The sequence below is a fragment of the Rhizobium sp. UFLA01-1127 genome (assembly GCF_059803845.1).
The window spans coordinates 1-55,367 of record NZ_JAUQTZ010000008.1; the positions used below are offsets into that span (position 1 = coordinate 1).

The window sequence follows — 55,367 nt, forward strand, 5'->3', positions numbered from 1 at the left end:
ATCACCTATCCGCCGCCACCGCCGAAGATCCAGGCGATCGCAGCCCAGAAACGACAAGAAAAAGCAAAAGAGCTGACACCGGAAGAACGGCGTGCCGCCGAAGCTTCCGCCTTCAAGTCGGCAACGCGCCGACAGGTTGGCCTGCTCATCGTCGGCGGCCTGCTCATGGCGCTTATCGGCGCCTATGCGCCGTCGGCCTTCATGGGCCATTTCATCGTCTTCGCGCTTGCCTGCTTCGTCGGCTTCCAAGTCATTTGGGGTGTCAGCCATTCGTTGCATACACCGCTAATGGCGGTGACCAACGCGATTTCCGGGATCATCATCATCGGTGCACTGCTGCAGGTCACAGCGGGCGGCTGGCTGGTGACAGCCCTTGCCGCCGTTTCGGTGGCGATCGCTACCATCAACATCGTCGGCGGCTTCATGGTCACCCGGCGCATGTTGAACATGTTCCAAAAGTCTTGACGCCGGCCCCGGGGATCAGAATCATGTCTATCGGTATCCAGACCGCGGCCTACATCGCCGCATCCGTTCTCTTCATCCTTTCGCTCGGCGGCCTTTCCGGTCAGGAAAGCGCCAAGCGCGCCGTATGGTACGGCATCGTCGGCATGGCAATAGCCATACTCGCGACCATCCTCGGGCCGGGCGTCGGGCTTTCCGTCGTCCTGCTGATCATGCTCGTCGTCGGCGCTGTCGTCGGCACGTTGCTGGCGCAACGCGTCGAAATGACCGGAATGCCGCAGCTCGTGGCAGCGCTACACTCCTTCGTGGGGCTTGCTGCCGTGCTAATCGGCCTCAACTCCGACATGACGGCGCATGAGTTCGCCACCAATGCGGAAAAGATCATCCATGAAGCGGAAATCTTCCTCGGCGTGTTCATCGGTGCGGTGACCTTCACCGGCTCGATCATCGCCTATGGCAAGCTTTCCGGCCTCATCGGCGGCAAGGCACTCATCCTGTCCGGCCGGCACATGTTCAACATCCTGATGGTGCTCGTGTCGCTTGCGCTGATGATCATGTACATGAATGGCGCGGGTTCATGGTCGCTCTACTTGATGACGCTGATCGCCTTTGTCATCGGCGCTCATCTCGTTATGGCCATCGGCGGCGCCGATATGCCGGTCGTCGTTTCGATGCTCAACTCCTATTCCGGCTGGGCGGCGGCGGCGACGGGATTCCTCCTCGGTAACGACCTCTTGATCGTAACCGGAGCGCTCGTCGGCTCGTCAGGCGCGATTCTCTCCTACATCATGTGCAAGGCAATGAACCGCCAGTTCCTGTCGGTCATTCTCGGCGGCTTCGGCAATGCCTCCGGCCCGGCGATGGAAGTCGTTGGCGAGCAGGTTGCCATCGATGCCGAAGGCGTTGCCGCAGCGCTCAACGACGCCGACTCGGTCATCATCGTTCCAGGCTACGGCATGGCGGTCGCGCAGGCTCAAAGTGCGGTTTCGGAACTCACCCGCAAGCTGCGCGCAGCCGGCAAGAACGTGCGCTTTGCGATCCATCCGGTTGCCGGCCGCCTGCCTGGCCACATGAACGTCCTGCTCGCGGAAGCTAAGGTGCCCTACGACATCGTGTTGGAGATGGACGAGATCAACGACGATTTCCACGAGACCGATGTCGTCATCGTCATCGGCTCGAACGACATCGTCAATCCGGCCGCACAGGAAGATCCGAATTCACCGATCGCGGGCATGCCTGTCCTCGAGGTCTGGAAGGCCAAGCAGGTTTTCGTCTCCAAGCGTGGCCAGGGAACCGGCTATTCCGGGATCGAGAACCCGCTGTTCTACAAGGAAAACACCCGCATGTATTACGGCGACGCCAAAGAGTCGGTCAACGGCCTGCTTCCGAAGCTGGCGTGAAAGCTTGAGCGCCGCTTTCAACTGAAGAAATACTCTCAAAGAGACGCATTCCTCGGCAGCCATAAGACCTTCACCGGCAGGCTGCCGTTGCGCGTTCTGGATAGTTCATTCAGAGGTCGCCCGACCACATCAGCGCGCGATAGCTTGTGGAGACCGGCACGTCCACATGCAGCCAAAGCCGCTCCAGTGGTTTGCGCCAAGTCGCGAGATCGCCTGCAAATAAATGAGCGGAAATGGTAACGCCCATGGCAATGAGTGCCATGGGCGCGGACGGGCCTTAATTGATTGCTTTCTTCAGCTCGACATTCAGCGGTGAAAGATCTGACTGGCTGGAAGGCGCTAACCGTGATTTTGGATCGCCGCTCACCGTATGATCCTCGAGATCCGCCCCTGATGCGAGACGATCTGCTGCTATTCTTCGGGGGCAATGCGAACGACGATTCCACTGAGGGTCTCGTCAAAGGGGATCTGACAGGAAAGTCGCGAGTTCTCTTGGCGGTAGTCGGAGCCCTCCAGCAACTCACTCTCATCGATCGAGGGCGCTGCCAGGCTTGCGGTCTCTGGCAATTCCTCAACGTAGAGGTGGCAGGTAGCACAGGAAAGACACCCGCCACACATTGCAAGCAGCTCATCAAAGCCCGCGTTTCGGATATTCTCCATCAGCGAAGCGCCCACTCTCCCCTCGAAACTGTGCAGCTCTCCGTCCCGCGTACGCACTGAAATCATAGACATTTTTTCCTCCACTTTCATTCCGGGCCTCGAATGCCTCACAGCACTTCGAGGCTAAGTTCCTTGAGTTGTTTCGATGTGTCTGCGAGCGCGTCGCGGTCGATCCTCGCTGAGCTATCGACAAGCTTTCGTCCTTGCACGTAGTCGCGGGATGCATTGACGCAATCGAGGGCCAGCACTGCCCCGTCCTTCAGGTAGATAACGCTGAAGGTCCGGCTGGCGGGATTACCCCGTGTCACCACGCTGTCAAAGCCGTAGTTGAGACCAACTGTCTGCATCCTCAAATCATATTGATTGGACCAGAACCAGGGCGTCGCATCGTAAGGCTTGAGTTCGCCGCAGATCGCCTTGGCGGCGGTCGTCGCCTGATCCGTCGCGTTCTGCACGGATTCAATGCGAATGCCAGGGCCGTGTCGCAGCCGAGCACAGTCTCCGATACAGTAAATGTCCGGCAGGGAGGTCTGGCAAAACTCGTTGACATCCACACCGTTTGCGCCTTCCGCGCCCGCCTCGATCAGCGGGCCGGCCGAAGGGACAATGCCGATCCCGACCACGACGATATCGGCTGGGATCTTCTCGCCGGTCGCGAGCACCACATTCTTGACGCGGCCATTGGAGCCCTCCAGAGAGCTGACACCGCAGTTGAGGCGGACGTCTACGCCATGTGCGCGATGCTCGGCCTCGTAGAACCTCGATACCGGCTCCCCGGCTACGCGAGCGAGTACGCGATCGAGCGCCTCGACCAAAGTGACCTCTTTGCCGATCTCTCGGAACACCGCTGCCGCTTCGAGACCGACATAGCCGCCGCCGACGATCACGATCCTTTCGGCGCCGGGAAGGACTTCGACGAGCGCGTCGCAATCCGCCTTGTTGCGGATATAGCAGATTCCGGCCAGCTCGCTGCCGGGGCAGGAAAGCTTCCTCGGCTCGCCACCGGCGGCCCAAACGAGCTTGCCATAGGATATGCGTTCGCCAAGGTCCGTGGCGACGACATGGGCTGCGGCATCGACGGTGGTTACACGCCTGCCCAGCATCAGTTCCACCTGTCGCGAGGCCCAGAAATCGTGCGGCCTAAGATGCATCCTTTCGAAGGATTTCTTGCCTGCGAGATATTCCTTCGATAGCGAAGGGCGGTCGTAGGGGACTTCCGGCTCGGCGCCGATCAGCGCAATGGTCCCACCGAACCCGGACTGCCTGAGCGCCGCCGCTGTCTGTGAGCCGCCGTGCCCGCCGCCGACGATGACGCAGTCGAAGAAGCGATTGTTGTCCTCCCGCGTCATTGTCATGACTTTCTTTCAGCGCCGATGAGGACGAAGCACATGATCGCGGGCTTGTCGCCCTTGTTGCGCCAGGCATGGCGCGTGCCGCATTGGACGACGACGTCGCCCTGCTTCAGCAGCGTTTCGGCGCCGTCATCGAGTTCGAGCCAGACCTCGCCATCGAGGACAATGTCGTAATCCACTGTGTTGGTGGTGTGCATACCGGGTGTGTCGGGCTCGAACGCCTGGATCAGGCCGGGGATATGCACCGCCTGTTCTTCAAAGGCGGCCGCCGGATCGACGGTCGCGAACACAGAGTCCGGCGGGAAGACGACGATCATCAGCTTCGTCTCACCCGGTTCGGGGGTGATCAGGATTTGCGGCGGCGCCTGCTCCGCATGACCCTGCGGAAGGCTGGGTTTCGCCGAAGTTGCATAAAGGACCGAGGTAAGGTGGCCCGGCACAGAAGCGTACGCGTGGGCATTGGGTGCGGGGCCGTCGCTGATGAACACCGACTTGCCGTTGCTAATCCCTGTGACGACACGCCGGGGTATGCGCAGTTCCGTTGCCCTATTCATAGATCAGGCCCTTCGCCTCAAGCTGCGGACGCATGTTGTTAATGTCGAGGCTTAGTTGGCCCGACTCGTAGAGACCGCGCTTCTCGTCTTCCATTTTCTGGCGTTTGCGCGCTTTTTCGAGGACCATCGCGGCCTCGTCGCGCTTGACCACACAGACGCCGTCGTCATCGGCGACGATGACATCGCCTGGCTCGATATAGGCTCCGGCACAGACCACGGGGACCTGAACGTTTGCCAACGTCTCCTTGACGGTGCCCTGGGCCGATATCGCCTTGGACCAGACGGGGAAGTTCATGGACCTTAGGTCGGCGACATCGCGTACGCCGGCATCGATCACGAGTCCCAGAATTCCGCGAGCCTTGCACGATGTCGCGAGAAGATCGCCGAAATATCCGTCCGTGCATGGCGAGGTCGGTGTGACGACCAGGATATCGCCGGGCTGCGCGACCTCGAGGGCGACATGGATCATCCAGTTGTCACCCGGAGGTACCTCGCATGTGAGCGCCGTGCCGCCGATGCGCGCGCCCTCGATCACGGGGCGCAGATGCGGAGCCAGCAATCCCTTGCGGCCCTGCGCTTCATGGACTGTGGCGACACCGAGCTTGCCCAGGGCTTCGCATATCTCGCGGTCTGTCCGCGATGTGTTGGTCATTACCTTCATTGGGAGCCTCCCGAGATGCAATCAAACGTATTTCAACCAGCCGACCGCGCCCTGGAGGAAGCTGCGCTCGAACACGCCTGCGGCGCTCGATCTGGCTGCTTCGTCAAGCAGGTTGGCGCGGATCATCAAGTCGACCGTGGCATTCATCGCAGCTTGCGGAATGGAAAGATCGCCGGGCCACATGCCCATGTCACGCATGTAGTGAAGGCCGCGTGAGGCGAGTTCGGTGTCGTCTTTCGTGGTAATTCGCTGGAAAATCGGAAGCGTGATGTCGTCGCGGCTCGGGTCGTTTGTTATCGCATAAGCCTCGAACAGCGCCTTGAGGAAACGGCCGACCACATCGCGGTTGCTGTCCAACCAGCTTTTGCGGCCGATGACAGCGGCAAAGACGATCTCGGGGATGACATCGTTGATCTCGCCGATCAGGTTGTAGCCTTCGCGTTCGGCCAGGAAATTCCATGGCGCGGGTTGCGGGGCGCAGGCAATTTCCCCCGCCTGCAGCGCTTCCCAGCGCTTGGTGTGGATGCCGGCAAGTTCGAACTCGTAGTCGTCCGGATACCGCAGGCCTTCCTTGGACAGCAGCATTTGAGTGTAGATCGCCGTGCCCTCTGTCAGTGACGAGGTGCCGACCTTTTTGCCCTTGACGTCCTTGATCGTCTTGACCGAAGGCTGAGCGACGAGCGACATCGGCAGGCGATTGGAATTCGAGGCGATGACCCTGAGCTCGCCGCCTTTGACGAAGTTCGAGACGGCACCTTCAGGTGGCGTTATAGCGAGATCGGCCTCGCCTTCGACAACAGCGGTGGTCGCCTTGTCGACAGTGCCCATCTTCTTATATTCGATCACCAGCCCGTGCTTGGCGAAAATTCCTTGCTCTTCGGCCACGAAGACCGGGAGCCAGTTGAACCCTTGCGCCCCGCCTGCGAGGCTTAGATGTTGGCTGGAAGCCATATGATTTTCTCCCTGATATTCGCCAGAGCGGTCAGCGTTTCAGGGAAACGCTTTCCCGCTCTATCCCTTTGTTTTGACGCATTCCGGACGGAAAACCGCTGCGCACTTTTCCTGAAATCGCTCTGGGCTTCAAAGTCCGCGCCCGCGCAGCCTTTCGTCCAAAAGCGGATAGACCCGTCGCGCGTTACCTTCGAAGACCGCCTGCCTCTGATGATCGTCGAGGGCGAGATGGTCGATGTATCTTTTGGTGTCGTCGAACGGGTGCCCGGTCTCCGGATCGGTCGCCTTCACAGCGCCGAGCAGCTCGGAGCCGAACAGGATGTTCTTGGTGTCGACGACGCGGAAGAGCGTATCGATGCCCGCCTGGTGATAGACGCAGGTGTCAAAGAACACATTGTTCATAAGGTGCGTGTCGAGGCCCGGCTTTTCGAGCATGATCGACAGGCCGCGATAGCGGCCCCAGTGATACGGCGCAGCCCCGCCTCCGTGCGGTATGATGAGCTTGAGCTCCGGATGGCGCTCGAACAGGTCTCCCTGAATCAACTGCATGAACACCGCCGTATCCGCGTTGATGTAGTGTGCGCCCGTCATGTGAAGGCAGCGCTCACAGGAACTTGAAACATGGATCATTGCGGGGACCCTGAGGGCGACCATGGCCTCCCACATGGGATCCCACCATGGATCGTAGATCGGTGGCGCACTCCAACGCCCGCCTGATGGGTCGGGGTTGAGATTGCATCCGACGAAACCGTTTTCGACGCAGCGCTCCAACTCCTCGATGACATCAGACAGGTCGCCATCGACTGTCTGGGGAAGCTGGCAAACTGCCGCGAAATTATCTGGGAACATGTCAACGATCCGACCAACGTTGTCGTTCGATAGGCGCGACCACTCCTTGGCGACCGACAGCCCCGGTACATGGTGTCCCATGCCGGAAGCACGGGGGCTGAGCAGCGTCACATGCGAGCCGCGCTCGCGCTGAATTTTAAGCTGGTTCGCCTCAATGATGTCGTGCAACTGCTTATCGGGGATTCCCGGATAGGCGGGGAGCTCGGAAGACTTTCCTTCCGCATAGGCGACTTGCGCCGCGCGGAAGGCGTGGTGCTCCGGCGGTTCGGTCGTGAAGTGGCCGTGGCAATCGATGATCAGCGACATCACGCATTCCACTTCGCGGGGAGGTCGGATATGCCACGGAACCGCCAGCCTTTGCCCTTGATCTCCCGCGACGGATCGAGACGAAGATCGGGCAACTGCCGGAACACCTCGGTAAGCGCAATCTCGCCCATCGCACGGGACAGGAAGTGGCCGGAACAGAAGTGCGGACGGAAACCGAACGACAGGTGCTGCTTCTTCTTGCGGAACATGTCGAAGCGGTCGGCATCTTCGAAACGCGTCTCGTCGCGGTTGGCCGACCCCATGACGATGGCGACGGATGAGCCCTCAGGGATGACCGTGCCGGCGATCTCGAAATCTTGCTTGGCGATGCGGGGCGTTACGCCGATCGGGGCGATCCAGCGCAGACCCTCGTCGAAGGCGCGCATCGCATTTTGCTGCGGCTGCTCCGCCATAAGCTTCGCCTGGTCGGGATTAGAAAGAAGCCCCGTGCAGGCATTCGCCGCTGCATGGCCTGGCTCCTGGAGGCCGCCCAGGATGATGACGCGCATGGTCGGAGAAATCTCCTCCCAGCTTCGAACCTCGCCCTTTGGCATGCCGCCATACATGACATGGCTGAGCAGCGAGTGGTTGGCCTTCGACAGGCACGCCTGGTAAAGATCGCCCATCTGCTTGTCGATGTCGGCAAGCGCGTCGTCCAGTCGCTTCCATATGGCCGGATCATTGCTGACGTTCTGCAGGCCTAGCGCCATCGCGTGAAACCACTCCACGAGGGTTTCGTTTGGCGTCTCCGTTAGGCCGATGACATCGCCAATGCACCGCACCGAGATCGGCTCGAAGAGTTCCGTCGTCAGGTTCGCTTCACCATTCTTCTTGATGGAGTCGATGTAACGCTGCACGACCGGGCGTGTCAGACCTTCGACGAACGAGCGCACGCGTTCCTGCGTGAGATTCTCGTCGATACCCTGGCGGAGGCACTGATGATCCTCGCCAGACATGGTCAGGACGTTCGGCATGCCCATGACGCGGGCTTCCGGACGGTCCGCCGAGCCCGACGGTCCGAACACCTTGTCGTTGCCGCCGATCGTCCGGCAGTCGTCGAACCGCGTAATGAAATATTCTTTCGTCCCTTCGAAGAAGGCCACAGGCTCCTCCGCGCGTAGCCTCGCGTAGACGGGATAGGGGTCCCTATAGAGATTTTCGCCCGTCAGTTCGGTGTTCGTTCCCGTCATTGAATTCCTCCCTCACCCTGCTTCGCAAGGTTTTCGCCAATCCCGCCGCCATGTTCTCCAACCCGACGGCATGCATTCTCAGGACGTTCCTTTGGAGCAATCGCCACGCGATTGATGCTTGACATACCGAAACGTCTTCGGATACTGATAGGTATCCAAAGCGGGATTGGCTGTCAACAAGAGAAATGGACAGGCCGTGGAGAGACCGCTTCGGAAGGGAGGAAATCAGTGAGCAACAGCAGCATCGCCGAGGTGCGCCTTGTGCTTGAGGCGCGGGATGTCTCCGTGCAATTTGGCGGCGTCAAGGCCCTAACCAACGTGTCGGTTTCCGTGAAGGCAGGAGAAATCTGTGGCTTGATCGGGCCGAACGGCGCAGGCAAATCGACCTTTCTCAACGCGGCGACCCGGCTTGTTAATTACACGAGCGGATCGATCATGCTGGGCGGTCAGCCGCTCGAGGGCGTCGCTTCGCGCGAGATGATCGGAATGGGCATCGCGAGGACCTTCCAGAACCTTGGTATCTATGCCTCGATGACCGTTCTGGAGAATGTCATGCTCGGGGCACATCATCAGTTTGGCGGCAAATTCGCTCAAGCGATCTTCGCTCCATCCCGAGCAAGGGCTGTGGAGCGGTCCGCGCGCGAAAAGGCAATGGCGGTGCTTGAAGAGGTCGGCATGGCCGAGCTCGCCCGGCGCACCGCCGGGTCGCTTCCCTATCCCCTGCAGAAGCGCATGGAGATTGCTCGCGCGCTTGCTGCCGAACCTAAAATTCTGTTGCTTGACGAACCTGCCGGCGGTCTGACGCACGGCGAAGTCCACGAATTCGGGTCGCTCGTCGACAGTATCAGACGCAAACGGAACCTCTCGATTCTTCTCATCGAGCATCACATGGGCTTAGTCATGAGCCTTTGTGACCGGATCGTTGTGTTGCACCTGGGCCGCAACTTGGCTGAAGGTACCCCTTCCGAAATCAAGTCCAACGACGCGGTGATTGCCGCCTACCTCGGGAAGGCCGCATGACGCTGGATCTCAAGAATCTCTCCGTATTCTACGGCAAGACGCAGGCGCTGTTCGACTGTTCGTTCTCAGTGGGCGAAGGCGAGTTTGTCGCCCTGCTCGGCTCCAATGGGGCCGGGAAGACGACGCTGCTGCGCGCCGTGTCGGGACTGCTCCCCTTCAAGGGCTCGGTTGCCTTTGCTGGAAAAGCGCTCGACAAGATCGTGGCGCAGAAGCGCCTCGCGCTCGGTATCGCGCATATACCCCAAGGACGAGGGACTTTCTCCGAGTTTACGGTCGATGAAAACCTGTCGCTCGGAGCGACGATCGTGTCCAACCGATCCCAAGTGAGGGAGGACAAGGAACGCTGGTACGAGACATTCCCGCGTCTGCGCGAACGGCGCAACCAGCTTGCGGGAAACCTTAGTGGCGGAGAACAGCAGATGCTGGCTGTGGCACGCGCGCTCATGTCCCGACCGAAGCTTCTGATGTGCGACGAGCCATCGCTCGGGCTCGCCCCTTCGATCACCCAGGAAATCCTGGCGATTTTCAAGACGCTCAACAAGGATCACGGCATGACGCTGCTCGTGGTCGAGCAGAATGTCGACATCACCCTTCAATATGCCGACCGGGCCTTCGTTATCGAGGCCGGCCAGATCGTCGCGAGCGGTGCGGCAAAGGAGCTGATCGACAACGAAGACATCAAGAAATCTTACCTGGGAGTTGCCTGATGAGCCTCTTCTTCCAGCTCGTCGTCAGCGGCCTGACCACGGGCGCAATTTACGCGGCGCTGGCCCTGGCGCTCGTCCTCATCTTCAGGGCAACCAACGTCGTCAACTTCGGCCAGGGGGAGATGGCGACTTTTTCCGCCTATGTCGCCTGGCAGTTGATGCAATGGGGTGCGCCGCTCTGGCTCGCCGTCCTCGCGAGCCTCATTGTGGCGTTTGCTATTGGGATTGTAACTTTCCGCTTGATTATCCGGCCGATGATGAGCGCTCCGGTGGAGGCAATCGTCGTTATCACCCTTGGTATCCTCGTTCTCTTCCAAGCCGCGTGCATGTGGATGTGGGGCGCCGAACAGCTCTCGTTCCCAAGCCTTTTCCCTGACGGCGGCTTCAATATCGGTGGGGTTCGCGTGCTCTCTTCCGCCATCGGCACGCTGACGATCCTTCTCGTTATTGCTTCAGCAATGGGCTTCATTTTCCGGTTCACCAGGCTTGGACTGTCGATGCGCGCGGCAGCTTTCGACCACGCTCGAAGCGTGCTTGTCGGCGTCAATGTCGAACGAATGCTGATGTTGGGATGGGGCTTTGCCGCTGTCATCGGGGCGCTTGCCGCCATCCTCATTGCCCCCCGACTGTTCCTCAGCCCGACGATGATGACGCCTATCCTCTTTTATGGGCTCGCTGCAGCGACGCTCGGCGGCTGGGACAGTCCGCTTGGCGCCATCGTCGGCGGCCTCGCCGTCGGCGTCGCCGAAAGCTTAGGTGCCAGCTACCTCTCATTCATCGGCGCCGACATGCGCATCGCAGTGCCGATCGCCCTCACCCTGGTCATCCTGCTTGTGAAGCCCGTTGGCCTGTTCGGTTCCTATAAGGTGACAAAGCTATGAATGATGGATTTCGCGCGGCCGCTCTCAAGTTCGGTCTCTTCGCGATCGTCGCGATCCTGATCCCGGTCTTCGCGCCGGGATACGCGCTGCAGCAGGTGGCGATTGCCATCGCCTATGCCATTGCCATCCTTGGTTTGAACCTGCTGATGGGGTTCGCCGGGCAGATTTGCCTCGCACAGGGAACACTGTTCGGTGTCGGCGCTTACGTTACCGCGATCCTCAACGCCACCTACGGCGTCTCGCCGCTCGTGACGCTGCCTGCCTCAGCCGCGGTGGCAGCCGCGATTGGGCTGGTCATCGGCCTTCCAGCACTCAGGCTTCAGGGCTTGCAACTGGCCATCGTTACATTCGGCATTGCGGCCGCGTTCCCGCAACTGCTGCTCAAGATGAAAAGCCTGACCGGCGGCGTATCGGGGCTTTCGATCGACGCCCCCGAAGCTCCGAGTTTCTTCTCGGATCGCCCCGAACTGTGGCTCTATATCATATCGCTTATATGCGCGGGTGTCGGTGCCCTGCTCGTCTCGCTGATGCTCTTCGGCGAAAACGGGCGCGCGCTTAGGGCACAGCGGGACAATCCACAAATTGCTCAGGCGCTCGGCATCAACCTGACACGCACCCGTCTTTGGGCATTTGCCGCAAGTTCGGCGCTCGCGGGACTCGGCGGTGGCGTGTTCGGTATCATCAGCGGTTTCATCAGCCCGGAGTCGTTCCTGGCAATCCTGTCCATCAACATCGTGATCGGCAGCATTGTCGGCGGCGCCACCAGTATCGTCGGAGCGTTTCTCGGCGGTCTCTTCATGGTCTTCGTCCCGACTTGGGCATCTGACATCAACCTGAGCCTCGGCAACCTGATCTACGGCCTCGCGCTGATCCTGATCATGATGGTCGCGCGCAATGGGGTCACTGGCTTCATCGAAAAATGGCTCTCGATGACTTTTCGGAGGATGGCGAGTAGCCGACGCCAAATTGAAACAAGGGAGGAACTGATATGAGATTTATCTCTGTACTGAAAGGATGCACGATGCCGCTGGCCGTCGCGGCACTGCTCGCGGCAAGCAATGCCAATGCAGCGGAACCGTCGCCGGGCGTCACCGACGACACCATTAAGATTGGCGTCACGGGACCGCTGACTGGACCGGTCGCTATCGTTGGCGGTGTCGCCGAAGGAATCCGCGCACGCGTCGAACAGGCCAACGCCGAAGGTGGCGTCAAGATGGGCGATGGCAAGACCCGCAAGATCGATCTCGTCATCGAAGACGATGGCCTTGATCCCCAGCGCACTTTGGCGAATGTCCGCAAGATGGTCGAGAAAGATCAGGTATTTGCTCTCGTGGGCACGGCCGCGACGCCAAACAACCTGGCGATCGGCCGCTATATCACGCAGAAGAAAGTGCCGAACGTTTTCATGTATTCCGGTGTCATCTCGCTGAACGCACCCGAATGGGAGGTTGGCTTCGTACCGTCGTTTTCAACCGAAGCAGACTCATTTGCTGCCTACCTTCAGATCAACAAGCCCGATGCAAAGGTGGCTTTCCTGTATCTGAACACGGAGACGGGCCAGACCTTCATGAAGGCCTTCGACAGCGCAATCGACGGAACGAATATCAAGGTGATCGAACGCCAGCCGGTGACATCGCAAGACCCCACTGTCGAGACCCAGCTAAACACTCTGAAAGCTTCCGGCGCCGACACCCTGGTGATTATCGCCGCGCCCCGCCAGGGGGGCGAAGCCATCCGCTTCCAATCCGAAAGCGGTTGGAAGCCTTTGACACTGGTCACCAACTTGTCGTCGGCGTATCCGGTTCTTCAATCAGTCGGCCTGGAAAATGCCAAGGGTATCATCACCTCCGACTTCCTAAAACCCATTACCAGCGATCAGCAGTCCGGTGACGAAGGCATCGATCACTATCTCAATGCCATAAAGGCGGCCAAGGTGAACTTCGTCTTCGCCAATTCGATCGGTCAGACCGGGTATGCAATTGGCGACGCGCTCATCCAGTCCCTCGAAAAGCTCAAGGCTCCGACCCGCGAGGAGCTGATGAACGTCGTTCACAACATGAACGGGTGGAAAAACCCATTGCTCCAAGACGGCATCACAATGACGACCAAGGAAGGATCCGACATCTACCCTGTGGAAGCACTCCAGCTATACCAGTTCGATGGCCGGGAATACGTACCGCTCGGAGGCATCTTAGACTTCGAAGGCAAGACTCACGAATAGCCGGCTTTGGCAGTGGGTGCCGGCGGTCCGGCGCCCACACCACCAAATTTGCGCGCATGAGAGCCAATGATCGCTGCGCCGACTTGTGCACTGATGCCCCACTCGGCAGCCCTATCCCAGAGAAAGTTCGATCCTCCATCAATTGGATGAACATATCCCGCATTAGTGCCAAACGGCTATCGTGGGAGCTTCAACAGAGTGGCCGAAAGTTGAAGCGGGACCTGAGTGCCCCAGCTCTTTGCGGACCGCCTTTTCAGGGCATCGGAGAGGAATGGTGAGGATCTTCTTTATGACGTGAAATATTCATGAGTTACGCCAACATCTGTCTGATTGCGGTGATTCCGCGACGCAGGAACGGGTCGGAGTGAATGTAGAAAAACTGCATACCCTTTTCGAGCCATCCCGGCAATTCGTCCGCAGTAACGAGGGTGCCGGCGACCTTTCCGGCGGAACGGATCTTTCTGACCGCTTCCCCCACCTTCTGCTGCACTTCAAGCGGCCGCGGCTCGCCGAAGGGAGGAGCCGGCGGAAAGCCCATGTTCTGTGAGAGGTCACCAGGCCCGATAAAGAAGACGTCGATCCCCTCTACCTTGACGATCGCCTCGAGATTGTCGATCGCCTCGACCGTCTCGATCATCGCAATGACCAGACGTTTTTCGTGATCCGACGGGAGTGCATATCGGATCGCGTCGACAATGGCACTTGCCTGGCCGACGTTATCCACCATGGGCACCATGATTCCGTCAGCGCCGGCATTCAAATATCGGATAAGGATCGGCCGCTCATGCGAGTGAGGACGAATGATAGCGGCCCCGCCAACGGAGCGAACGATCTGCGATGTCTCGCGGACATCCTCAAAACTCCATGTACCGTGCTCGCAATCGATGAACACCGAGTCTGCTCCGAGCTCGACTAGGCGGGCAGCCAGTCCTGAGGAGGAATGGTGTGGCGTGAACATGGTTAGGGGTTCGCCGGCCTGAAGCCGTGCGCGCAGTTTTGCACCATTCATCATGTGCTCCTCCTGATTATCGTCTCGGTAGATTCGGTGTGTCGGCGGGTGCTCCCACCCCTCGCGCCGCTTCAATGTCGGCAGACGTGTCACGCAAGAATGTCGGACAAATATGCAGTTCCGGAATCACGGCGCCTTTTTGCAGACTGGCGCATAGCGCGATTGCTCGAGCGACATCGTGCGGATCGAGCATGACCGCGCGTTCGCTGTCGAGCGGCGGGCGAGCCCGATTGTTCATGATGGGCGTGTTCGTCTCACCGGGAAGAATAGTTGTCGCCCGAACACCCTGGTTTCGGTAGGTATTATGAAGGAAGGTCATGAAGTTCTTCACGCCTGCCTTCGCAGCGCCATAAGCCGCGCCGCCAAGAAGATTTGGATTGAGCGCCGCGAGCGACGACACAGTGATGACGGTTCCCTCACCCTTGGCGATCATATCGGGAAGCACTGCCTGGGTCAGATTGAAAACGGCCGTCAGATTGACGTTGATGGTCGAGTTCCACTCTTCCTCGCTCAGGAAGCGGGCGTTCAACACCTTGCTGGCGCTGCCGGCATTGTTGACGAGGATATCGACCGGGCCGACCTCTTCCTTCACCCATTTGACAGCTGCGAAGATGTCGTCCCGCGACGCGATGTCGAGTACTTTCGGGACGGCTTTTCCGCCTGCGGAGGCGATTTGATCCGCAACCTCGCGCAACGGGTCGAGACGCCGTCCAGTCAAGACAACCCTGGCGCCCTCCTTTGCGAGAAGAAGTGCTGCTTCCTTGCCGATCCCTGTTCCGGCTCCGGTTACGAGGGCAATATTCCCATCAAGCAAACCCATTCCAAATCTCCTATTCCGCGGCGACGGCACTGGCGCCCTTATAGCCGTACACGGTCTTCGCTGCCTGCGGCGTAATCAAGCCCTGTGCGAGATCCTGTTCGACAAGCTCGGCCGCGCGCGCGCTTGCAGGTCCCCAACCGCCGCCGCCTGGAGTTTCGACTTCGAGCCGTTCGCCTGTTCTGAGGACGACCTTACCCTTGGGGAATTGCGGCTGTCCGTTCTTCATGACCTTGCCTGCAGTGCCGTTTTGGCCTTCGACCACGCCGAAGCATGGGTGACGGACACGTTCGGATGCGAGATAGATGTTCATCGGCGACTTGCCGAGGTTACGAAGAACAACGCGCTGGCCCAAACCGCCACGATACTTGCCGGCCCCGCCGGAGTCTGCAATCAGTTCCTTGCATTCGGTCAGCGCGGGAACGGCGATCTCGAACATCTCGATCGCGGTGACCTTGCAGTTGGACGGGAAGCTCAGTGTGTCCAGACCGTCAAACTCGGCGCGAGCGCCCTGCCCTCCATGAAAATTCTGAACGGAACCATATTGCGTGCCGTCGTCGCGACGGCCGACGCAGTTTGCAGCCCAGATCGGCGCACCACCGCTGTCGCCCATGACCTTGTCGGGCACGACGCGTTCCAGCGCTTTGAAGATCAGCGACGGAATGGCATGGCCGATGAGATTGCGCGAATTGCCTGCCGTCCACTGTTCTGGGTTCAGGATCGATCCGAGTGGCGCATCGTCGGTGATAGGCGTAATGCAGCCTTCGTTGTTCGGCGTATCCGGATCGAGAAGGCATTTCAGCGCATAGACCGAGTGGGCATAGCGATAGTTCGTGCGGCAGTTGATCGAATGCAGCACCTGCGGCGAGGTGCCGGTGTAATCGACATGGATAGAATCATCGTTCACGATCACGGTCGCCTTGAGCTTGACGTCGACGTCATAGCCATCGAGCAACATCTCTGCCGAATAGCTGCCGTTTGGCCACTCGCGGATCGCCTTGCGGGTTTGCGCCTCGGAACGAGTGTGGATCGCCTCCGCCAAGCCATCGACATCGTCGAGACCGTATTCATCCAGGAACTTGACGAGCTCGCGGCCCATGACGTTGTTTGCGGCGATCATGGATTCGAGATCGCCACGCACTTCGGTCGGCAGGCGAACCGACGCCTCGATGATGTCGAACACGTCCTTGTTCGGAAGGCCGGCCTTGAGCAGCTTGACGATCGGAAAGCGGATACCTTCCTCGAAGATGTCGCTGGCTTCGGAGTGAAGCGGCGCACCGCCGATATCCGGAAGATGCGCAATGGACCCGGCATAGGCGACAACCTTGCCGTTCTTGAAGATCGGGGTGATCATCGTCACGTCCGGAAGGTGGCCGGTTCCGATCTCGGGATCGTTGGTCGCAAGCACGTCGCCTTCCTCCAGCGCTTCGACGGGAAATTTCGGCAGAAAGAACTTCTGGGCCGCGGCCGGCAGCGACGTGATGAAGACCGGGATCGACCAGGTGCATTGGGCAAGCGCTCGGCCCTTGCTGTCGAGGAGAACGGTCACGTAATCGTGGTTTTCCCGCACGATCGGCGAGAACGCCGTCTTGCCAAGCACGTTGTCGGCCTGGTCAGCGATGAAGATCAGGCGGTTCCACATGACCTGAAGGTTGATCGGATCGTTGAAATCGGTGACGGGCTTCGACATCGGATGTCCCTTTAGAGAATGTTGATCACGAGATTGCCGCTGACGTCGACATGGAAGATGCCGCTTGGCCCGACGACAGCGGTCGATTCACGCTGCTCGACAATGGCAGGCCCCTTGATCTCCTGGTTCACGGGAAGTTTGTAATGGTCGTAGACCGAGGTGTCGGCATAGGCGCCCAGCTCCTGGAAATAGACCTGGCGGCTACCCTTCCTGGCCTCTTCTGCCTGCGTCTCGTGAGGACGAGTGACCTGGTCCTTCTCACCACTTGCGCGCAGACGCCAGGTGATGACCTCGACGGGTGCGGCCACGGTGCGGCCGAAGAGCTCACTGTATAGCTTGAAGAAATTGTCGGTGAGCTGTTTGAGGAATTCCCCCTCGGGAAGTCTGCGATCCGGCAGAGCAACCGTAATCTCGTGTCCCTGGCCGACATGCCTCATGTCGACGGTGAACCGGTTGGCGATCGTCTCCTTCGCCACTCCCGCGGCCGATACGACTTCCGCGCCCTGTACCGCCAGCTCATCGAGGATACCGTTCATTTCGCCGAGATCCCAGGCATTGACGGGCATCGGATGGCTCATCGAGAGATCGACTGCGACCGGCGCAATCAGCAGACCGATGGCCGAGCTCACACCCGCACCAGTCGGGCAGATGATCCGCTTGATCCCAAGCTTGCGGGCGATGCCATAGGCATGGACCGGGCCTGCACCGCCGAAGGCGACCATCGGGAGGGACCGCGGATCGACGCCGAGATCCGTCGCATGCATGGCGGCCGCCTTGCTCATCGACTCATTGACGAGATCATGAATGCCCCAGGCGCAGCGTTCCACCGAGACTTCGAGTGAGCTTGCAAGCTTTTCCATTGCCTCATAAGCGGCATTTTTCGAAACCTTGAAAGAGCCGCCAACGAAGGACTCCGTTCCCATATAGCCGAGCAGGATGTCGGCATCCGTAACCGTCGGCTGGCTGCCGCCGCGCTGATAAGCGGCAGGACCTGGCATTGCGCCTGCCGAATGCGGGCCGACATCGAGGAGGCCAAGCGGGTTCTTAGCGGCGATCGAACCACCGCCGGCGCCGATCTCGATCATCTGGATCGACTGGATCTTCAGCGGAAAGCCGGAGCCCTTGCGAAAGCGCTGATAATGGGCGACCTCGAGATCCGTGCCGACGTTCGGTTCGCCATTCGGGATGAGGCAGAGCTTCGCGGTCGTCCCACCCATGTCGAAGGACAGGACGCTCGTTTCGCCGGCAACCCGGCCGAACTCGGCAGCGGCGACGGCACCGGCCGCAGGCCCGGATTCGATCAGGCGGACCGGAAGCTCGGCAGCCCGGCGGCTCGGCACGAGACCGCCTGAAGATGTCATCCACAAAACCTGGCGATCGATGCCCTTCTTGGCGAACTCGCGTTCGAGGTGCGCAACGTGCCCTGCCATTTGCGGACGGGTATAGGCGTTGACAACCGTGGTCGAGGCGCGATCGAACTCACGCATTTCCGGGCAGACCTCCGATGAGATCGAGACGAAGATATCGGGGTTCTCTTCACGAAGAAGAGCCGCCACGCGTTTCTCATGCTGCGGATACTTATAGGCATGCAGCAGACACACGGCCACTGAGCGAACGCCCTTCTCGCGCAGGCGTCCGGCAATCTCGCGCACGCTGTCTTCGCTGAGCTCCGTCATGACCTCGCCGTCGGCTGCGATACGCTCCTCAGCACCGAAGCTGTTGGCACGGGTAACGAGGGCGTCCGGATATTTGATGTTGAGATCGTAGAGATCGTAGCGGCCTTCGTTGCGGATGCGCAGCATGTCCTGGAAGCCGTCCGTCGTAACGAAGCCTGTTTCGACGCCCTTGCGTTCGAGGACAGCATTGGTGACGACGGTCGTGGCGCCGAGAATCTGCAAATTTTCGATGGCGATCGAGCCGGAGAACTTTTCAAGAAGGTCGGAGACACCCTGCACAACAGCTTCTGCGGGGTTGCTCGGCGTGCTCAGCACCTTATGGAGATGCAATTCGCCGCGATCGTCAAGGAGCGCGAAATCCGTAAATGTGCCGCCGGTGTCGAAAGCCAGTTTTGCCATGTTTCCCTCGAAGCAGAAGCTTGGCGCGGGTCGCGCCTATGACCGCGGGTCCGAAGGTCGAACCCTTATCTGCCACAAGGTTAGGTGAGTTCGGCTCCGATTGGCCAACACAACTACCGTCTGCCGCCATAGGGTTTGCTTATGGCGATGGGGTAGTGCCGCAGGGGGGTCGTCATCGGGCAAACAATGTTCTGCGACAGCTTTGGAAGGTATGTTATGCAGGGCGAATCCCGGGATGATCCCCTGCCATCATATGTGCGACTATCTCGAGAAGCACGGCCCTTGCCGCCAGCGCGGGTTCGGACAGCGGGAGATGGTCGGATACGCATAGCGAAACGGTCGCGTCGATAACCGGTCTTGTCAGAGCGCGCACCTGTGCTCCCGCGAATGAAGGGGTCGCGGTCACCACCGAAGCCGGCAAAATAGTCGAACCAAGACCGTCAAGCACTGCGGCGCTCAAGGCGGGGACGGACTCGATTTCCGACAGAACTACCGGTGCGGCGCGGGCGCGCGCCAGCGCGTCGTCGATTAAACGCCGCAACAAATGGTTCTTGCTCGGAAGCAGCAGCGGCATCTGCGCAAGTGCTCCGACGGCCAAGGCCTCGCCGCTTGCGCCAGGCAGGTTCTCGCCCGGTGGCGAAACGAGGAACATCTCCTCCTTGAAGAGCGGTTGAAGTGTCGTGCCCTTGATCGGATCGGAGGCGTAAATGAGCGCCATATCCATCTTGCCGGTCATGATCAATTCGCTGAGGATCTGCCCGAAACTGTCGTTGATGTGCACGACGATCTGCGGATGCCTCACCCTCATTTCACGCAACAACGGAAGCGAAAGCGAACTCGATGTCGAATATGTCGCAAGCCCGATCGAAACGCGCCCGGCGACGGACGCGGCGGCCTGGTTGATATCGATCTGCGCCTGATCGATCTGTTTCAGCATCAGCTGTGCGTGCCGATAGAGAATAAGCCCGGCCTCTGTCGGCGTAATCCCGACATTGCTGCGGATCAGGAGCTTGTGCTTGAAATGCGTTTCCAGCGACGCGATCTGCTGCGACAATGCCGGCTGCGCCGTTCGCAGAATTGCGGCCGCACGAGACACGCTGCCGGTGTCGACGATCTTTACAAAGCTTCGCAGCTTGCGGAAATCTACGCTCATGGTTCCACGCTCTTTTCGTGGACCCTAGTCTCTCGGGAAGGACGCACGCAAGCCCCTTCCCGACATTGAGGCTCCGTTCAACGCAAGGCCGCGACGGCGCGCTCGATACGGTCGCAGGCTTCCTTGATTACCTCCATCGAGGTGGCGATCGAAAGGCGAAAATAGGGGGACAGTCCATAGGCCGCGCCCTGCAGCGCTGCAACGCCGACGCCGTCGAGGAGGTAGAGGACAAAATCCAGGTCCGTTTCGATCACCTTGCCTTCCGGCGTCTTCCTGCCGATCACGCCAGCACAGTTCGGGAAGAGATAGAAGGCACCGTCCGGCACCTGGCAGGATAATCCGTCGATGGCATTGAGGCGGGCACAAGCATAGTCGCGGCGTTCCCTGTAGACCTTGACGCTATCGCGAACAAAGGATTGGTCGGCCGAAAGAGCATAAGCGGCGGCGGCCTGGCTGATAGAAGACGGGCACGAGGAGATCTGCGACTGCAGCTTGTTGATCGCGGCAATCAACGGCGCTGGGCCGGCGGCATAGCCTATACGCCAGCCGGTCATCGCGTAGGACTTTGATACGCCATTCGTCAGGAGCACACGGTCCTTCAACGCCGGAACCGCCGCGACAAGTGTCGTCATCGGCTCGTCGCGAAACCAGACCTGGTCGTAGATGTCGTCCGACAGGACGAACACATGCGGATGGCGAAGAAGCACCTCTCCAAGCGCCTCCAATTCCTTTCGGCTATAGGCGGCACCCGTTGGGTTTGACGGCGCATTCAGGACAAGCCACATGGTTCGCGGCGTGATCGCCGCCTCAAGAGCCGCCGGTGTCAATTTGAATCCCTGCTCCTGCGGGCATTCGACGATAACCGGCTTGCCTTCATTGGCGATCACCATGTCCGGATAGGAGACCCAATAGGGTGCGGGGATGATGACCTCGGCGTCGTTCTCGACGCTCGCCATCAAGGCCAGGAACAGGATCTGCTTGGCCCCGCCACCGACGCAGATCTCGTTGTCGGCATAGGAGATCCCGAGGCGGCGCTTGAAGTCGCCCATGATCGCCTTGCGCAGGGCAGGTGTTCCGTTCACCGCCGTATATTTGGTTTCGCCCCGGTCGATCGCCGCATGCGCCGCCGCCTTTACGCTCTCCGGCGTGTCGAAATCGGGCTCGCCGACGGTCATGTCGACGATATCCTTGCCGGCGGCCTTCAGTTCGCGGGCGCGCGCCGCCGCTGCCGTGCTGGGCGAAATCTTGATGCGCGCCACGCGTGACGCGGCCACGAAATTGCTCATGGTTCAATATCCTCGGTGATGTGCGCCCGGCGTGGGCGGTTGCGTTAGTGCGCAGCTTCCGTTTCGCCGCGCATCTTTCCAGTCAGGAAGAGTTCGCCCAGCTCGTCGTGAGTAATTTCCTTCGGCAGCCCATCCCAGATCACCTTGCCCAGGCGAAGGATGACGGCGCGCTCAGCAACCTCCATCGCCTTCTTGGTGTTCTGTTCGACAAGCAGGATAGTCATTCCAGCCGCATGAAGCCGTAGCAGCTCATCGAACACAACGCCGATCGCCGCCGGCGACAATCCGACGGAGGGCTCGTCGACGAGCAGTACCTTAGGACGCTGGAGCACCGCCATTGCGACTTCCAGAAGCTGCTGTTCGCCGCCGGACATGTTTCCGGCAAGGGTGTTGCGCCGCGTCTTCAGGATCGGAAAGAGATCATAGACATAGTCTCTGTCGGACTTCACCTTGGCGTCGCGCAGCGTGTAGGCCGCCATCTGCAGGTTTTCGTCGATCGTCATGAGCGGGAAGTTACAGCGCCCCTGTGGAACGAAGGAAATGCCCTCTCCCAGGATTGCCCGCGATCTGTATCCGGCAATCTCTTTGTCCCGCCACGATATGCTGCCGCCCTTGATGGTCGTCATGCCATAAAGCGTCTTCAACAGCGTCGATTTGCCTGCGCCATTCGGACCCATGAGTGCCACGAATTGACCCGATGGGACGTCCAGATCGACACCGTTGAGAATATCCAGATTGCCGTAGCCGGCGCGAAGACCCTGGATTGAAAGGTTGGAATTAGCCACCAAGGTAGGCCTCCCTCACGCACTGGTCCTGAATGATGTCATGCGGAAGTCCCTCGACGAGTTTCATGCCCTGGTCGAGAACGATGACCCGCTGGCAAATACTGGTGACAACGTCGATGTTGTGTTCGATGACGAGGAAGCTGACGCCAAGGCTTTTGTTTGCATAAAGGATCGTCTCGACAACGCGCTCGATGATCTTCGGATTGATGCCCGCCATCGGCTCGTCGAGAAGGATTAGCTTGGGCTCAGGCATCAGCATCGAGGCGAATTGAATCAGCTTCTGCTGGCCGCCCGACAGGTTTCCGGCCGGCTGGTGCCGCACGTCCCAAAGGCCTGCCATCTTGATGAGATCGCGCGCACGATCCCTCAATCCCGCAACGCGGTTTCGAGACTTGGACCCCAAGCCGAAGGTGGACCATAGCGACGGAAACGTGAACATCTGGCCGGCAATGATCAGATTCTCTTCCACGTCCAGGGACCGGAACGTCACGGTCTTCTGGAACGAGCGCAGCATCCGCCCCTCGCGGGCAATCCTGTTCAGCGACCAACCGGTGATATCCTGACCATCGAGTATCACGGTTCCAGAGTCGGGCTGTGCAAGACCTGTCGAGCAATCGAAGAAGGTGGATTTGCCGGAACCATTCGGCCCGATCAGGCCGGCAATCTCACCGCGATCGATGTGCATCGAGACATCGTTTACCGCCTTGACTGCTCCGTAGGATTTCGTGAGGTTCTTGATCTCCAGGATGGGAAGATGGCTTGTCATTTCGCACCCCCGATGACGTTCCAGAAACGGTTGATGAGCGGTGCAAAACCCTTCTTGAACCAGAAGACGAGCACCAGCAGGCAGAGACCGTAGATGATCATGCGCAATTCGGGCGCCACGCGGAGTGCTTCCGTCAGACCGACGAAGAGCAGGCTGCCGATGATCGTGCCGGAGATCGTGCCGGCGCCACCGCCGAGTACGATGATCAGGACCATCGTCGAATAGTACATCTGGAAGGTCAGCGGGCTGACCACGGTAAGGTAATAGGCGTACAGACTGCCGCCTGCACCGGCAAACGCCGCGCTGATCATGAAGACGATCAGCTTGTAGTGCCAGGTCGGAATTCCGACCGATTCCGCAAGCGTCTCATTCTCGCGGATGGCGACCATGTTGCGGCCTGCGGGAGACCGCACGATCGCCCAGACAAGCAATGTAGCGATGACTGCAACAACAAGCGTCAGATAGTAAAAGTTCGTCGTTCCTGAAATCTTGAAGGACCATGGGCCGAGTTCGAAGAACGGCTTTGGGATGCTCGAAAGCCCCATGTCGCCCCGGGTCAATGAGATCCAGTTCTTCGCAATGGCCTGCCCGATGATCACGAAGCCCAGAGTGCACATCACAAAGGAGGTTGACCTCAATCGCAGGGCCGGAATGCCGAGCGGGAGAGCAAGGCCGCCCGCTATGGCGGCAGCGGCAAGGATGTTCACATAGAAGGGGGTGCCATAATGGACCGCAAGCAGCCCCGACGCGTAGGCGCCGATGCCGAAGAAGGCGGCCTGGGCCAACGACAACAGGCCTGTATAGCCGACCAGCAGGTTCAGCCCATGCGCAGGCAACATGAAAATCAGCGCGATGATCAGGGCATGCGTGACATAACGGCTGCCGATGAAAGGGGCCGCCATTGCAATGATGATCAGCAGCGCGGCGAGTGGAATTCGCAAATCCGGCCGTTTCGGCTGTGCGGTGGTTTCGGTGAGAGACATGTCGTGTCCTCGACGTTCGAGAATGGACCTGCGGTGCGCCTAGAAGCGCGCCTGCGTGGAGAAGAGGCCGTGGGGACGCCACATCAGCATCAGGATGAGGGTCGCAAAACCGACTGTGTCGCGAAACTGCAGGCCGATATAGGTAGCAACCAGGCTCTCCGCGATCCCGAGGATCATAGCCGCGAAGAACGTGCCGCGAACGTTTCCGAGACCGCCCATGATGATGATGGGAAGCGTCTTGAAGGTAATGAGTTCACCCATGCCTCCGTAGACGCTCACGTTGACCGGTGCGGTCAGCACTCCCGAAAGAGCGGCGAGAGCAGCGCCGAGGATGAACGTCCGCAGCACCACCTGCGAGACGTCGATGCCGACCACCTCGCAGCATTCGATATTCTGCGAGACCGCCCGCATAGCCTTGCCCATGCGGCTGTAGGAAACCATCAGTTCCAGGCCGATGAAGACCAGAAGCGTCACGATCAGGATCAGGATTCGCTGCTCGGCAATGCTGAAACCGAGGATCGACACCGGCTGGATATAGCCTCCCGAAAAGAACTTGTAGCCACCCCCGAAGACGAGAATGACTGTGTTCTGCAAGACGAGAGCAATCCCGAGCGTGGCGAGCACCCCGGCCTCCGCCGGAGCGCCGACCATGCGCTGCATCACGAAGCGTCCGACAACATAGGCGATCACGATTGTCGATAAGACACCGACCACGATCGACGCCTCGTACGACAGACCGAGATAGTCGATTGCGAACCACGCACCGAATGTTCCCAGCATGTAGTACTCGCCGTGAGCGAAGTTGATTGCCCGCAGGACGCCGAAGATCATCGTCATGCCGACAGCGACGATCGCGTAGACGGAACCGGTCACGATGCCGTTGACGACCTGCTCGAGGATAGTCGAGAACATGGGTAGCACTCCTCCCGGCCAGGTTACTGGGTCGGATATTTGATATCTGCGGTGTAGGCTCCTTTTATGCCGGGCTTGCCGTTCTCGATCTGCAGCAGGATCATCGGCAAACGCGCCTGGTTGTGATCGTCAAAGGTGACCTCACCCACGGGACTCTTATACTTGATCTTGGAAAGGGCATCGCGAACCTTTTCCTGATCGATACTGCCTGCTTCATGGATCGCTTCCGCAAGCAGATGCACCGTATCCCAATGAACGTAGGCGTGGTTATTGGGTGCGTCCTTGTAAGTCGTCGTGAACCTCTCGACGAACGCCTTGCTTTCAGGCGAATCCCAGGCAGGCAGCCAGGCCGCGGCCTCAACGGCCCCTTCAAGCGCGGTCGGAGCAGTTGCTATCGTCTTTGCCGTATTGAATTCGCCATTGCCGATGAGGGTCACCTTGCCCGCAAGGCCGAGTTCCACCATCTGCCGCGCGACGATGGGTGTCGTGTCGGCAAGGCCGTACATGATGATCGCCTGCGCGCCGTTGTCGCGAATTTTCGACAACACACTGCGGAAGTCGACCTCACCTTCCTTGTAGTAGTCTTCGCTGAGGATTTCGCCCTTGAACTCGGGGAGGTATTTCTTGGTGAATTCGATCGCCGAGCGACCGTAGTCCGTATCGACGGACAGTACTGCAAATTTGGTAAAGCCGCGCTGTTCGGCTGCGTATTTCGCAACGATCAAAGCACGGTTCTCATCGGTCGGATAATTGCGGAAGGTCCATTTGTAACCGCCGACGCCCGCTCCATAGGTGATTTTCGGATTGGAGGACGCGGCGTTGAGGAGAAGGACGCCGGCATCTTCGACAACCGGCTGCATGGCCAAGGTGACAGAGCTGGAGACATCGCCGATGATGAAGCCGACTTCGTCTTCATCGATCAGACGGCGCGTCGCTGAGACGCCTTCGACCGGCGTTCCCTGGCTGTCAGCGTTGTAGAGCTCGATCTTGTGGCCGTCGACACCACCTGCATCGTTGATTTCTTTGACTGCCAGTTCCGCGCCATGCATCGAGAATGCGCCGTAACGCGCATTCGGGCCGCTCATCGGCGCAACGATGCCCAGCTTGATCGGATCTCCATCCGCTTTCGCGGAAATCGGGAACCCTGGCACTGCGGCGGCCAGCATCAGGAGTGCAGTGGAGACAAAGATAGCTCTGCGGCTAAGTGAATGGGTCATCTGTTCCGCTCCGTGTTAGGAAACCTTTTTATCGGTCCGTTCTGGACCGTTTATGCCGCTTAAGCGGTTCTCGGGAGCCGGCCTTAGCCGACGATCTCACAGTAAGTTCATGCATCAGAGCTTGGCCAACACAACTCCACTCTGCCGCCATAGTGATTCCTTATGGCAGACTTTGAGGCAGACGTCGTCTGTGACAGGTATGAATCAGCAAGGAAAGATCGTTGATCAGCGATGCCGCGCGCAAGCTCGAAGATCATATGGCGACAGGTAGCCGGTGAGCTGATGAAACACGGAGATTCCAAGATGAACGCGATCGTCGAAATGAAACGCATTAACAAGTTTTACGGCTTTCACCATTGCTCAAGGACATCGATCTCTCACTCGCGGCGAAGTCATGGTCATCCTGGGCGCCAGCGGTTCGGGGAAATCGACCCCCGATCCGGTCCGCCTTGAGATGTACCAGAACGGCGGCCTCGCAGTCGACGGTTTCGACATGCCCGTCGAAGCAGATCGCAGACTGAGAGGAGAGCGCGAGCTTTCCGCGATCCGGAAAGGCGTCGGCATGGTTTTCCAGCAATTCGGCCTTTTTCCACAAGGCAGTGCTCGACAACATCACGATCGCTCCCAAGCGCGTCTGCAAGAAGTCTCGCGACGAAGCCGAGGCGACGGCAATGAAGCTTCTGGCTCGCGTCGGCCTTCGCACCCATGCCCATAAGTATTCTTAAGTGGATCAATTAACTTGGAGCGTCGAATATTCCAGCCCAAATTTGACTGAGCATGCTGCTACGGAGCTAATCATCGGTAGTTGCCGGAAAATATGATGTCCTGGTCAACGAGAACGTTGAATTTGTATCCAGGCCGGATCTCAAGTGTCGGCTGAATATTGAGGTTCTTGCCGATCGTCTGCTCGGCGACACGGCCAAAGCTCTCCGCAAAATTTCGTCTCGCCGCATCGGACGCCGTATCCTGCGTGGCAAGTGTCGAACTCTCCGGCATGGACGCGTCGATCCCCGTTCCGATGAGCGCGATCAGTACGGCCGACCCGAATGTCTTCAGATAGTGGTTGTTCACCTTATCGTTGAAACCGCCATAGCCTTGAGCATCCGTGCCCGCCATGCCACCGATCTGGAGTGTCGAGCCGTTCGGAAAGACAATATCGGTCCAGACGACGAGAACACGGTTCTGGCCGAATGACACCTTGCTGTCGTATCGGCCAAGCAGCTTCGTTCCCTGCGGGATCAGGAGGCGATATCCGGTTGCGGAGTCGAAGACATTCTGGCTGACCTGGGCGGTGATCCGCCCCGGCAGATCGGAGTTGATACCGGTAATCAGTGTTGCGGGAATGACTGAACCTCGTTTCAGCTCATAAGGAGACTGCTGCGGCACAACCCGATTCGGCAGGTAACCGGCCTCCTTGAGATCGGCATTGAAGAAGTCCTCCTTGGACTTTTGCGCGTTCGGATCGAGATTCTGTCCGCCTATGCCGGCACGTAGCGCCGCCGTATAGAGGTCCGATGCCCCGCTATTGGTTGTCGTGGAGGCAGAGGAATTGGTCGTCGTGGCATTTGCATCGGAGGTCTCTCCTCCCTTCGAACTGAATTTCCCATGATCGACAGAGATGGGGGCATCATAGGCCGAGTTATTGGCTTGAAGTCTCGCCATCCGCTGGCGTTGCAGCTCGCGCAAATATTGCTCGTCTTGTTCGCGCTTCAGGCGGGCACGCCAAACGTTTTCGGCCTCGAGTTCCTGGGCTGGCTGCGTCTCCCGCCGATGCTCGGGATTTGGCGTGAACGGATTGGTCGCACCCTTCTCATCCTTTGCTTCGATAGGCGTCGGCTGGAGGGGCAAGGTTTGTTGGGGTTCGCCAATGATCGCGTCGCTGACGCCGCGCTTGAGCTGGTCGGCAAATGTCGATGCTGGGTTGCCGGAGCCTCCACCGGGACCTTCGTCTCGGCGAAGAAATATCCCACGTGTGGCGAGGCCATAGAAGATGACCGCAAGGAAAGCGACGAGCAGCACGACTACGACGATGATCGGAAGTCGATTGACCCGGCGGATCCTATTCTCAGCGTCCTGATTGGGCGCACCGCCGAGCTTGAGGGATTGCACCATTGTTCCCGCCCCTACCCGCGACGCATCACGGAAAGCGGGCTTGCCGGCGACGCGCCTCGCTGGGTCACGCTGTAAGCGCGGCCGAACTCCATACCTTTCGTCGATAGCCGTGCAAGAACTTGCCCCTCGAAGGGTTCGACGACATAGGCGAGCGGGATGGCCGCATTGTTTCCGGCGGTCTTCCCGTCCGTGACCACGGCATAGCCCTGCCCTCGAAGAGCAGACTCCATTGCTCGTCCGAATGGTGAGCCATCCTGTTTCAGTGCGATCGTGCCGGTTCCCGGACCGACGTATTCAGAAAGCCGGCTCACCATGTCCGTTGCGATCGAAGCTGCTGTTGCGGCGGAAATGCCCGCTGGAGTCTTGCTGGCAACCAGCCCCCTCGGACCAAGGCTCTGGCAGCCGGAGACGACAAGGCAGAGCATGAGGACAAGGACTACACGACGGATGGAGCGAACGGACAAAGCTCTCATCTCCGCCCTCCCCGTCGGATCGTGATCTTTTCCTGCTTCCAGCCGACGCCGGAGACCAGCACCGCCTTGTCGACATTATAATCGACGATCATCATATTGTTCTTCATTCGATAATTGACGATGCGGTTTTCGCCGCCAGAGACGACAAACAGCACGGGTGCGTCCTGACCAGAAATCGCCCGCGGAAACTGGATGTAGGTCTTCGAGCCGTCGCTGTAGACACGGCTCGGTCGCCAACCGGCGCTACCCGAGATCGAATAGCCGAATTGCAATTGCTCCGCCGGGACGCCTGCACCGGGAATCGTGCTCGCTTCCATGCGCGCGTTGACGTCGGCAAGTTTTGCCGAGACGTCCTCCGGAAACTCAAAGCCAACGCGTGCCATATATTGCGTCTGGTTCGACTTGAGCTGGATATGGTAAGTCCGGCGCGAGGTCGTGACGACCATCGAGGTTACGAGGTTCGCCTCCGAAGGCTTGACGATGAGGTGGATTGCCTGAGCGCCGGCCGCTCCCGAGGTCGCGGGCTCGACCTTCCAGCGCACGGTATCGCCCACCAGCACATCGCGCACGACTTCGCCAGCCTGAAGCTCGATATCGCAAACCTGGAGCGGCGAGCACACCACGGAGGGTTGGACCTCACCGTAGAGAAAGATCACTTTGCCGTCCGGACCTTTCGTCACGAGGCCGGCATTGCCCCGCCAGCGGCCGGATATGCTTGTCCCCTTGGCTTCGTTCGCCGAAAGGTTTTGGGCGATCGCCTGTGATGCGACCGTGGCGCCGGAAATGTTGATCGTCAATGCGATCACAATGGATCCGGCCATCCGGGCTATTGTCGTTCTGTTATTCATGTTGGGGTGCATGCCTCTTAGAGCTGGGCCGTCCAGTCGAAATCGCGGAGATAAAGGCCTATCGGATTGAAGCGGATGATGGCCTCGTCCTGCGGGGGCGTGAGCGTGACCGTTGCGACACCGCGAAACCGGCGGATGCCGGTTTCCTTGCCCTTGCGGTCGCGTTCGAATTCGGCCCAGTCGACCTGATAGCTCTGGTTCGAGAGAGCAACGATGTTGTTCACCTCGATGGCGACGGTCGCCGTTTTCGCCTTCTCGAAGGGCGAGGAGGAGCGGAACCAGGCATTGACCTTTTCGGTTGCGGGATCAGAGGTTCTCAAGAGCGCATAGGTGCGATCGATGTACTGTTTCTGCACGACAGCATCCGGGGTGACGCTCCGGAAATTCGAGACGAAACTTCCGAGCGTTGCCCTGACGACGCGGGGATCGGCATATTCGATCTGCTCCGGAAAGCCGGCGCTCGAGGCCGTGCCGAGCTTGTCGACCTCCACGATGTAAGGAACGAGCTTGACCTGCGTGCTCTGGAAGAGCGCGTAGGAAAAGCCAATCACCGCCATGACCATGCCGGTAATGCCGACGGCGCGCCAGCCGGCCGCGGCCTTCACATATGAGCCATAGCGCTCGTTCCATTCCTGCCGTGCGGCAAGATAGGGATTTTCGGGCGGGTTGCCTGTCGCCATTGCCAGATGGTCTCCTTATGTCTTGTCATCGATCGGCGGCGGTGGTGACTTCGACGACGGACCGCCGCCCGGCCTGCGGCTCTCATCGAGCTTTGCATTAGCAAGCCCCAGTAGCGAGCCTGCGTAAGCGCCGGGTGACGCAATCGCCTTGTCCTTGGCGGAGGAGGCCGTCGCCCTTCCTGCACCGCCGATGCCGGACGCCATGCCGCGAAGTGCTGCTCCCATCATGGATGAGCCACTCGCTCGAGCGGCGCTTGCCGTCTGCGTGCCCTTCACTGCGGCGCCCGCGCCGAGAAATGCGCCGCCGGCGGCAAAAGTTGCCGCCTGCCCGCCATGGCGGATGGCTTCCATGCCGCCTGAAACCGATGCCCCTTGCACCACGCCCTGAAGGATCGGCGGGACATACATCGCGACGATGAAGACGACGACCGAGATGCCCGCGATTGCCAAAGTGGTGATGAACTGGTCCGATGTGGCGGTCGGCGCCTCAGCGAGACCGAGCAGGATGTCGGATCCGATCTTGGCGATCATGACCAGTCCCATCAGTTTCATGCCAACTGAGAAGGCGTAGACCAGATACCGGACCGCGAAATCCTTGGTGAAGGAGGAGCCGCCGAGACCAAGCATGATCATGCCGGCCAGAAGCCCCACATACATCTCGACCATTACCGCGACGAAGATTGCTGCAACAAGCGAGAAGGCAATCACCACAATCACCATTGCGAACACGGCGGCGATCGCCAGCGCATTGTCTTCGAAGAGACCAAATTGCACCTGTTCCGACATCTTCGAAGCGACCCGGATCCCGGCGTCGAAGATGTTTGCCGGTGATGCGGAGCCGCCGCCGGCACCAAGCTGAAACAGACTGTCGACGATCGCCTTGGCAAGCGCCGGTCCGCGGTCGAGGATGAAGGCGAACAGGCCGATGAACATGATCCGACGCACCAGCTCGGCGAACCAGGCGTCCAGGCTTGCCGCATTGATGGCGAGCCAGACCGCGGCGATGCCGATTTCGATGCCGGCGAGAATCCAGAACAGGGACCGCGCCGCATTCGTGCCCGTCGTCTCCCAGCCCTTGGCCGCGGTAACGACGGAGTTTTCGAGGGTGGTCAGAACCTCGCCGCTTTGTTGCGCGAACGCCGGCCCACTCGTGAGAAGCACGAGGGCAATGACCATGAAACTGAGCTCAAGGGCGCGGGACGGACGAATAACTACCATCTTAGCCTCATTTCCTGCCCGCCGCGGACATCACGTTCAGGATCGCCGCCGAAGAAGTGCGTCCGCCGGTCTCGTCGAGCTACGTCGGAATTTGTCGTCCCACTTGCTGGGGCGACAGTTGTTTCGTCTTGCTTCGACGTCGACACGAATGTCCAGGCCGCGATGCTGGCCGCGGTTACACCAAGGGTGACTATCGTTATGATGACGAGACGGCTCACCAGCGCGGCTCCATCGTCTGGCCACCTCGGATATCCGTTTGTGGCGCGTTGAAGAACTTTTCCCGCCGTGCTTGGGCGAGATCCTTTTGCGCTTGCTCGGACTGATACCAAGTCCCCATCATCGTCATCTGCTGAGAGACGAGGCCCCGAAGCTTCTGCATCTGCCCCACCTGCTGCGCGGCAATTTCATGGCCGACCTGCAGCGCCTTCATCTGCCCGTCGGCTGATTCCGACATCGAGCGAAGCGATGACATGGTGGATTCCTCGCTTGAGAACTGGTCGGCGGTCAGGTTTGCGGCCTTCAGCGTTCCGGCGATCGTATCGCGATTGGTGGTCGACCAGCCCTGATAGGTCGAGGAAAAGCTCGCTCCATCAGGCAGATTGCTCTTCATGTCCGCAAAACTCTGGAAGCGCTGCTTCAGGACATCGTCGATATTGCCCATGGAGAAGGCGACGCCCTGCCCCTGCGCAACAACGTTCTGCAGGCTTTTCAGATCGCTCTCGACCTGTCCCCAAACGTGATTGGGAAGCCGGGCGGTGTTTTGAAGCATGTTCTGGTAGATATTGAGCTGGTTCTGAATCTGCTCGGCAAGTTGCGAGATCTGCTTGATCTGGTTGTTCACCTGTTCGGCCGACTTGCCAACGAGGCTGATGAGCTCTGTATTGTTGGCGATCTGTGTCCACTCCGTCGCTTGCCCCGTCACTCCGCCGGCTTGAGCGGGCGTCGGCAGGGCAGCCGTGAACACGTTCGCAAAGATGAGAGAGGCGCGCGTCGTCTCACGCGGCAGATAGAAGCGTCTCGGCATCGGCAATCCCCCTTTGGTGGAGCCATTCGACAGGCCAGGCGGCCGCGTATTGCGCGTGAAGAGCGCGTATCTGTTTGAGATCCACCTTGCCGGATGCACCGACGAAGGAGAGCGCTACCGGCCCGAGCGCCATGTCGAACAGCCTCCGGCCTTCGGGCGATGCGACGTAGTATTCCCGCTTCGGAAGGGCCGTTGCCACGATCTCGATCTGCCGCGCATTGAAGCCGATCCGCTCGTAGAACTCGCGTGTGCCCGGCTCGCGCGCAGCACCATTCGGCAGGCAGATCTTTGTCGGACAACTCTCCTTCAAGACATCGATAATGCCGGAGCGCTCTGCGTCGGAGATGGACTGGGTGGCAAGCACAACAGCACAGTTCGCCTTGCGCAAAACCTTGAGCCACTCGCGGATCTTGTCGCGGAATGTCGGATGGCCGAGCATCAGCCACGCTTCGTCGAGAAGGATGAGGCTCGGCGCTCCCGTCAGACGTTTCTCGATTCTGCGGAACAGATAGGTGAGAACCGGAACGAGGTTCCGCTCGCCCATATTCATGAGCTCTTCGATTTCGAAGCATTGGAAGGTGCCAAGCGACAGGCCGTCCTGCTCGGCATCAAGAAGCTGTCCCATCGGGCCGTCGACCGTATAGTGATGGACTGCGTCCTTGATCTCGCGCATCTGCACGCCGGAGACGAAGTCCGAAAGTGAGCGTCCCCGAGACTGGGACATTAACGCGATCTGACGCGAGATCGCGTTGCGATAGTCCGGCGTGACGGTAACACCCTGCAGGGTAACCAGCATCTCGATCCATTCGCTTGCCCAGGCGCGATCACTTTTCCTGGAGAGTTCGGCGAGTGGGCAGAAAGCCAATGCCCTCCCCTCCCCGCTTGACGATTCAGCGTCCGCGGGATCACCGCCGATCTCGTAGTGGTCGGCGCCGAGGCCCAGCGTGAGCGGCAACATCGAGCGGCCTTTGTCGAAGGCGAACACTTGCGCGCAGGGGTAGCGTCGGAACTGGGCTGCGATCAGCGCTAAAAGTGTCGATTTGCCGGAGCCTGTCGGACCGAAGACAAGCGTGTGGCCGACATCATCGACATGGAGGTTCAGGCGGAACGGTGTCGACCCCGTCGCCACCTGCATCAGCGGTGGCGATCCCGGTGGATAGAATGGACATGGCGCCTGGGGGCTTCCCGACCATACCGAATTCAATGGAATCAGGTCGGCGAGATTGCGCGTGTTGATTAGCGGTTCGCGAATATTGGCATAAGAGACGCCCGGCAGGCTGCCGATGAATGCATCGGTCGCATTCAGCGTTTCGATCCGCGCGCCAAATCCTTCCGCCTGGATCAATCGACGGATTGCTTCGCATTTTTCCTGGATACGACTTTGATCCTCGTCGAAGAGGACAATGACAGGGGTGTAGTAGCCATAGGTAACGAGTTGGGAGGCGGCCTCGGCAATCGCATCCTCAGCCTCAGCCACCATCGACATTGCGTCCTGGTCGAGCGAACGGCTCTCAGTCTGGAACAATTGATCGAAGAAGGGACGCACCTTTTGCTGCCACTTCTTGCGCGTTCGTTCCAGCTTTTGGCGCGCTTCTTGCTCGTCCAAGAAGATGAATCGCGATGACCAGCGATATGTCAGCGGCATCCGATCGAGGGCGCTCAGAATCCCGGGCCAGCTCTCGGCCGGCAATCCATCGATGGCAACCACGCCAAGGAAACGGTTTTCCACCAGGGGCGTCAGACCATGCTGCAGCTCTGCGGTCACCAGCCAGTCCAGATACATCGGAATGTCGGGTAGGCGAAGAGGATGGTTCTCTCCGGCAATGCAGAAGCGCGCGAACTGGAGAAGCTCGTCGTAGCGTGCGACCCGGAATCCGCCGCGTTCGTCGGTTTCACGGGTTGCCATGCGACGGATCGAGACGACATTGCCAAGATATTGTTCGATCTCACGGATGGATGTCCGGAAGCTGTCGAGCATCGTCGTGGCATAAGATGCCGACCGGCTTTCCGAGTCGGAATAGACATAGCGCGCGAGCCTAGAACGTCTCGGCTCCGGTGGACGCCATGTGAGGATAAGGGCATGCCGGCTTTCGAAATGCCCCCTCTCCCGCTGGAAGTGCGCTCGGCGCTCGGCGTCGATTGCGCGCGTCACCGGATCAGGGAAGAAGCATTCGCTCTCGTCCGGATAGTTCGATGTCGGCACGCGAACGGCTTCGACCTGGATCATCCAGCCGGATCCGAGGCGAGCAAGGATCGTGTTGATCTGGCGCGATACCTCGTTGCGCTCAGCGTCGGTCGAACTTTCGCTGTCAGGCCCGGCGAAGTACCAGCCTGCCATCAGCGATCCGTCCTTCAAAAGAACGACACCGTTGTCGACCAAGCCAGCATAGGGGACGAGGTCGGCAAAGGAGGGCCTGGAATGACGGAAGGACTTGAGCGCTACCATCTCAGGCTCTCAGAACTTGCGCCATGGCGTCGACGTCGGCCGGTAATGGGCCTTGTACGAGACATGACGAATGTAGACGCGTCGCATCAAGGGATCGGACTTCGCCATCATCCTGAGTGCAGCGATCGCCATCAGCCAGAGGCCGAGACCGAACAGAGCTGCGTACCAAGTCAGAACGACGAAGATCAGGATGATCGACGCGAGGCCGCTCAAAAGGACCAATTCGCGGTCCGCGCCCATCAGCAGGTTCGGGCGTGAAAGTGCGCGATGTATCCGAGACTGCGCGAGATTGCTGCCAGGTTCAGCCATGTGCAGACCCTCTCCTCGCCTGGCTTGAGGCCTGATGTGGCGACGCGCCGATCGATGCGCCGGTGGCGCCGAATAGGGCAACAATCTGCGTGGCGCCAAGGAGAACGCCGCCGACGAGCGCGATATAGCAAAGGCGCCGCGCGAAGTCGTTGAGCTCGCCGCCGAAGATCAGCATCCCGCCGGCGATCGCGACGGCGGCCAGAGCAATGAAGCCCGCCACTGGGCCGGTGATCGATTGCTGGATCTGTTGGAGCGGAGATTCCCAGGGCAGACCGCCGCCGCCCGACGAGGCAAGCGCCGGGTCGGCCAGAGCTGCTGACAACAGGACCGCGATCAGGCCGCCGGTAAGGGCATATTGACGCTTACGCTGCATGGCTATCCTCATCGATTTGGGCATAGTGTTCGGTGCGGTAGCGAGAGTTCTCGAAACCCTCGACATGGATGACGTCGCGGACCCTTCTGCCGCGCCCCGTCCGCTCGATGGATACGACAAGGTCTACGGCCTCGCCGATCACGTCCTGCATGGACTGCTGGCTGGCTTCGGCTGTCAGTTGCTCGAGGCGGCGCAGCGCGGACATCGCCGTATTCGAGTGAATAGTGGTGACCCCGCCGGCATGGCCGGTGTTCCAGGCCTTGAGAAGCGTGAGTGCGGCACCATCACGGACCTCCCCGACAATGATCCGGTCGGGCCGAAGCCGCATAGTGCTCTTCAGAAGCCGCGCCATGTCGACAGTATCGCTTGTGTGAAGCGAAACGGCGTTGTCCGCCGTGCATCGGATTTCGGCTGTGTCTTCGAGAATGATCAGGCGATCGTCGGGCGCGCGCGCGACGATTTCCGCGATAACCGCATTGGCGAGCGTGGTCTTGCCCGAGCCCGTACCACCGGAAACCACGATATTCATGCGTGATCCGATCGCCTCCCGCAGGACGGAAGCCTGCGCTTCCGTCATGATTTTGGACTTCACATAGTCGTCGAGCGGGATCAGTCGCGACGCCCGCTTGCGGATTGTGAATACCGGTGAGGCGACCACGGGCGGCAACAAACCTTCGAAACGATGTCCTCCGATCGGAAGCTCACCGGAAATGATAGGTTGCTCGATGTCGGCCTCAGACTGGAGTGCGTGGGCCACGCTACCTATAATGACCTCTGCGGCGGTTGAATCCATCGCGCCCGCCGGCACGACGCCGTGACCGAGCCGCTCGATAAAGAGCCTGCCGTCGGGGTTCAGCATGATCTCGACGACGGCCGCATCATCAAGGGCGACGCAGAGCTGATTGCCCAGAGCGTCTTGAAGTTTGCGGACGAGGCGCGGATGAGAACGGAGTTGGGTCATACTGCGCCCCCGATCCGTCCCGCGTTTCTGCTGCCGGCAAGTGAACGATATGTTGCCGGACGAACTCGTTCGAAGCTTTCGCGATCAAGTGGGAGGCTTCCGGCAACCGCGATTGTGTTGCCGATTTGAGCCGGCTCGCCAAGCCGATCCATCGGCCAGCCGGCACGCTTCAATATCCGCTCGAAGCGAAGATCGGTCGCGGTGACGAGTTGGGTATACCCGTTCGCCACCGACCATTCGATAATCGCAGCGAACATGGTGAGGGTGACAAAGTGGAGCTGGCCCCCTCCCCTGCTCGCTGCAACTGAAGTGTCGACACAGAAGCGGGAACTCTCGATCGTCGTCTCTCGCTCGGGAAGCGTGCGCTTTTCCAGGAGCTGCGGAAAAGTGCACTCAAGCATCGTCGGGCCGTTCGCTGGGAGAAGGCGAGCGCAGCCGGCGATCGATCCATCCGGCGTCACAACAAGGATGTAGGTGGGGTGAAGTTCGTCGTACTCATCTCGCTCTTCGCCGGCGACAATTTTGACATCCCATGCCAGCCTGTTGCCGAATACTGCGGCGCGCAGCTGATGCATCTTCTTCAGATAGCTCGCACGACTTTCGTAGATATCCGGAGGAACGACGAGTATTTGCATGCTCTACTCCACATAGATTGGACTACGTGAAGTGGAAACCATGCTTGTCAGCTTCAGGCTACGTGCAGATTTGCACCTACTGATTCTGTCGAGTCGGAGAGAAGTTCAGTACCTGGGACCGTGGCTGGGGGGTGGAAGATGCGCGATTTCATGTGCAAATCTGCAGTTGGACGCAACTGGTCAAGCAACCGGGAATCGATCTAATACTCGGAAAGTCTTCAGCAATATTGGCTGTCCCAAGGTTTCGGCGAACGCGCGTTAACGTGCCGTTAACCAAAAAGCTCTTGCTCGCCAACGAGAATCGACGCTTATTGTTACCGGCGGAACTTTGCCGGTTCCGCGAAAAATACCGCCACTGGCAAGAAATGGGTTTTGAGATGGCGAAGACCGCCGCAAAAATAACGCCTATTGTTGAAGGGCTGACTGCGTTGATGGAGCGTCATGCTGAGGCGCTCTCCAGTCAACTTCAAATACATCATCTCAAGGTATTTCCGCCAACAGCCGAGAAGGGCATCCGGACATTCGCGCCGTCCGAGGCATCGAAACTCCTCGGAGTCGGTGAATCCTATCTACGGCAGATCGCGTCTGAGATGCCGGAACTGAATGTTAGCATCAGCCCGGGAGGGCGGCGAACTTTTTCCATTGAAGATATTCACGTGCTTCGCAAGCACATGGATCAAGTTGGCCGCGGGAACCGACGCTATCTGCCACATCGTCGCGATGGTGAGCAGTTGCAGGTTATTTCCGTCATGAATTTCAAGGGCGGTTCGGGAAAAACGACGACGGCTGCGCATTTGGCTCAGTATCTGGCGATGCGCGGCTACCGAATCCTTGCAATCGATCTTGATCCTCAGGCCAGTCTTTCAGCCCTTTTTGGCAGCCAGCCCGAAACGGACGTTGGTCCAAATGAGACCCTTTACGGCGCGATTAGATACGATGAGGAACGTGTGCCGATCGAGCAAGTCGTTCGAGGGACGTATATTCCAGACCTACACCTCATACCTGGGAACCTCGAACTGATGGAATTCGAGCACGACACACCCCGTGCTCTGATGAAGCGGAAGGAAGGCGACACTCTCTTCTATGGTCGAATCAGTCAAGTCATCGAGGATATTGCTGAGAACTACGACGTCGTCGTCATTGATTGTCCTCCCCAACTCGGCTACCTCACGTTGTCGGCGCTGACGGCTGCGACATCCATCTTGGTCACCGTCCATCCGCAGATGCTTGATGTCATGTCGATGAACCAGTTCCTGGCAATGACGTCGAACTTGTTGAGGGAGATCGAGAACGCCGGAGCCGAATTCAAGTTTAACTGGATGCGTTACCTGATAACCCGCTTCGAGCCGAGCGATGGTCCGCAAAACCAGATGGTCGGTTATCTTCGTTCGATCTTCGGGGAAAATGTTCTTAATTTCCCGATGCTTAAAACCACTGCGGTTTCGGATGCCGGTCTGACGAACCAGACACTTTTTGAAGTTGAGCGTAGCCAATTTACCCGATCAACCTATGACCGAGCTCTGGAGGCAATGAACGCCGTTAACGGCGAGATTGAAACGCTGATTAAAAGAGCATGGGGTAGACCCACATGAGCCGAAAAGATATCCTTGGAGTATCAACAAGCACTGCCGATACAGCGGCAATCGAAAGTAGAACCGCCAAGAACCGTTCCATGCCGCTTCTCGGTGTCGCGAGGAAAGAGCGCGATCCGGCGACGAAACTGACCGCGAACATCGGTAACGCGTTGCGCGAGCAAAATGAGCGGCTCGGCCGAGCCGAAGAGATCGAGAGACGTCTTGCCGAGGGCCAAGCTGTGATTGAGCTGGACGCCTCGTCGATTGAGCCCTCTTTCGTCCAGGATAGGATGCAAGGTGACATCGACGGTCTGCTGGCGTCCATCCGTGAACAGGGGCAGCAGGTTCCAATCCTGGTGAGACCGCATCCAGAGCAGTCTGGCCGCTATCAGGTTGCTTTTGGGCACCGAAGGCTGCGGGCTGTTTCGGATCTGGGTGTGCCTGTGAAGGCAGTCGTTCGCGAGCTCACAGACGAGCAACTTGTCGTAGCTCAGGGCCAGGAAAACAACGAGAGACAAGATCTGACCTTCATTGAGAAGGCGCGCTTCGCACATCGGCTCAACAAACAGTTTACACGAGAAGTCGTTATCGCCGCGATGTCGATCGACAAAAGCAATTTGTCCAAGATGCTTCTTCTCGTCGACGCCCTCCCCTCTGAGCTGATCGACGCTATCGGGGCCGCACCAGGAATCGGACGCCCAAGCTGGCAGCAATTGGCGGAACTCGTTGAGAAAGCGCAATCTCCATCGGAGGCGATCACATTTGCGACCTCAGAGGCAGTGCAAGCATTACCATCGGCGGATCGATTTAAGGCAGTGATCGCTCGTTTAAAGCCTGGCCGGCCCACGCGTGGTCTGCCTCATGTGATGTCGACCCCTGACGGGGACAGACTGGCGCAGGTGACGCAGAGCAAATCGAAACTGGAAATCACGATCGACAGGAAAGCCACGCCGGACTTTGCCGCTTTTGTGCTGGAGCAATTGCCGGCGCTCTACCAAGATTATCGGACCAAGGTTCAACCCAAACACGGAGAGTAATCCGCAAAAGAAAAGAGCCTCCTCAACGTCGCCGCCGCGGAAGCCCTTCTGTCTCTGTAGCAAGAACAGAATCGCATTTCCTCGAATCCTCGTCAAGAGTTTTTGGCACCGTTTCGGTGAGCTGATTTCTTTTGCCTGCTGAAAGGTGAAAGACGATGCAGACGGGAAGTGTGACGACGCCATTTGGGCGGCGGCCGATGACGGTTGCGCTTGTTCGGCGCCAGACGGCGGCGGCCCAGATCAGGCGCGGCAAGACTGTTGATAAATGGAAGGTGTTCAGGGACGCCTCGGCAGCAATGGAGCTGCTTGGGATTCAGTCCAATAGTCTCGCGGTTCTTGATGCTCTTTTGAGTTTTTACCCCGATAACGAACTGAGCCAGGATGCGCAATTGATTGTGTTTCCTTCGAATGCGCAGCTTACGCTACGTGCTCACGCTATGTCAGGCGCCACCTTACGCAGGCATCTCGCCTTGCTCGTGGAAGCAGGGTTGATCATCCGTAAGGACAGCGCCAATGGAAAGCGCTATGCGCGTAGGGACGGAGACGGGCAGATCGAGAATGCGTTTGGCTTTGACCTGTCCCCTCTCCTTGTCCGCTCAGAAGAATTGGCGGCCCTTGCTCAACAGGTGTTCGCTGATAGAGCAAATCTGAGGAGGGCAAGGGAGAATCTGACGATTTGCCGGCGCGATGTTCGAAAGCTCATCACGGCGGCCATGGAAGAGGGTGCTGAGGGCGACTGGCTAACTGCTGAGGACGTCTACGTCGCTCTTGTTCGCAAAATTCCGCGTGCGCCCACACTGTCGGACCTCAGGGCTGTTCTTAAAGAAATGGAGATGCTCCGGGCCGAAATAATCAACCGATTGGAAACGCAGAAATTTCCTGAAAATATAAGCAGCAATGATGCTCATATTGAGCAGCACAAACAGAATTCAAATACCGAATCCATACATGAATTTGAACCTCGCTCTGAAAAAGAGCAGGGGGCGAAGTTCAGCGGAAACGCACGACCATCGAGCGAGGCGATGAAAGCGTTTCCGCTAAGTGTCGTGTTAAAAGCCTGCCCAACGATATCGGATTATGGACCTGATGGCACAATCCGAAGCTGGCGGGACCTGATGTCGGCCGCGGTGGTTGTTCGCTCTATGCTGGCCGTAAGCCCCTCAGCGTATCAAGACGCTTGCGAGGTAATGGGTCCAGAAAATACGGCTGCGGCGGTCGCCTGCATGCTGGAGCGTGCTAACTTCATCAGTTCCGCCGGCGGCTATCTAAGGGATCTTACTCGACGTAGCGAACGAGGGGAGTTCTCGCTTGGGCCAATGATCATGGCCTTGCTAAGGGCCAACGGGCAGGTTGGCTCGCTGGCTGGTTAATGCGTGTCGCATTTCTTCAACCTCACAGCGGCGGATCCAAAAAATGTCGGCATTCAACAACCAAAATGAGGGACGAGCTAAATTCCGATAGAAGGTGCGGCGAGGTCGTGGCAGCACAGGCGGGCAATTAAGGTCTGGGTCCCAGTTGACGCAAATGCGCGGGGGCGATGGCCGGATCTTTGGGGGGAGGATTATTCAGTGCGCTTAGTCAGCTTGGTATTGATCGATGTTTCACCGATAAAAGTTGCCATGCCAGAGATTTGCTGAAGAAGCGCCGCCGAGGCGATCTCGGGCCGCAATTGGTGACTTGCTCTGTGACCTTGCTATTGCCGAGCCCGCGCCAGTGGAGAGATCGGTCGGCCGGTGCGAGGCGGACCATGTCACCAAGCTTGGACGCATAGTTCATCCAGCCCGAATTGCCATTGTCGGCCACGCGTTCGGCAATTCATTTGCCGCGTTGCCGCCACCTGTTGGGCCGGCGCCTGAGAACCGCGAGTTCAGTGGAGGATGATTCATATTGTTGATAAATCCGGCGCCACTGAAAGCGCCGGGCTGCTTGTCACACCGATTACCTTCTTATGCAGGGGCAGCCACACGCATGTGCAACTTTATTGGATGGAGCTTACCCAAGGCGCTGCCGCGTCCATTGGCTATGGAGCCACAAACCCGTCTTCAGCAGAAGACTGAACACAGAAACTGTGACACTCTCAATGATTCTCTTGTGGTCAGCTGACCACGAGCATAATCCATTGAAACTAATTGTTTTTCGAGGCCGGCAAGTATCTTGACCGACGCGAGGACTTTGGCGCGAGGGTCAGACGGTAGTGGTTCAATGCGACGGACGTCATTGTTGTGGTCAGCTGACCACAACTCTAAGCCTTTGAAAGTGAAGCTTTTTATCGAATCATGAATTTCGCGCTTAGTTGCGTGAATAGCAAGTTGAGTTGAGTGCGCCCGTATCGCTCATGCTTGGAGCCACTATGAGCATGCTGTTCGAGCTGTTCCAGTTCGAGGTATGGAAGAGCTGCTGCACCTTTCGAGCAGCGCCCAATATTGGAAGCCACCAGCCAATGGCTCTATAGTTTCTCCGCAATAGCGAACCCTCGTTTTGGCGGCTATAATCACGCTATGTAAATCGCCTTGGCGATATCTCGCGCATACAATCCCAGGCAGCCTTCGACGGCGGTATTGGACATGATAGCGGCCGAAATGCCCTTTAGGGGATCGATGAACCAACTGTGGCCATAGACTCCGCTTCAGGTGACCGATCCTTTTGACATCGGAGACTCTGCGAGAACCGGATCCTGAATCACCGCGCCCAAAAAGGAGAATCGCTCTCCTGGTTCAGCTGGGCGCGGGATATTACCGATCTCGTTGAGAAGCGCCGCTCTCGCAGTGTACGTCTTCAAGATGGGAGCCTCGCCCCGGCGGATGGTTTCAAGAAAGGCGATCAGATCCGGCGCTGTCCCCACCATACCCGCGCCACCGGATTGGAAAGCCTTTGGGTTGAAGAGCCGTGTGGGCGCAAAGGTCAGCAAGTTGCCATCACTGTCCGGGACTAGATGCTGATCATTCATCCGGACGGCGGTTGGATTGCCATCAGCATAAGGCGTTGCAAGTCGCTCTTGGTCACTGACCGAGAAACCAGTGTCGCTCATCTCAAGCGGTTCGAGCACGTGCTGATGCACCGCTTCATCCAGGCTACACCCTTCGATCCGGACGATAACTGCTCCAAGGACGTCGATGGCGATCGAGTAAGACCAGAGCGTGCCCGGTGCGGCCATGAGCGGGAAGGTTGATAGTCGGCTGAAGTTCTCCTGGAAATCGAGGTCTGTATCGGAAAGACCAGCGTTGAACATTCGCCCCGGTGGCGTGGTTTGCTGACGGAAGCGAGACGAAATATGGTCCCGGTTTCGACGGGTTTCCCTATTTCGCGATCGGCATAACCCGCGGCGCGGCTATAGACGGTCTCTCCGTCCTCGACGACGATCACGACAGTGCCGACGATCTTGCCTGTCTCGATCGCCTTCTCGATAATCGCGTCGATCCGAGCCTTCATCACAGCAATCCTCCCGTGGCCTGCAAAGCAGGCACAGGACTACATATTCCGCTTATGTCCGCAAGGCGACGCAGTGCCGTGAGATGTCGTGTAGAACCGTAAGTGATCGTGATACTGTCGCTCACATAATCAATCGAGCCGCCCGTCCGTTCTTTCGCTCGGCATTGTTGTAGTAGCTCGCCGCCTGCGTCACTGACTTATGTAGGGATTGCTGCATCGCCTCCTGCAAGGAAACGCCGCGGTTGGCGGCTTCCGTCAGATAGCCGGACCGCAGCCCATGCGCCGAAAACACTTCCGGATCCAACCCAGCCAGCTTGCACCGGCTCTTCAAAATCAGATTGACCGACTGCGGCGTCAGCGCTCGCCGGTCGATGTTTCCCCACTGGTCGATCCGCCGGAAGAGCGGTCCGCTCTCGATCCTTGATTCTTCAATCCAGCGCTTCAGCGCGACAACCGGCCGGCCAATCAGAACGGTATGCGCCTGATCTTCAGCCGTCGTCGTCTTGGTTCGGCCGAGATGAATGGTGAGACACGGCAGGAGAGGGGAGGCGGGATTTTTCGGATCGGCATGCACCGGCTCCTCGTCTCCTCGACCCGCAAACCGGCAACTTCGGATCGCCAGCGGCCGCCGGAGGCAAAGCACGCTGTACGGCAAGTTTCTAGATCGAGGCACGAAGATCGCATCCTGGCGATAAGACGCACGCTGATCGCCTCTTACGGCGGAAACGACGAAAAGCTGACTGTCGTGAGGAAGGCAGGCCATGCAGCCCCAATCGCGCGGCCTGACGTGAAATCAAGCTGATGTCGGCGCACGAGACGCGGGCGAATACACTTTTCTATTTTTTGGCTTCGGGCATATTTAATGCGTATCGCGTGTGGCGCCGCTCGCCGCTCCGGGTCATTGCTCCCTTTTCCACCAAATCCTGAAGGTCGCGTGTTGCAGTGGCGCGGGAGGTTCCGGTGATCGAGATGTAGTTTTCGGCGCTTAGACCTCCTTTGAAGCCTTCGATCCCTTCTCGAAACATACGGGAGACGACCTTGTCCTGGCGTTCATTGAACTGACCGCGGAATCGGTCGTAGAATTTTCCTTTGCGGATATAAAACGCGATGCGGGCAAGGGTGGTTTGCTGCGCGTCCAATATGGTCTGGGAGAAATAGACGAGCCATCCAGTTACGTTGAGCGTGCGCTGATTTTTTTCTAATTCGCCGTAATACGCCTTGCGGCTCTTTTCGATTGTGTATGCAAGTGAGGTCAGGCTCGGTTGCCCGATACTTTGCGCAAGCGACTTTTCCGCCAGCGCTCGGCCGATCCTGCCATTTCCATCTTCGAAGGGATGGATACTTTCGAAATAGAGGTGACCGATTGCGGCCCGCGTCAGAGCGGGAAGGGGAGTGGTGCCTTCTGGTGAGGATCTATCGAACCATGCCAGATACGCATCCATCTCGACCGGTACTTGTCTGGAGGGTGGCGCCTCGAAGTGAACTATTGGTTTGTCGAAACGTCCGGACACGATTTGCATTGCATCGTCGTGCGTCCGATAGCCGCCAATCGTAGCAATGTGACGGTTTCCAGCCATCAGCATGGAGTGCCAGCGAAAGAGGGTCTCGTGAACGAGCGGCTTGGACCAGGTCTCGAAGACGTCGATCATCATCTCGGCAATCCCACGTTCCTGGGGCCGGATTGCTCGGTTGTCGGCGTCAAGGCCGAACTGCCGGCGCAAGGACGACTGCACGCTCAGCCGATCGAGCATCTCACCTTCGATCTCGGAGGTCTTGACGGCCTCGTCGCTTAATAGTTCAATGCGCAGCGACTGGCTATCTTCGGCATCAAAGTGCCGCACCGCGCCTATGATCTCTCCCGAGGACCTGAGAAATTGCCGCTCGAGCGGCTCGAGTGCTTCGAGGTCATAGTTAAAGTGCGGCCAACCGCTCTGCGTCCAATTCCAGTGCATGAGTTATAGCCATCGTTTCTATAACTCAAATTTACATAGTTTGTGAGGCATAGCAACGGAGTCTATCGCTCATCGTATGTCGGTCAACGCAAGGATTGGCAGTTTGGGCTACACTATCAGACGCGCCGCCCGCCCGTTCTTTCGTTCGGCATTGTTGTAATAGCTTGCGGCCTGGGCCACCGATTTATGTAGCGACTGCTGCATGGCTTCCTGCAAGGATACGCCGCGATTGGCCGCCTCGGTCAGATAGCCGGATCGCAGCCCATGCGCCGAAAACATCTCTGCGTCCAACCCCGCCAGCGTGCACCGGCTTTTCAGGATCAGATTGACCGACTGCGGCGTCAGCGCCCGCCGGTCGATATTGCCCCACTGGTCGATCCGCCGGAAGAGCGGTCCGCTCTCGATCCTCGCTTCTTCAATCCACCGCTTCAACGCGACAACCGGCCGGCCAATCAGAACAGCATGCGCCTGATCTTCAGCCGTCGTTGTCTTGGTTCGGCCGAGATGAACGGCGAGACACGGCAGGAGAGGGGAAGCGGCGTCTCTTGGATCGGCATGCACCGGCTCTTCATAGACCAGATCCTCGACCCGCAGGTCGGCGACTTCCGAGCGCCGCCGGCCCCCCGAGGCAAAGGCGGTGAGCAACAGGGCGCGATCGCGAAGGTCAACCAGGCGCTCGCCGGCACAGGTGGCCAGCAGCTTAGCCAGCACATCGCCAGTGACGGCTCGTTTGCTCTTGCGGCGGCGTTGCCGCGGCGCGGCGCGCACGGCCAGACGCAAAGCTGATTTCAGAGAAGGGGCGGAGAAAGCCCCCGTCAGACCACGCCAGCGGGTGAGGATCGACCAGGAGGTCAGGCGCCGGCGCACCGTATCCGGCGCATGCGGGCCGTCGGCGCGCAGCAGACCTCTGGCGCGCAATCCGATCTCGACCTCATCAGGCATGCCGTGGGAAGAATCCTCGGCACGCTCGACCGGATCCCAGAGATGATGGGCCACGAATTTGAGGAGCAGGCTTTCTGGCGCCGGCCAGGGGAGGGGGTTGCCGGTGGCAAGCTCGCACCAGGCCTCGAGATAGCCGAGATCGGAGGCAAGCGCCCGCAGCGTATTGGCGCCCATACCCTGCTTGGCGAGATGCTTGAGAGTGGCAACATCCTCGTCGGTCAGTAGCGTCGCCAACTGATCGCGGCGGGCAAAGGGCAGGATGGCGTCGAGCGCATCGAGCTCCTCGGCGCGCCTTTCAACCGAAGTTGATGATGCGCCGCTCATTTCGGCAGTCCGTTTTCGTCATAGAGATCGTCGTGGTTCGAAGTCTGATCACCGTTTGCCGGGCGACCCGCGGCTGCCAGCGCCAGGAAATCATCCATCGTGCTTTGATCGAGCTTCGGGATCGCGCTCAGAATAGCGATAGGCTGCCCGGTACGGCAGATGACGATCTCATCATTGCGCCGGGCGAGATCCAACAGCTCTTCGAATCGTTCGGCCGCTTCGGGAATATCCGCAAAAATCTTCATCGCTATTGCCCCTCACCAGACCCGTTCGTGCAGCACCGTGTCGAAAGCCACGTCCAGCGACAAGAAGGTGCAGTGCTCCAGCCGTGTCTGGGCGGCAAGAATGCGATCCCAGGGATCGCGGTGATCCCAGTCGAAGCTTGCCGCAAGCTCGGCGTGCAGATCGCTGATGGCGAGCGTTTGCAAACCGCTGGCGGTGACCGCGGCGCGCAATTCCTGCGGCTTCAGGTCGAGCTTTTTGAGGCGCATCTTATTGTCGAGCTCGTAGAAGGATATGGCGCTGACCAGGATAGTATTCTCCTTGTCCTCGATCAGTGCCCGGGCCGTGCCGGACAGCCGGTCGCTGCCGATCGTCCACCAGTAGACGGCGTGGCTGTCGAGCAGCACCTTCATGGCTTGGGCTCGCGCTCGGCTGGTCCGCCCTGCCAGATGCCGACATCGTCGTTGAAGTCGCCGGCGTCGATCGCCGCCTGCTCAGTGTCGATATCGTCGAACAGGTTGTCGGGCAGGCCACGCTGGCGCAGCAGGCCGAACGGGCGTTTGCCACCGCCGGCCGGGCCGATACGCGCGTAGACTTCATTGCCGCGCATGATAACAATTTCCTCACCCTGGTTGGCTCGTTCGAGCACCTCGGCGAAATTCTTGCGCGCTTCGCTGATCTTGTAGCTGGTCTGGGGCATTGTGCGCTCCCGATATAGTGTCTTTTGACGCTATTGTAGCAGCGCGAATGCGCGGGTACAAGGCGCTTGTACGGATCACTATCGATACCTGAATACTATCGATAGCTACAACACCAACTCACCGCCATGCTATGTGAGGAACTATAACATTTATGTAGAGTTCGTTTAGCAAATCGTTTACCATGATTTCAATGGCTTACGATCTCGCGAAAATCAGCATGGATACCTTGATGCGGCCGGCTTTCGACGCCGGTGTCGCCTTCACCCGTCTCGATGAGCGCATCGCCTGCTCGTCCGTCGGCGTAGGCTTCCTCGAACGCATGCATTTCGCCGACGCCTGTGCCTCGTTGTGGATCGACGGCGAACTCGTCCATCTCGAGGACCTCGTCCTCCACGACGCCACAAAGGATATTCGCACACCCACCCACGAACTGACAATCGCCCGCGACGTGTTGCGCACCCGCCGTCGTATTGCCGCCCAACCCGCCGGCTGGGCGCTGTCGGCCGACGGTTTGCGAACGCTGCGGCAAACCTCGGACATCACCTCGGTCGGCGCGGGCGAGATGCAGACGGCCGACGTCATTCGGCGAGCGGTCGCCATCGATGCGGAAGGGGAGGGGGATGATTTTGATGACGCGGAAAATCTGCCCGGTGTCGACTATGCCGCCATCGACGCCGTGCTGGCCCGATCAGAGGCGGCAATCGAGATCGCCACACGGCCCGGCCGTGTTGGCGGCAGCCGTGCATCGGAAAAAGATCCGATGATCTATGATCTCGACTGGGATGAGGATGCCCGACTCGATGAATGGCGCGGCGTGCTGCGCGAAGCCGAACGCCTGCCGGCGGTGCTGCAGGCGGTCGTTGCTCTCGATGCCTGGAACGAACTGTCCGTGCTTCAGCATGCCCCTTGGCTCGGCCGGCTGTGGTCCGCTGCGATCTTGCGCCAAGCCGCCATCACCACCGGCGCCCATCTCGCCGCCATCAGCCTTGGCCTGAAAACCATTCCCGTCGATCGGCGCCGGCATCGCGATCGCGAGATCCGGCTGCTCGCCATCGCTCATGGAGTTTTGGCGGCCGCCGAGATTGGAATGAAGGAGCACGACCGGTTGGCGCTCGCGAAAACCATGTTCGAGCGGAAGCTGGATGGGCGCCGTGCGTCGTCCAAACTGCCGGAGCTGGTCGAGCTGGTGATGGCGAAGCCGTTGGTGTCGGCGGGGATGGTGGCGAAAACCCTTGATGTGACGCCGCAGGCGGCGCGGCGAATCGTTTTGGAGCTCGGCTTGCGCGAGATGACGGGGAGGGGGAGGTTTCGGGCGTGGGGTGTTATTTAATTCACCTGGCTTTTGCACCCGCTCGAACCGCTATCTACGCCGAGAACACTGCTTGTCTGATAGCGCAGGTACGTCGCCCCGAGTTCCGCATTCTAAGAAACAACCGTTAATTGCTTTTTCAGCATCGATGGGTAAGCTTTGAACTGATTTTTGAGCAGATCAGACATGGCAACAAAGATTTTCGATATAGTCAACGTAACTAAGCGCTATAAAGCCGAGAAGTACGAGTTTTTTCTCAGCATGAAAAGCTGGAGAAAATTTCGGACGCGCTACAACCTAACTTGGTCGAAAGAGCGCTTTATCGAGGGAGGACACGCGGTCATTCCAGACGAGAGGGGAATTTATTTCTTTACGATTGAGCTTTCTCCATCGAAATTACCTTCGCACGGCTACATTTTGTACATTGGGGAAGCGGGACAGGACTCCGAAAATACTCTCCGGAAGCGATATGTGCAGTATGTCCGAGAGTGGAAAGGCGGCCACGGTAGGCCTGCAGTGAAATTCATGATCGATAACTGGATGGGTGACCTGTTCTTTAATTTCGCTCCACTTCCAGATACGAAGGTTGATTTGAAGCAGCTAGAAACCTCTCTTCTCAACGCGCTCATCCCTCCGATTAATAAGCGTGATTTCGATGCCGAAATCATGGCACCAAGGGCGGCGGCATTCTAATGGCTAATGATCGTCTCGTTCTGCCGGCGCTACGTGGCAGCTTTGGCAGCTGGATCTTTTACTCCTGCCTGGTTCCCATTACGGAGGTAGGGAAGCGCGTTAAGTTTGCAGAAGAAATCCACACCGATAAGGCGTTGTCCCGCCTGATACAGCGAAGCCTCGAAGGGCCGAGGGCGCGTCAGATTGCGCAGTATCTGTCGAGCAATGACGAGCGGTTTTTCAACTCTCTCGTTCTTGCGACCTATGGGGGAAGTCCAGAGTGGTTGGAAGTCGGTAACTTCCATTCAGAGAAAAGTCAGGACCTCGTTAGGCACATTTCTGAACAGGCATTGAACACCTTGGGCTTCTTAAGCTTGAGCGGAAAAGAGAAACTGTTTGCGATTGACGGTCAACACAGGCTGGCGGGTATCAAAGAAGCCCTAAGTGAGGGAATGGCGCTGGGTGACGATTTGCTTCCGGTCATTCTTGTTGGGCATAAACGCACAGCTGCAGGGATGCAGCGTACTCGCCGTCTCTTTACCACGCTCAACAAGACTGCAGTGCCAGTTAAAAAGCGCGACATCATCGCGCTTGATGAAGACGACGTCATGGCAATCATCGTGCGGCAACTTGTCGAGAACGAAGAGAAATTCAAAGACCCGAAAATAGCTGTTATTACCAGCCAAAATATTCCGGTCGGGAACCGAGTGTGTCTCACCACGATATCGAGCTTGTACGATATTCTCAAGCTTCTCTTCGTGTACGCATCGCAAGTGAAATCGGATAGAAAACTTCGATTTAATCGACCGTCTGACGCGAGATTGGCCAGCTACAAATCGATAGCGCTGGAATACTTCAACGCTCTCGCAGCTGCCTTCCCTGCGGTAAAGGAAATTTTCGAGGCTGCTGATCCTGGGAAGGTTACCGAGGGTTATCGTGGACCTCACGGCGGACATATTTTATTCAGAACAATCGGTCTCGACATGTTCACTAGGATCGCTATTGAACTTGCCGCTACGCGCAAGATAGCGCTTGAGGACGCGGTTGAGCTGATGAAAGCTCTTCCAACCAATTTGGAGGAAGCGCCTTATCGCAATGTAGTTTGGAGCGTTGCGGCCCACACTATGCGGGTTTCGAACAAAACGGTCGCCCGTGACATTCTGCGCTACATGCTTAACCTGAATGTCGATGAGGATGAGCTGCTTGCCCGGTATCGGGTCGCTATGAATGTGGAAGCTGACGACGTGTCGATCTCTTTGCCGGAGAAAGTCGTTTGAGCGTTACAGGTGAAGATAGCAACAGTCTGCGCGACTCGATTCGCTTGGCCTCGTATGCTCAAAATTCAGAGAATTTTAGATCTCTCAATCAGCTGATGTGGCAGATCCCACTCATTGGAATGACGCTTACCGGTGGGCTGTGGTTTGGAGTGTCGAAGACCGAAGCTTCTCCACTGTTTCAGGTCTGTTTGCTTGGATTGGCCACCGTTGGAAACGCCGGCCTATTAGCTGTGCTTCAGCGACTTCGATATGTAATGCAGCAGTATCTATTGTGGCTCAAGAACTTCGATCCGCCCAGCCACGTTGAGGTGCCGGGCGAAGGCTTTTTCACACGGCCGTATATCGTTAGAAGGGCGTTTCAGATAGTCTTGGGGCTTGCATCAATGGCGAGCTTCGTTCTCATGGGTACGACTATGTTAAATGCGGGATGGTTCGGTGAATCGAAGAGCTCCAGAGCGATCGCCTTCTATGAGCGCCAAGCTAAAGATCTGGCTGAAAACTATGAACTCATTCCTTTCGAGCAGGCTCATCCCCTATTGTTCAACGAGCTGGGTGGAAAGCCGCCAAAGTCGATCCTGGATGTGGGGGCAGGGACCGGCCGTGATGTCGATTGGATGGCGGCGAATGGCCACAGCGTCGTCGCCGTTGAGCCGGCGAGCTCCTTTCGAGCTTTAGCTTCTCACTTACATCCAAACACGTCCGCGCAGTGGATTGATGATAAACTGCCGAAGCTGGAGAAGCTGGCAGCGCAGCGCTTTGATTGGATCGTCCTTAGCGCAGTCTGGATGCACATCCATCCAATGGAAAGGCCCGAGGCGCTGACACGCCTGAAGGCTCTTTTGGCCCCGGCCGGCAAGATATACGTTACGCTTCGCTTGGGACCGCCTGATTCCGCCCGTGAGATCTATCCAGTCAGCGTCGAAGAGCTCCGCGACATCGGCAGACCGCTTGGTCTGAAACTGCAGGAGTTCGGCGAGCGAGAAGATCTTCTGGGTAGACAGGAAGTTAAATGGCGAACGGTGGTTTTGTCGCAGTAGTAAGCTGAGCAGTTGGCTCAGCTCAAGCGGATCAGGTACCAGCGAACATCGCCTGCGATACCTTTTTCCAGCAACTGATGGCCGTCAGAGTTGACCATATGTGGTATATCGATGTCCGCAAGTGGATCGGTGCACTCCACGCGAATGAACGTCCCGGATGGTAATTTGCGAACCGCCTTGCGAGTTCGGGTGACTGGAATAGGGCAGTTAAGCCCTTTCATGTCCAGCAGATAGACTGTCTCGTTTTCTGAAATCACTTGCGCACCAAAGTTTCAACATCATCTAGAGATAGCAGGTAACCGTGTGCCCGGGTGGCATCAGTGCCAGACAATTTGACGATCATATCCCCACGACCAAGCAAATCTTCGGCTCCGGGCTCGTCGAGAATGATCTGAGATTCGGAACTTTTCTGGACTGTGAGGGCGATCCTCGCGGTGACATTGCTCCGAAGTTGGCCCCGGAAGGTCTGAGCGTCCGGTCGCTGTGTCGCCAGAATCAGATGGATGCCTGCTGCGCGGGCCAATGTTGCCAGCCGAACGAGTCGTGCCTCTGCATCCCGGTCTTGGGATACAAGGTCCGCAAGCTCGTCTACGCACGCCACGATAAACGGGTCGCTCATTCCCTTTTTAGCCGCTTCAGCAAGGCTGTTAACGCCGAGTTCTCTCATGCGACGATAGCGATCGTCCATCTCGATCGTGAGGTCCTCGAGCATCGTACCGCACTCAGCGATGCCGATGGCCATTTTGTCGCGCCAGAGAAAACGCGAATTGGCGTAAACGCCGAATTCAACTTGCTTGGGGTCCATCAAGGCTAGGCGCAAAGTCGCGGGAGAATGCTTCGTAATCAACGACACCAGAAGGGAATGCACGCAGACACTTTTGCCTTGACCCGTCGCACCACCCACCAACAAATGGGGTGCGCTGGTCAGGTCGAACTCAATCGGCTTCCCAATAACGTCTACGCCAGGACTGACAATGAGGTTCTTACCGTCTGTCGGCACTGAACTCAGAGCTTCGAGCAATGCCTGCTTGCCTTCGATTCGCCAAGTGGCGCGCGGGCGAGGGATATCAATCAAGACCGTGCGAGCTTCGTCGCCTGCGCTCCATGTTGGCATCTGCTGTTGAAGGTTCATGGAGAGCGCAAGTCTCTCCAACCCGCGCTTCAGTTTGTCCAACTGGTTGACGTCCCGCAACGTCACTTTGTACTGCGTTAGACGTGGACCATGGACGACGCCTTTGACCTCACCGTTCACACCGATTTCGGACAGGCTGCGAACAAGTTGTGCAGACTGGTCGTCAGCTGGAGTCGCTTCGGACGCGATCTGCGTTGTGGTCGACGTCCGCATTGAACGGTCCGGCAGATCAGCTCGTCGTTTCACAAGAGTGCCAACGAAGTCATCAAAATCCTCGTTGCTGTTTTTCCAATCCTCGTAAAGAAGGCCAGCGCCACGGTGCCAGTGGTGTCTCAGCTGGCTCCGGAACGTGTCCATGCCCTCAGAGGTGGCGGTCCCGAACGTCTTAGCATGGGTCAATACCAGCCCAACCCAGATAGCCACGTCATCCTGCGTGAATAGCGATGAGGCCGGGATTTCCAGCCCTTTGGCATCGACAACCTCATCGGCTAAGGCTCCCAAGGAGAGCGATCTTCCAATTGCCAATCTTGCGACGGCAGCTTTGGTGGATAGTCCAAGGACCTCCATGAGGTTCTTAGTAAGACTATCTGCGTGTGCCGAGGTTCGAAAGCGTGCCGCCATAATCTGCTGAAGACTGACGCTGCTCATGCTACGTCCTCCAGAAAGTATCGATCCTCGTAAGCGGTCGTTCTGCCAATGCCGTCACCAACGTCAGCATGGTCTAAGAGATAAGTCTTGGAGACGTTGTCGCGAATGCGCTCAAAGAAACCGCCGTCGATTTCTTCGTCTTGGCTCAAAAGGATCACCTGGCGGTTCTTTTCGCCGGTCCAGTACTTCAGAATGTTTTGACGATGTCTGCTGTCCAAACGGCCAAGCGGCGTGTCCACGACGAGAGGAGCCTTTACCCCAGACACGCGTGCCAGCCCGGCAATCAGAGCAGTCGCAAAGATCTGATTTTCACCAGCAGAGCGATCGAATGCCAGTGGCTTACCCGATTTGCCGAGAATGATAGTTGTGCCATCGTCTTTGATCTCGATCTTCGACACCTGGTCTTTGTGTGCTAGCTGCTTGTAGACCGACGTCATGTTAGCTGCGAGTTCTTTCACCTTCAATGGGAAGAGGGCCGGTATGACCGCTTCAATGACCCTCCGGACTCGGTCCGAACGTTCGATGATCGCGCGCGCTGGCGACGACTCGTCGAGCTTCCGGCGCTCGCGCTCGTAATCGGCTCGCTGCGACGAGATCTGTGCATCCAAGGCGACAAGGCGTCGATCATCAGCCCGATGTTCGTCGTCCAGGGATGTCATTTGATCCTGAATGTTCTTCAATTCGGCCGTCAAAGAAGCCAGTGTTCCGTCGCGGTCTATGCCCTCCAAGCGGGTGATCTTTCGTCCGAGGTCGTCAATGCGGTCGGTCAGATCCGTTTCTGCTCGTAGCACATCTTGAATTTCTTGATATCCCAAGGACATGTTTCCGAGTGTCGACAGCACACGTTCTCGGTCTGCGGACGAAAGATAGTCATGATCGATGACATCCGCGCAGTCGTTTGGCGGAGGATAGAACAAGCTCGCCCAAGCAGCATTCATTCGACTGCGGACGGCCTCAAGCTGCTCGTCAGTTAACGGGGGGTCGATTGCAGGATGCGTCTGGCTTTCGTATGCCGATTTGAATTCCAGTTGTCGAGGTTCCAACGCACGCTTCTCGGCCTCCCACTGAAACCAGCGTTGCTCTCTTTGGAGCTGTGTTTCATAGGCGGCGATCAGCTCTTTAGAGACCAGATGAAATGGCAGGCGAACTGCCAGAAAGTCCTCAAGCTTTCGATGCGTGTCTCGCAACTGCGCGCGGACCTGCTCTCGTTGTTCGATAAGGTCCTTATAGGTCGCGGTGTCTCCGCCACCGCCGCCGGCTGCTGTAACCCTCTCCAGCAGGGATTGAAACTCACCGTCAAGCCGTCCCCTGCGATGCGTGGCTTCATCAAGCTTCTTTTTGAGTTCTGAGGCGGTTCGTTCGTTTTCGGAGAGCTGATTGAAAAGAAGGGTGAGCCTGTCTTCGTCGACATTCGCAACGGTTTCGCGCTTCGAGCGCTCAAATTGCTTCAACCGATCCGCGAGGTTGCGGAGCAAGACGACACCGAGGAGACCTTCGAGACCCTGCTTTACCTGCTCTACCCGACCTTGATCGGCGAGCTTCTTGACCTCTTCGCCATCAAAAAAGAAGAAAGGTGCCACGTGTGCGGGAACGAAGAATTCGTCCAGCGCCTCGGAGAGATGGAAGGAGTTTCTACCATCAGAGCGCGGGAGCTGCGGCACGCCCCGGAGGATTTCGCGATAGGTCGCCTCTTCGTCAGTCCAGCTGCCGTTGGAACGGAAATACCATTTTCGCGCGATTTCCACGGCCTTGCTTTTAGTTCGGTGAATGACAACCTTGACCATCATCGTGTCTCTGCCAGCCCTGAGGGCCTCACCGTTAAAGGCTTTCTCAAGAAAGGTGGGATAACCTCTGGTCTCGTCCGTCTTTAGTCCAGCGCGGGCAAGGTGGGACATTGCGTCTTTGCCGTACAGGCAAAGGTAAAGAGCCTCCAGTATGGAAGTTTTCCCGTAACCGTTCATACCGCCGATCAGTACGACATTGCGGCCGTCTGACGGTTCAGGAAACTCAAACTCCTGGCGTTGATATGATTTGAAGCAAACGAGCTCGATCTTAGAAATCCACATGTGCTTGTTGCCCGCCCCTCAATCCATTCGCCCAAGGATTTCTTCGATCCGTTGATATA

Annotated in this window: 56 protein-coding genes and 2 pseudogenes (1 of these 58 running past the window's edge); 15 read left to right on the top strand and 43 right to left on the bottom strand. The window is 58.4% G+C overall.

Features of this window, described 5'->3' with window-relative positions:
• Both Q4Q11_RS03355 and pntB read left to right on the top strand, forming a co-directional pair.
• Positions 1 to 465, top strand: a 465-nt coding sequence (locus Q4Q11_RS03355) for a proton-translocating transhydrogenase family protein (protein WP_498568629.1), incomplete at its 5' end; no start/stop codon positions are given.
• A gap of 23 nt (positions 466 to 488) precedes the next feature.
• Complete coding sequence (gene pntB / locus Q4Q11_RS03360) at positions 489 to 1,862, top strand: Re/Si-specific NAD(P)(+) transhydrogenase subunit beta (RefSeq protein ID WP_498568630.1); 1,374 nt, start codon at positions 489 to 491, stop codon at positions 1,860 to 1,862.
• Positions 1,863 to 1,971: 109 nt separating this feature from the next.
• On the opposite strand, the gene Q4Q11_RS03365 is transcribed toward pntB, so the two are convergent.
• The 8 genes from Q4Q11_RS03365 to Q4Q11_RS03400 all read right to left on the bottom strand — a co-directional run bounded on the left by Q4Q11_RS03365 (position 1,972) and on the right by Q4Q11_RS03400 (position 8,385).
• A complete protein-coding gene (locus Q4Q11_RS03365; protein WP_498568631.1) occupies positions 1,972 to 2,124 on the bottom strand; it encodes a hypothetical protein in 153 nt (50 codons plus the stop codon).
• A gap of 149 nt (positions 2,125 to 2,273) precedes the next feature.
• A complete protein-coding gene (locus tag Q4Q11_RS03370) occupies positions 2,274 to 2,612 on the bottom strand; it encodes a 2Fe-2S iron-sulfur cluster-binding protein (RefSeq protein ID WP_498568632.1) in 339 nt (112 codons plus the stop codon).
• 17 nt (positions 2,613 to 2,629) lie between these two features.
• On the bottom strand, positions 2,630 to 3,877 hold the full coding sequence (locus tag Q4Q11_RS03375) for an NAD(P)/FAD-dependent oxidoreductase (RefSeq protein ID WP_498568633.1): 1,248 nt from the start codon (positions 3,875 to 3,877) through the stop codon (positions 2,630 to 2,632).
• Positions 3,874 to 4,428 (bottom strand): cupin domain-containing protein, encoded by a 555-nt coding sequence (locus tag Q4Q11_RS03380; RefSeq protein ID WP_498568634.1) that lies wholly within the window; start codon positions 4,426 to 4,428, stop codon positions 3,874 to 3,876. Before Q4Q11_RS03380 ends, Q4Q11_RS03375 begins: the two co-directional genes overlap by 4 nt.
• The gene (locus tag Q4Q11_RS03385) at positions 4,421 to 5,089 is read right to left on the bottom strand and encodes a 4-carboxy-4-hydroxy-2-oxoadipate aldolase/oxaloacetate decarboxylase (RefSeq protein ID WP_498568635.1); all 669 of its coding nucleotides are present in this window, start codon (positions 5,087 to 5,089) and stop codon (positions 4,421 to 4,423) included. Before Q4Q11_RS03385 ends, Q4Q11_RS03380 begins: the two co-directional genes overlap by 8 nt.
• Positions 5,090 to 5,110: 21 nt before the next feature.
• The gene (locus Q4Q11_RS03390) at positions 5,111 to 6,040 is read right to left on the bottom strand and encodes an ABC transporter substrate-binding protein (RefSeq protein WP_498568636.1); all 930 of its coding nucleotides are present in this window, start codon (positions 6,038 to 6,040) and stop codon (positions 5,111 to 5,113) included.
• A gap of 129 nt (positions 6,041 to 6,169) precedes the next feature.
• Entirely contained in the window at positions 6,170 to 7,195 is a 1,026-nt protein-coding gene (locus tag Q4Q11_RS03395) for an amidohydrolase family protein (RefSeq protein ID WP_498568637.1), read from the bottom strand.
• Positions 7,195 to 8,385, bottom strand: coding sequence for a cytochrome P450 (locus tag Q4Q11_RS03400; RefSeq protein ID WP_498568638.1), 1,191 nt, complete (start codon positions 8,383 to 8,385; stop codon positions 7,195 to 7,197). Before Q4Q11_RS03400 ends, Q4Q11_RS03395 begins: the two co-directional genes overlap by 1 nt.
• A gap of 285 nt (positions 8,386 to 8,670) precedes the next feature.
• Between Q4Q11_RS03400 and Q4Q11_RS03405 the strand changes: the two genes are divergently transcribed.
• The 5 genes from Q4Q11_RS03405 to Q4Q11_RS03425 all read left to right on the top strand — a co-directional run bounded on the left by Q4Q11_RS03405 (position 8,671) and on the right by Q4Q11_RS03425 (position 13,214).
• Positions 8,671 to 9,405 (top strand): ABC transporter ATP-binding protein, encoded by a 735-nt coding sequence (locus tag Q4Q11_RS03405; protein WP_498568639.1) that lies wholly within the window; start codon positions 8,671 to 8,673, stop codon positions 9,403 to 9,405.
• The gene (locus tag Q4Q11_RS03410) at positions 9,402 to 10,112 is read left to right on the top strand and encodes an ABC transporter ATP-binding protein (RefSeq protein WP_498568640.1); all 711 of its coding nucleotides are present in this window, start codon (positions 9,402 to 9,404) and stop codon (positions 10,110 to 10,112) included. Before Q4Q11_RS03405 ends, Q4Q11_RS03410 begins: the two co-directional genes overlap by 4 nt.
• On the top strand, positions 10,112 to 10,993 hold the full coding sequence (locus Q4Q11_RS03415) for a branched-chain amino acid ABC transporter permease (protein ID WP_498568641.1): 882 nt from the start codon (positions 10,112 to 10,114) through the stop codon (positions 10,991 to 10,993). Before Q4Q11_RS03410 ends, Q4Q11_RS03415 begins: the two co-directional genes overlap by 1 nt.
• A 95-nt stretch (positions 10,994 to 11,088) precedes the next feature.
• Positions 11,089 to 11,985 (top strand): branched-chain amino acid ABC transporter permease, encoded by an 897-nt coding sequence (locus Q4Q11_RS03420; RefSeq protein WP_498568642.1) that lies wholly within the window; start codon positions 11,089 to 11,091, stop codon positions 11,983 to 11,985.
• A gap of 29 nt (positions 11,986 to 12,014) precedes the next feature.
• Complete coding sequence (locus tag Q4Q11_RS03425) at positions 12,015 to 13,214, top strand: ABC transporter substrate-binding protein (protein WP_498568643.1); 1,200 nt, start codon at positions 12,015 to 12,017, stop codon at positions 13,212 to 13,214.
• Between the two features lie 310 nt (positions 13,215 to 13,524).
• On the opposite strand, the gene Q4Q11_RS03430 is transcribed toward Q4Q11_RS03425, so the two are convergent.
• The 11 genes from Q4Q11_RS03430 to Q4Q11_RS03480 form a co-directional block, all read right to left on the bottom strand.
• Complete coding sequence (locus tag Q4Q11_RS03430; RefSeq protein ID WP_498568694.1) at positions 13,525 to 14,223, bottom strand: HpcH/HpaI aldolase family protein; 699 nt, start codon at positions 14,221 to 14,223, stop codon at positions 13,525 to 13,527.
• A 16-nt stretch (positions 14,224 to 14,239) separates the two neighbouring features.
• Positions 14,240 to 15,043: an SDR family oxidoreductase gene (locus Q4Q11_RS03435; protein WP_498568644.1), complete on the bottom strand. Its 804-nt coding sequence runs from the start codon at positions 15,041 to 15,043 to the stop codon at positions 14,240 to 14,242.
• A gap of 10 nt (positions 15,044 to 15,053) precedes the next feature.
• Positions 15,054 to 16,730, bottom strand: coding sequence for a hydantoinase B/oxoprolinase family protein (locus tag Q4Q11_RS03440; protein WP_498568645.1), 1,677 nt, complete (start codon positions 16,728 to 16,730; stop codon positions 15,054 to 15,056).
• A gap of 11 nt (positions 16,731 to 16,741) precedes the next feature.
• A complete protein-coding gene (locus Q4Q11_RS03445; protein WP_498568646.1) occupies positions 16,742 to 18,805 on the bottom strand; it encodes a hydantoinase/oxoprolinase family protein in 2,064 nt (687 codons plus the stop codon).
• 214 nt (positions 18,806 to 19,019) lie between these two features.
• The gene (gene nac, locus Q4Q11_RS03450; protein ID WP_498568647.1) at positions 19,020 to 19,958 is read right to left on the bottom strand and encodes a nitrogen assimilation transcriptional regulator NAC; all 939 of its coding nucleotides are present in this window, start codon (positions 19,956 to 19,958) and stop codon (positions 19,020 to 19,022) included.
• Positions 19,959 to 20,035: 77 nt separating this feature from the next.
• The gene (locus Q4Q11_RS03455; RefSeq protein ID WP_498568648.1) at positions 20,036 to 21,244 is read right to left on the bottom strand and encodes an aspartate transaminase; all 1,209 of its coding nucleotides are present in this window, start codon (positions 21,242 to 21,244) and stop codon (positions 20,036 to 20,038) included.
• A 44-nt stretch (positions 21,245 to 21,288) separates the two neighbouring features.
• Positions 21,289 to 22,032, bottom strand: coding sequence for a branched-chain amino acid ABC transporter ATP-binding protein (locus Q4Q11_RS03460; RefSeq protein WP_498568649.1), 744 nt, complete (start codon positions 22,030 to 22,032; stop codon positions 21,289 to 21,291).
• A complete protein-coding gene (locus Q4Q11_RS03465; protein ID WP_498568650.1) occupies positions 22,022 to 22,795 on the bottom strand; it encodes an ABC transporter ATP-binding protein in 774 nt (257 codons plus the stop codon). Before Q4Q11_RS03465 ends, Q4Q11_RS03460 begins: the two co-directional genes overlap by 11 nt.
• The gene (locus Q4Q11_RS03470; protein ID WP_498568651.1) at positions 22,792 to 23,778 is read right to left on the bottom strand and encodes a branched-chain amino acid ABC transporter permease; all 987 of its coding nucleotides are present in this window, start codon (positions 23,776 to 23,778) and stop codon (positions 22,792 to 22,794) included. The genes Q4Q11_RS03465 and Q4Q11_RS03470 overlap by 4 nt, the downstream gene beginning before the upstream one ends.
• A 39-nt stretch (positions 23,779 to 23,817) precedes the next feature.
• A complete protein-coding gene (locus Q4Q11_RS03475; protein ID WP_498568652.1) occupies positions 23,818 to 24,690 on the bottom strand; it encodes a branched-chain amino acid ABC transporter permease in 873 nt (290 codons plus the stop codon).
• A gap of 23 nt (positions 24,691 to 24,713) precedes the next feature.
• Positions 24,714 to 25,907, bottom strand: a complete 1,194-nt coding sequence (locus Q4Q11_RS03480; RefSeq protein WP_498568653.1) for an ABC transporter substrate-binding protein — start codon at positions 25,905 to 25,907, stop codon at positions 24,714 to 24,716.
• A 394-nt stretch (positions 25,908 to 26,301) separates the two neighbouring features.
• On the opposite strand from Q4Q11_RS03480, the gene Q4Q11_RS03485 reads away from it, so the two are divergent.
• Complete coding sequence (locus tag Q4Q11_RS03485) at positions 26,302 to 26,622, top strand: ATP-binding cassette domain-containing protein (protein WP_498568654.1); 321 nt, start codon at positions 26,302 to 26,304, stop codon at positions 26,620 to 26,622.
• An 80-nt stretch (positions 26,623 to 26,702) separates the two neighbouring features.
• On the opposite strand, the gene trbI is transcribed toward Q4Q11_RS03485, so the two are convergent.
• Genes trbI through traI form a run of 12 tightly spaced genes read right to left on the bottom strand, consistent with a single transcriptional unit; the run spans position 26,703 to position 36,986 of the window.
• On the bottom strand, positions 26,703 to 28,019 hold the full coding sequence (trbI, locus tag Q4Q11_RS03490) for an IncP-type conjugal transfer protein TrbI (protein ID WP_498568655.1): 1,317 nt from the start codon (positions 28,017 to 28,019) through the stop codon (positions 26,703 to 26,705).
• 11 nt (positions 28,020 to 28,030) lie between these two features.
• A complete protein-coding gene (gene trbH, locus Q4Q11_RS03495; RefSeq protein WP_498568656.1) occupies positions 28,031 to 28,492 on the bottom strand; it encodes a conjugal transfer protein TrbH in 462 nt (153 codons plus the stop codon).
• Complete coding sequence (trbG, locus tag Q4Q11_RS03500) at positions 28,489 to 29,313, bottom strand: P-type conjugative transfer protein TrbG (protein ID WP_498568657.1); 825 nt, start codon at positions 29,311 to 29,313, stop codon at positions 28,489 to 28,491. The genes trbH and trbG overlap by 4 nt, the downstream gene beginning before the upstream one ends.
• Positions 29,314 to 29,357: 44 nt before the next feature.
• A complete protein-coding gene (locus Q4Q11_RS03505; RefSeq protein WP_498568658.1) occupies positions 29,358 to 30,020 on the bottom strand; it encodes a conjugal transfer protein TrbF in 663 nt (220 codons plus the stop codon).
• 15 nt (positions 30,021 to 30,035) lie between these two features.
• Complete coding sequence (gene trbL / locus Q4Q11_RS03510; protein ID WP_498568659.1) at positions 30,036 to 31,238, bottom strand: P-type conjugative transfer protein TrbL; 1,203 nt, start codon at positions 31,236 to 31,238, stop codon at positions 30,036 to 30,038.
• On the bottom strand, positions 31,232 to 31,456 hold the full coding sequence (trbK, locus tag Q4Q11_RS03515) for an entry exclusion protein TrbK (RefSeq protein ID WP_498568660.1): 225 nt from the start codon (positions 31,454 to 31,456) through the stop codon (positions 31,232 to 31,234). Before trbK ends, trbL begins: the two co-directional genes overlap by 7 nt.
• Positions 31,453 to 32,262, bottom strand: coding sequence for a P-type conjugative transfer protein TrbJ (gene trbJ / locus Q4Q11_RS03520; protein ID WP_498568661.1), 810 nt, complete (start codon positions 32,260 to 32,262; stop codon positions 31,453 to 31,455). Before trbJ ends, trbK begins: the two co-directional genes overlap by 4 nt.
• Complete coding sequence (locus tag Q4Q11_RS03525) at positions 32,234 to 34,708, bottom strand: conjugal transfer protein TrbE (RefSeq protein WP_498568662.1); 2,475 nt, start codon at positions 34,706 to 34,708, stop codon at positions 32,234 to 32,236. The genes trbJ and Q4Q11_RS03525 overlap by 29 nt, the downstream gene beginning before the upstream one ends.
• 9 nt (positions 34,709 to 34,717) lie before the next feature.
• Positions 34,718 to 35,017: a conjugal transfer protein TrbD gene (locus Q4Q11_RS03530; RefSeq protein WP_498568663.1), complete on the bottom strand. Its 300-nt coding sequence runs from the start codon at positions 35,015 to 35,017 to the stop codon at positions 34,718 to 34,720.
• A complete protein-coding gene (locus Q4Q11_RS03535; RefSeq protein ID WP_498568664.1) occupies positions 35,010 to 35,390 on the bottom strand; it encodes a TrbC/VirB2 family protein in 381 nt (126 codons plus the stop codon). The genes Q4Q11_RS03530 and Q4Q11_RS03535 overlap by 8 nt, the downstream gene beginning before the upstream one ends.
• Positions 35,380 to 36,351, bottom strand: a complete 972-nt coding sequence (trbB, locus tag Q4Q11_RS03540; RefSeq protein ID WP_498568665.1) for a P-type conjugative transfer ATPase TrbB — start codon at positions 36,349 to 36,351, stop codon at positions 35,380 to 35,382. The genes Q4Q11_RS03535 and trbB overlap by 11 nt, the downstream gene beginning before the upstream one ends.
• Positions 36,348 to 36,986 (bottom strand): acyl-homoserine-lactone synthase, encoded by a 639-nt coding sequence (gene traI / locus Q4Q11_RS03545; protein WP_498568666.1) that lies wholly within the window; start codon positions 36,984 to 36,986, stop codon positions 36,348 to 36,350. The genes trbB and traI overlap by 4 nt, the downstream gene beginning before the upstream one ends.
• A gap of 377 nt (positions 36,987 to 37,363) precedes the next feature.
• Between traI and repA the strand changes: the two genes are divergently transcribed.
• From repA to repC, 3 genes are all read left to right on the top strand, one after another.
• Positions 37,364 to 38,578, top strand: coding sequence for a plasmid partitioning protein RepA (repA, locus tag Q4Q11_RS03550; RefSeq protein ID WP_498568695.1), 1,215 nt, complete (start codon positions 37,364 to 37,366; stop codon positions 38,576 to 38,578).
• On the top strand, positions 38,575 to 39,597 hold the full coding sequence (gene repB / locus Q4Q11_RS03555; RefSeq protein WP_498568667.1) for a plasmid partitioning protein RepB: 1,023 nt from the start codon (positions 38,575 to 38,577) through the stop codon (positions 39,595 to 39,597). Before repA ends, repB begins: the two co-directional genes overlap by 4 nt.
• Positions 39,598 to 39,752: 155 nt before the next feature.
• Positions 39,753 to 40,967, top strand: a complete 1,215-nt coding sequence (gene repC, locus Q4Q11_RS03560; RefSeq protein WP_498568668.1) for a plasmid replication protein RepC — start codon at positions 39,753 to 39,755, stop codon at positions 40,965 to 40,967.
• Positions 40,968 to 42,223: 1,256 nt separating this feature from the next.
• Here repC and Q4Q11_RS03565 read toward each other — a convergent pair.
• The 8 genes and pseudogenes from Q4Q11_RS03565 to Q4Q11_RS03600 form a co-directional block, all read right to left on the bottom strand.
• Positions 42,224 to 42,826, bottom strand: a complete 603-nt coding sequence (locus Q4Q11_RS03565; protein ID WP_498568669.1) for a serine hydrolase — start codon at positions 42,824 to 42,826, stop codon at positions 42,224 to 42,226.
• 74 nt (positions 42,827 to 42,900) lie between these two features.
• Positions 42,901 to 43,026, bottom strand: a pseudogene (locus Q4Q11_RS03570) (serine hydrolase domain-containing protein); the annotation flags it as partial.
• 121 nt (positions 43,027 to 43,147) lie between these two features.
• Positions 43,148 to 43,668, bottom strand: a pseudogene (locus tag Q4Q11_RS03575) (tyrosine-type recombinase/integrase); the annotation flags it as partial.
• A 194-nt stretch (positions 43,669 to 43,862) separates the two neighbouring features.
• Complete coding sequence (locus Q4Q11_RS03580) at positions 43,863 to 44,978, bottom strand: Fic family protein (RefSeq protein ID WP_498568670.1); 1,116 nt, start codon at positions 44,976 to 44,978, stop codon at positions 43,863 to 43,865.
• Positions 44,979 to 45,086: 108 nt separating this feature from the next.
• Entirely contained in the window at positions 45,087 to 46,244 is a 1,158-nt protein-coding gene (locus Q4Q11_RS03585) for a site-specific integrase (protein WP_498568671.1), read from the bottom strand.
• Positions 46,241 to 46,489, bottom strand: a complete 249-nt coding sequence (locus Q4Q11_RS03590; RefSeq protein WP_498568672.1) for a type II toxin-antitoxin system Phd/YefM family antitoxin — start codon at positions 46,487 to 46,489, stop codon at positions 46,241 to 46,243. The genes Q4Q11_RS03585 and Q4Q11_RS03590 overlap by 4 nt, the downstream gene beginning before the upstream one ends.
• A 12-nt stretch (positions 46,490 to 46,501) precedes the next feature.
• Positions 46,502 to 46,879, bottom strand: a complete 378-nt coding sequence (locus Q4Q11_RS03595) for a type II toxin-antitoxin system VapC family toxin (RefSeq protein ID WP_498568673.1) — start codon at positions 46,877 to 46,879, stop codon at positions 46,502 to 46,504.
• Entirely contained in the window at positions 46,876 to 47,166 is a 291-nt protein-coding gene (locus tag Q4Q11_RS03600; protein WP_498568674.1) for a type II toxin-antitoxin system Phd/YefM family antitoxin, read from the bottom strand. Before Q4Q11_RS03600 ends, Q4Q11_RS03595 begins: the two co-directional genes overlap by 4 nt.
• Positions 47,167 to 47,348: 182 nt before the next feature.
• On the opposite strand from Q4Q11_RS03600, the gene Q4Q11_RS03605 reads away from it, so the two are divergent.
• From Q4Q11_RS03605 to Q4Q11_RS03620, 4 genes are all read left to right on the top strand, one after another.
• Positions 47,349 to 48,497 (top strand): RHE_PE00001 family protein, encoded by a 1,149-nt coding sequence (locus Q4Q11_RS03605; protein ID WP_498568675.1) that lies wholly within the window; start codon positions 47,349 to 47,351, stop codon positions 48,495 to 48,497.
• A gap of 165 nt (positions 48,498 to 48,662) precedes the next feature.
• On the top strand, positions 48,663 to 49,169 hold the full coding sequence (locus Q4Q11_RS03610; RefSeq protein ID WP_498568676.1) for a hypothetical protein: 507 nt from the start codon (positions 48,663 to 48,665) through the stop codon (positions 49,167 to 49,169).
• Positions 49,169 to 50,425, top strand: a complete 1,257-nt coding sequence (locus Q4Q11_RS03615; protein ID WP_498568677.1) for a DGQHR domain-containing protein — start codon at positions 49,169 to 49,171, stop codon at positions 50,423 to 50,425. The genes Q4Q11_RS03610 and Q4Q11_RS03615 overlap by 1 nt, the downstream gene beginning before the upstream one ends.
• Positions 50,422 to 51,462: a class I SAM-dependent methyltransferase gene (locus tag Q4Q11_RS03620; protein ID WP_498568678.1), complete on the top strand. Its 1,041-nt coding sequence runs from the start codon at positions 50,422 to 50,424 to the stop codon at positions 51,460 to 51,462. The genes Q4Q11_RS03615 and Q4Q11_RS03620 overlap by 4 nt, the downstream gene beginning before the upstream one ends.
• A 17-nt stretch (positions 51,463 to 51,479) precedes the next feature.
• On the opposite strand, the gene Q4Q11_RS03625 is transcribed toward Q4Q11_RS03620, so the two are convergent.
• The 4 genes in view from Q4Q11_RS03625 to Q4Q11_RS03640 are tightly spaced (at most 18 nt apart) and all read right to left on the bottom strand, a layout consistent with a single transcriptional unit that may run on beyond the window.
• Entirely contained in the window at positions 51,480 to 51,719 is a 240-nt protein-coding gene (locus tag Q4Q11_RS03625; RefSeq protein ID WP_498568679.1) for a sulfurtransferase TusA family protein, read from the bottom strand.
• Positions 51,716 to 53,242 (bottom strand): DNA translocase FtsK, encoded by a 1,527-nt coding sequence (locus Q4Q11_RS03630; RefSeq protein ID WP_498568680.1) that lies wholly within the window; start codon positions 53,240 to 53,242, stop codon positions 51,716 to 51,718. The genes Q4Q11_RS03625 and Q4Q11_RS03630 overlap by 4 nt, the downstream gene beginning before the upstream one ends.
• Positions 53,239 to 55,308, bottom strand: coding sequence for a DNA sulfur modification protein DndD (dndD, locus tag Q4Q11_RS03635; protein ID WP_498568681.1), 2,070 nt, complete (start codon positions 55,306 to 55,308; stop codon positions 53,239 to 53,241). The genes Q4Q11_RS03630 and dndD overlap by 4 nt, the downstream gene beginning before the upstream one ends.
• A gap of 18 nt (positions 55,309 to 55,326) precedes the next feature.
• On the bottom strand, positions 55,327 to 55,367 hold the end of the coding sequence (locus Q4Q11_RS03640; RefSeq protein WP_498568682.1) for a DNA modification system-associated small protein. It continues 175 nt past the right edge of the window; 41 of the gene's 216 nt are visible here — the last part of the coding sequence; its start codon lies beyond the right edge, outside the window — the gene reads right to left on this strand; it ends in the stop codon at positions 55,327 to 55,329.

What these genes read in the sequence shown, in the direction of transcription:
- pntB (WP_498568630.1), top strand. Translation starts at nt 489, where the DNA reads ATGTCTATCGGTATCCAGACCGCGGCCTACATCGCCGCATCCGTTCTC.
- Q4Q11_RS03365 (WP_498568631.1), bottom strand. Translation starts at nt 2,124, where the DNA reads ATGGCACTCATTGCCATGGGCGTTACCATTTCCGCTCATTTATTTGCA.
- Q4Q11_RS03370 (WP_498568632.1), bottom strand. Translation starts at nt 2,612, where the DNA reads ATGAAAGTGGAGGAAAAAATGTCTATGATTTCAGTGCGTACGCGGGAC.
- Q4Q11_RS03375 (WP_498568633.1), bottom strand. Translation starts at nt 3,877, where the DNA reads ATGACAATGACGCGGGAGGACAACAATCGCTTCTTCGACTGCGTCATC.
- Q4Q11_RS03380 (WP_498568634.1), bottom strand. Translation starts at nt 4,428, where the DNA reads ATGAATAGGGCAACGGAACTGCGCATACCCCGGCGTGTCGTCACAGGG.
- Q4Q11_RS03385 (WP_498568635.1), bottom strand. Translation starts at nt 5,089, where the DNA reads ATGAAGGTAATGACCAACACATCGCGGACAGACCGCGAGATATGCGAA.
- Q4Q11_RS03390 (WP_498568636.1), bottom strand. Translation starts at nt 6,040, where the DNA reads ATGGCTTCCAGCCAACATCTAAGCCTCGCAGGCGGGGCGCAAGGGTTC.
- Q4Q11_RS03395 (WP_498568637.1), bottom strand. Translation starts at nt 7,195, where the DNA reads ATGTCGCTGATCATCGATTGCCACGGCCACTTCACGACCGAACCGCCG.
- Q4Q11_RS03400 (WP_498568638.1), bottom strand. Translation starts at nt 8,385, where the DNA reads ATGACGGGAACGAACACCGAACTGACGGGCGAAAATCTCTATAGGGAC.
- Q4Q11_RS03410 (WP_498568640.1), top strand. Translation starts at nt 9,402, where the DNA reads ATGACGCTGGATCTCAAGAATCTCTCCGTATTCTACGGCAAGACGCAG.
- Q4Q11_RS03415 (WP_498568641.1), top strand. Translation starts at nt 10,112, where the DNA reads ATGAGCCTCTTCTTCCAGCTCGTCGTCAGCGGCCTGACCACGGGCGCA.
- Q4Q11_RS03425 (WP_498568643.1), top strand. Translation starts at nt 12,015, where the DNA reads ATGCCGCTGGCCGTCGCGGCACTGCTCGCGGCAAGCAATGCCAATGCA.
- Q4Q11_RS03430 (WP_498568694.1), bottom strand. Translation starts at nt 14,223, where the DNA reads ATGAATGGTGCAAAACTGCGCGCACGGCTTCAGGCCGGCGAACCCCTA.
- Q4Q11_RS03435 (WP_498568644.1), bottom strand. Translation starts at nt 15,043, where the DNA reads ATGGGTTTGCTTGATGGGAATATTGCCCTCGTAACCGGAGCCGGAACA.
- Q4Q11_RS03440 (WP_498568645.1), bottom strand. Translation starts at nt 16,730, where the DNA reads ATGTCGAAGCCCGTCACCGATTTCAACGATCCGATCAACCTTCAGGTC.
- Q4Q11_RS03445 (WP_498568646.1), bottom strand. Translation starts at nt 18,805, where the DNA reads ATGGCAAAACTGGCTTTCGACACCGGCGGCACATTTACGGATTTCGCG.
- nac (WP_498568647.1), bottom strand. Translation starts at nt 19,958, where the DNA reads ATGAGCGTAGATTTCCGCAAGCTGCGAAGCTTTGTAAAGATCGTCGAC.
- Q4Q11_RS03455 (WP_498568648.1), bottom strand. Translation starts at nt 21,244, where the DNA reads ATGAGCAATTTCGTGGCCGCGTCACGCGTGGCGCGCATCAAGATTTCG.
- Q4Q11_RS03465 (WP_498568650.1), bottom strand. Translation starts at nt 22,795, where the DNA reads ATGACAAGCCATCTTCCCATCCTGGAGATCAAGAACCTCACGAAATCC.
- Q4Q11_RS03470 (WP_498568651.1), bottom strand. Translation starts at nt 23,778, where the DNA reads ATGTCTCTCACCGAAACCACCGCACAGCCGAAACGGCCGGATTTGCGA.
- Q4Q11_RS03475 (WP_498568652.1), bottom strand. Translation starts at nt 24,690, where the DNA reads ATGTTCTCGACTATCCTCGAGCAGGTCGTCAACGGCATCGTGACCGGT.
- Q4Q11_RS03480 (WP_498568653.1), bottom strand. Translation starts at nt 25,907, where the DNA reads ATGACCCATTCACTTAGCCGCAGAGCTATCTTTGTCTCCACTGCACTC.
- Q4Q11_RS03485 (WP_498568654.1), top strand. Translation starts at nt 26,302, where the DNA reads ATGGTCATCCTGGGCGCCAGCGGTTCGGGGAAATCGACCCCCGATCCG.
- trbI (WP_498568655.1), bottom strand. Translation starts at nt 28,019, where the DNA reads ATGGTGCAATCCCTCAAGCTCGGCGGTGCGCCCAATCAGGACGCTGAG.
- trbH (WP_498568656.1), bottom strand. Translation starts at nt 28,492, where the DNA reads ATGAGAGCTTTGTCCGTTCGCTCCATCCGTCGTGTAGTCCTTGTCCTC.
- trbG (WP_498568657.1), bottom strand. Translation starts at nt 29,313, where the DNA reads ATGGCCGGATCCATTGTGATCGCATTGACGATCAACATTTCCGGCGCC.
- Q4Q11_RS03505 (WP_498568658.1), bottom strand. Translation starts at nt 30,020, where the DNA reads ATGGCGACAGGCAACCCGCCCGAAAATCCCTATCTTGCCGCACGGCAG.
- trbL (WP_498568659.1), bottom strand. Translation starts at nt 31,238, where the DNA reads ATGGTAGTTATTCGTCCGTCCCGCGCCCTTGAGCTCAGTTTCATGGTC.
- trbJ (WP_498568661.1), bottom strand. Translation starts at nt 32,262, where the DNA reads ATGCCGAGACGCTTCTATCTGCCGCGTGAGACGACGCGCGCCTCTCTC.
- Q4Q11_RS03525 (WP_498568662.1), bottom strand. Translation starts at nt 34,708, where the DNA reads ATGGTAGCGCTCAAGTCCTTCCGTCATTCCAGGCCCTCCTTTGCCGAC.
- Q4Q11_RS03530 (WP_498568663.1), bottom strand. Translation starts at nt 35,017, where the DNA reads ATGGCTGAACCTGGCAGCAATCTCGCGCAGTCTCGGATACATCGCGCA.
- Q4Q11_RS03535 (WP_498568664.1), bottom strand. Translation starts at nt 35,390, where the DNA reads ATGCAGCGTAAGCGTCAATATGCCCTTACCGGCGGCCTGATCGCGGTC.
- trbB (WP_498568665.1), bottom strand. Translation starts at nt 36,351, where the DNA reads ATGACCCAACTCCGTTCTCATCCGCGCCTCGTCCGCAAACTTCAAGAC.
- traI (WP_498568666.1), bottom strand. Translation starts at nt 36,986, where the DNA reads ATGCAAATACTCGTCGTTCCTCCGGATATCTACGAAAGTCGTGCGAGC.
- repA (WP_498568695.1), top strand. Translation starts at nt 37,364, where the DNA reads ATGGCGAAGACCGCCGCAAAAATAACGCCTATTGTTGAAGGGCTGACT.
- repB (WP_498568667.1), top strand. Translation starts at nt 38,575, where the DNA reads ATGAGCCGAAAAGATATCCTTGGAGTATCAACAAGCACTGCCGATACA.
- repC (WP_498568668.1), top strand. Translation starts at nt 39,753, where the DNA reads ATGCAGACGGGAAGTGTGACGACGCCATTTGGGCGGCGGCCGATGACG.
- Q4Q11_RS03565 (WP_498568669.1), bottom strand. Translation starts at nt 42,826, where the DNA reads ATGTTCAACGCTGGTCTTTCCGATACAGACCTCGATTTCCAGGAGAAC.
- Q4Q11_RS03580 (WP_498568670.1), bottom strand. Translation starts at nt 44,978, where the DNA reads ATGCACTGGAATTGGACGCAGAGCGGTTGGCCGCACTTTAACTATGAC.
- Q4Q11_RS03585 (WP_498568671.1), bottom strand. Translation starts at nt 46,244, where the DNA reads ATGAGCGGCGCATCATCAACTTCGGTTGAAAGGCGCGCCGAGGAGCTC.
- Q4Q11_RS03590 (WP_498568672.1), bottom strand. Translation starts at nt 46,489, where the DNA reads ATGAAGATTTTTGCGGATATTCCCGAAGCGGCCGAACGATTCGAAGAG.
- Q4Q11_RS03595 (WP_498568673.1), bottom strand. Translation starts at nt 46,879, where the DNA reads ATGAAGGTGCTGCTCGACAGCCACGCCGTCTACTGGTGGACGATCGGC.
- Q4Q11_RS03600 (WP_498568674.1), bottom strand. Translation starts at nt 47,166, where the DNA reads ATGCCCCAGACCAGCTACAAGATCAGCGAAGCGCGCAAGAATTTCGCC.
- Q4Q11_RS03605 (WP_498568675.1), top strand. Translation starts at nt 47,349, where the DNA reads ATGATTTCAATGGCTTACGATCTCGCGAAAATCAGCATGGATACCTTG.
- Q4Q11_RS03610 (WP_498568676.1), top strand. Translation starts at nt 48,663, where the DNA reads ATGGCAACAAAGATTTTCGATATAGTCAACGTAACTAAGCGCTATAAA.
- Q4Q11_RS03615 (WP_498568677.1), top strand. Translation starts at nt 49,169, where the DNA reads ATGGCTAATGATCGTCTCGTTCTGCCGGCGCTACGTGGCAGCTTTGGC.
- Q4Q11_RS03630 (WP_498568680.1), bottom strand. Translation starts at nt 53,242, where the DNA reads ATGAGCAGCGTCAGTCTTCAGCAGATTATGGCGGCACGCTTTCGAACC.
- dndD (WP_498568681.1), bottom strand. Translation starts at nt 55,308, where the DNA reads ATGTGGATTTCTAAGATCGAGCTCGTTTGCTTCAAATCATATCAACGC.